The 54,177-nt window shown below is 71.2% G+C and carries 59 protein-coding genes, 2 tRNA genes and 1 riboswitch (2 of these 62 only partly in view); of the genes, 36 read left to right on the top strand and 25 right to left on the bottom strand.

Annotation, left to right across the window (positions count from 1 at the left end; all coding sequences use genetic code 11):
• The 8 genes from ABIA36_RS16475 to ABIA36_RS16440 all read left to right on the top strand — a co-directional run.
• On the top strand, positions 1–78 hold the final stretch of the coding sequence (locus tag ABIA36_RS16475; RefSeq protein WP_369963611.1) for an alpha/beta hydrolase. Its footprint begins 1,236 nt before the window's first position; only the last 78 of its 1,314 coding nucleotides appear in the window; the start codon falls outside the window, past its left edge; the stop codon is at positions 76–78.
• 92 nt (positions 79–170) lie between these two features.
• Positions 171–467 carry an Asp-tRNA(Asn)/Glu-tRNA(Gln) amidotransferase subunit GatC gene (gene gatC / locus ABIA36_RS16470; protein ID WP_185277619.1) on the top strand — a complete coding sequence of 99 codons (297 nt, stop codon included), beginning with the start codon at positions 171–173 and terminating at the stop codon, positions 465–467.
• 2 nt (positions 468–469) lie between these two features.
• Positions 470–2,017 (top strand): Asp-tRNA(Asn)/Glu-tRNA(Gln) amidotransferase subunit GatA, encoded by a 1,548-nt coding sequence (gene gatA / locus ABIA36_RS16465; RefSeq protein ID WP_369963610.1) that lies wholly within the window; start codon positions 470–472, stop codon positions 2,015–2,017.
• Positions 2,017–3,516, top strand: coding sequence for an Asp-tRNA(Asn)/Glu-tRNA(Gln) amidotransferase subunit GatB (gene gatB, locus ABIA36_RS16460; protein ID WP_369963609.1), 1,500 nt, complete (start codon positions 2,017–2,019; stop codon positions 3,514–3,516). Before gatA ends, gatB begins: the two co-directional genes overlap by 1 nt.
• Positions 3,517–3,684: 168 nt before the next feature.
• Positions 3,685–4,260 carry a YbaK/EbsC family protein gene (locus tag ABIA36_RS16455; RefSeq protein WP_369963608.1) on the top strand — a complete coding sequence of 192 codons (576 nt, stop codon included), beginning with the start codon at positions 3,685–3,687 and terminating at the stop codon, positions 4,258–4,260.
• On the top strand, positions 4,257–5,174 hold the full coding sequence (locus ABIA36_RS16450; RefSeq protein ID WP_369963607.1) for an oxygenase MpaB family protein: 918 nt from the start codon (positions 4,257–4,259) through the stop codon (positions 5,172–5,174). Before ABIA36_RS16455 ends, ABIA36_RS16450 begins: the two co-directional genes overlap by 4 nt.
• 162 nt (positions 5,175–5,336) lie before the next feature.
• Entirely contained in the window at positions 5,337–7,094 is a 1,758-nt protein-coding gene (locus ABIA36_RS16445) for an APC family permease (RefSeq protein WP_369963606.1), read from the top strand.
• A 53-nt stretch (positions 7,095–7,147) separates the two neighbouring features.
• Complete coding sequence (locus tag ABIA36_RS16440; RefSeq protein ID WP_369963773.1) at positions 7,148–7,582, top strand: PaaI family thioesterase; 435 nt, start codon at positions 7,148–7,150, stop codon at positions 7,580–7,582.
• 24 nt (positions 7,583–7,606) lie between these two features.
• Here the strand turns inward: ABIA36_RS16440 and ABIA36_RS16435 are convergent, their stop codons facing one another.
• Positions 7,607–9,310, bottom strand: coding sequence for a long-chain-fatty-acid--CoA ligase (locus ABIA36_RS16435; protein WP_369963605.1), 1,704 nt, complete (start codon positions 9,308–9,310; stop codon positions 7,607–7,609).
• Between the two features lie 10 nt (positions 9,311–9,320).
• Positions 9,321–9,986, bottom strand: coding sequence for an SDR family oxidoreductase (locus tag ABIA36_RS16430; protein WP_369963604.1), 666 nt, complete (start codon positions 9,984–9,986; stop codon positions 9,321–9,323).
• Positions 9,987–10,072: 86 nt separating this feature from the next.
• Here ABIA36_RS16430 and ABIA36_RS16425 point away from each other — a divergent pair, with 86 nt between their 5' ends.
• The 6 genes from ABIA36_RS16425 to ABIA36_RS16400 all read left to right on the top strand — a co-directional run bounded on the left by ABIA36_RS16425 (position 10,073) and on the right by ABIA36_RS16400 (position 13,288).
• The gene (locus ABIA36_RS16425; RefSeq protein ID WP_369963603.1) at positions 10,073–10,396 is read left to right on the top strand and encodes a DUF6412 domain-containing protein; all 324 of its coding nucleotides are present in this window, start codon (positions 10,073–10,075) and stop codon (positions 10,394–10,396) included.
• 67 nt (positions 10,397–10,463) lie between these two features.
• A complete protein-coding gene (locus ABIA36_RS16420; RefSeq protein ID WP_369963602.1) occupies positions 10,464–11,225 on the top strand; it encodes a YidC/Oxa1 family membrane protein insertase in 762 nt (253 codons plus the stop codon).
• Positions 11,144–11,758 (top strand): GNAT family N-acetyltransferase, encoded by a 615-nt coding sequence (locus ABIA36_RS16415; protein ID WP_369963601.1) that lies wholly within the window; start codon positions 11,144–11,146, stop codon positions 11,756–11,758. Before ABIA36_RS16420 ends, ABIA36_RS16415 begins: the two co-directional genes overlap by 82 nt.
• A complete protein-coding gene (locus tag ABIA36_RS16410) occupies positions 11,745–12,068 on the top strand; it encodes a hypothetical protein (protein WP_369963600.1) in 324 nt (107 codons plus the stop codon). Before ABIA36_RS16415 ends, ABIA36_RS16410 begins: the two co-directional genes overlap by 14 nt.
• Before the next feature lie 3 nt (positions 12,069–12,071).
• On the top strand, positions 12,072–12,608 hold the full coding sequence (locus tag ABIA36_RS16405; protein ID WP_369963599.1) for a DUF1697 domain-containing protein: 537 nt from the start codon (positions 12,072–12,074) through the stop codon (positions 12,606–12,608).
• Between the two features lie 53 nt (positions 12,609–12,661).
• Positions 12,662–13,288 carry a hypothetical protein gene (locus ABIA36_RS16400; RefSeq protein WP_369963598.1) on the top strand — a complete coding sequence of 209 codons (627 nt, stop codon included), beginning with the start codon at positions 12,662–12,664 and terminating at the stop codon, positions 13,286–13,288.
• Position 13,289: 1 nt separating this feature from the next.
• On the opposite strand, the gene ABIA36_RS16395 is transcribed toward ABIA36_RS16400, so the two are convergent.
• Positions 13,290–14,294, bottom strand: coding sequence for an aldo/keto reductase family protein (locus ABIA36_RS16395; RefSeq protein WP_369963597.1), 1,005 nt, complete (start codon positions 14,292–14,294; stop codon positions 13,290–13,292).
• An 86-nt stretch (positions 14,295–14,380) separates the two neighbouring features.
• Between ABIA36_RS16395 and dinB the strand changes: the two genes are divergently transcribed.
• From dinB to ABIA36_RS16360, 7 genes are all read left to right on the top strand, one after another.
• Entirely contained in the window at positions 14,381–15,655 is a 1,275-nt protein-coding gene (gene dinB, locus ABIA36_RS16390; RefSeq protein ID WP_369963596.1) for a DNA polymerase IV, read from the top strand.
• Between the two features lie 89 nt (positions 15,656–15,744).
• Entirely contained in the window at positions 15,745–16,074 is a 330-nt protein-coding gene (locus tag ABIA36_RS16385) for a GerW family sporulation protein (protein ID WP_369963595.1), read from the top strand.
• A gap of 45 nt (positions 16,075–16,119) precedes the next feature.
• Positions 16,120–16,221: riboswitch (TPP riboswitch) on the top strand.
• A gap of 32 nt (positions 16,222–16,253) precedes the next feature.
• Positions 16,254–16,874 (top strand): ECF transporter S component, encoded by a 621-nt coding sequence (locus ABIA36_RS16380; protein WP_369963594.1) that lies wholly within the window; start codon positions 16,254–16,256, stop codon positions 16,872–16,874.
• A 20-nt stretch (positions 16,875–16,894) separates the two neighbouring features.
• Positions 16,895–18,466, top strand: coding sequence for an ABC transporter ATP-binding protein (locus tag ABIA36_RS16375; RefSeq protein WP_369963593.1), 1,572 nt, complete (start codon positions 16,895–16,897; stop codon positions 18,464–18,466).
• Positions 18,463–19,242, top strand: coding sequence for an energy-coupling factor transporter transmembrane protein EcfT (locus ABIA36_RS16370; protein ID WP_369963592.1), 780 nt, complete (start codon positions 18,463–18,465; stop codon positions 19,240–19,242). Before ABIA36_RS16375 ends, ABIA36_RS16370 begins: the two co-directional genes overlap by 4 nt.
• Position 19,243: 1 nt before the next feature.
• Positions 19,244–19,867 (top strand): ATP-binding protein, encoded by a 624-nt coding sequence (locus ABIA36_RS16365; protein WP_369963591.1) that lies wholly within the window; start codon positions 19,244–19,246, stop codon positions 19,865–19,867.
• Positions 19,864–20,133: a hypothetical protein gene (locus ABIA36_RS16360; protein WP_369963590.1), complete on the top strand. Its 270-nt coding sequence runs from the start codon at positions 19,864–19,866 to the stop codon at positions 20,131–20,133. Before ABIA36_RS16365 ends, ABIA36_RS16360 begins: the two co-directional genes overlap by 4 nt.
• Positions 20,134–20,212: 79 nt before the next feature.
• Here the strand turns inward: ABIA36_RS16360 and ABIA36_RS16355 are convergent, their stop codons facing one another.
• From ABIA36_RS16355 to ABIA36_RS16340, 4 genes are all read right to left on the bottom strand, one after another.
• On the bottom strand, positions 20,213–22,405 hold the full coding sequence (locus tag ABIA36_RS16355; protein ID WP_369963589.1) for a hypothetical protein: 2,193 nt from the start codon (positions 22,403–22,405) through the stop codon (positions 20,213–20,215).
• Between the two features lie 316 nt (positions 22,406–22,721).
• Positions 22,722–23,075 carry a metallopeptidase family protein gene (locus tag ABIA36_RS16350; RefSeq protein WP_369963588.1) on the bottom strand — a complete coding sequence of 118 codons (354 nt, stop codon included), beginning with the start codon at positions 23,073–23,075 and terminating at the stop codon, positions 22,722–22,724.
• 144 nt (positions 23,076–23,219) lie between these two features.
• Positions 23,220–24,011 (bottom strand): hypothetical protein, encoded by a 792-nt coding sequence (locus ABIA36_RS16345; RefSeq protein WP_369963587.1) that lies wholly within the window; start codon positions 24,009–24,011, stop codon positions 23,220–23,222.
• A 390-nt stretch (positions 24,012–24,401) separates the two neighbouring features.
• Positions 24,402–25,676 (bottom strand): MFS transporter, encoded by a 1,275-nt coding sequence (locus tag ABIA36_RS16340; protein ID WP_369963586.1) that lies wholly within the window; start codon positions 25,674–25,676, stop codon positions 24,402–24,404.
• A gap of 76 nt (positions 25,677–25,752) precedes the next feature.
• Between ABIA36_RS16340 and ABIA36_RS16335 the strand changes: the two genes are divergently transcribed.
• A complete protein-coding gene (locus tag ABIA36_RS16335; protein WP_369963585.1) occupies positions 25,753–26,373 on the top strand; it encodes an ArsR/SmtB family transcription factor in 621 nt (206 codons plus the stop codon).
• Between the two features lie 36 nt (positions 26,374–26,409).
• Here ABIA36_RS16335 and ABIA36_RS16330 read toward each other — a convergent pair.
• From ABIA36_RS16330 to ABIA36_RS16320, 3 genes are all read right to left on the bottom strand, one after another.
• Positions 26,410–26,485 (bottom strand) — tRNA-His (locus tag ABIA36_RS16330).
• Between the two features lie 58 nt (positions 26,486–26,543).
• The gene (orn, locus tag ABIA36_RS16325; protein WP_369963584.1) at positions 26,544–27,167 is read right to left on the bottom strand and encodes an oligoribonuclease; all 624 of its coding nucleotides are present in this window, start codon (positions 27,165–27,167) and stop codon (positions 26,544–26,546) included.
• Between the two features lie 10 nt (positions 27,168–27,177).
• A complete protein-coding gene (locus tag ABIA36_RS16320; protein WP_369963583.1) occupies positions 27,178–28,026 on the bottom strand; it encodes an SGNH/GDSL hydrolase family protein in 849 nt (282 codons plus the stop codon).
• A gap of 96 nt (positions 28,027–28,122) precedes the next feature.
• Here ABIA36_RS16320 and ABIA36_RS16315 point away from each other — a divergent pair, with 96 nt between their 5' ends.
• On the top strand, positions 28,123–28,425 hold the full coding sequence (locus ABIA36_RS16315; RefSeq protein ID WP_369963582.1) for a glutaredoxin family protein: 303 nt from the start codon (positions 28,123–28,125) through the stop codon (positions 28,423–28,425).
• 77 nt (positions 28,426–28,502) lie between these two features.
• Here ABIA36_RS16315 and ABIA36_RS16310 read toward each other — a convergent pair whose 3' ends face one another.
• Entirely contained in the window at positions 28,503–29,900 is a 1,398-nt protein-coding gene (locus ABIA36_RS16310; protein ID WP_369963581.1) for an MFS transporter, read from the bottom strand.
• 111 nt (positions 29,901–30,011) lie between these two features.
• Between ABIA36_RS16310 and ABIA36_RS16305 the strand changes: the two genes are divergently transcribed.
• Positions 30,012–30,857 carry a helix-turn-helix transcriptional regulator gene (locus ABIA36_RS16305; RefSeq protein ID WP_369963580.1) on the top strand — a complete coding sequence of 282 codons (846 nt, stop codon included), beginning with the start codon at positions 30,012–30,014 and terminating at the stop codon, positions 30,855–30,857.
• Positions 30,858–30,920: 63 nt separating this feature from the next.
• On the opposite strand, the gene ABIA36_RS16300 is transcribed toward ABIA36_RS16305, so the two are convergent.
• Together ABIA36_RS16300 and ABIA36_RS16295 are read right to left on the bottom strand one after the other, a co-directional pair.
• Positions 30,921–30,993: transfer RNA gene (locus ABIA36_RS16300), tRNA-Arg, on the bottom strand.
• Between the two features lie 31 nt (positions 30,994–31,024).
• A complete protein-coding gene (locus tag ABIA36_RS16295; RefSeq protein ID WP_369963772.1) occupies positions 31,025–32,329 on the bottom strand; it encodes an MFS transporter in 1,305 nt (434 codons plus the stop codon).
• Between the two features lie 185 nt (positions 32,330–32,514).
• Between ABIA36_RS16295 and ABIA36_RS16290 the strand changes: the two genes are divergently transcribed.
• Positions 32,515–33,369, top strand: coding sequence for a LysR substrate-binding domain-containing protein (locus ABIA36_RS16290; protein WP_369963579.1), 855 nt, complete (start codon positions 32,515–32,517; stop codon positions 33,367–33,369).
• 23 nt (positions 33,370–33,392) lie between these two features.
• Here the strand turns inward: ABIA36_RS16290 and ABIA36_RS16285 are convergent, their stop codons facing one another.
• Positions 33,393–34,610, bottom strand: coding sequence for a cation:proton antiporter (locus ABIA36_RS16285; RefSeq protein ID WP_369963578.1), 1,218 nt, complete (start codon positions 34,608–34,610; stop codon positions 33,393–33,395).
• 76 nt (positions 34,611–34,686) lie between these two features.
• Here ABIA36_RS16285 and nadE point away from each other — a divergent pair, with 76 nt between their 5' ends.
• Positions 34,687–35,529, top strand: a complete 843-nt coding sequence (gene nadE / locus ABIA36_RS16280) for an ammonia-dependent NAD(+) synthetase (protein ID WP_369963577.1) — start codon at positions 34,687–34,689, stop codon at positions 35,527–35,529.
• A gap of 79 nt (positions 35,530–35,608) precedes the next feature.
• On the opposite strand, the gene ABIA36_RS16275 is transcribed toward nadE, so the two are convergent.
• On the bottom strand, positions 35,609–36,442 hold the full coding sequence (locus ABIA36_RS16275; protein WP_369963576.1) for a hypothetical protein: 834 nt from the start codon (positions 36,440–36,442) through the stop codon (positions 35,609–35,611).
• Positions 36,443–36,595: 153 nt separating this feature from the next.
• Between ABIA36_RS16275 and msrA the strand changes: the two genes are divergently transcribed.
• From msrA to ABIA36_RS16250, 5 genes are all read left to right on the top strand, one after another.
• Entirely contained in the window at positions 36,596–37,123 is a 528-nt protein-coding gene (msrA, locus tag ABIA36_RS16270) for a peptide-methionine (S)-S-oxide reductase MsrA (protein ID WP_369963575.1), read from the top strand.
• 163 nt (positions 37,124–37,286) lie between these two features.
• Positions 37,287–37,736, top strand: a complete 450-nt coding sequence (locus ABIA36_RS16265; RefSeq protein ID WP_369963574.1) for a single-stranded DNA-binding protein — start codon at positions 37,287–37,289, stop codon at positions 37,734–37,736.
• Positions 37,737–37,746: 10 nt separating this feature from the next.
• Entirely contained in the window at positions 37,747–38,253 is a 507-nt protein-coding gene (locus tag ABIA36_RS16260; RefSeq protein ID WP_369963573.1) for a hypothetical protein, read from the top strand.
• Between the two features lie 64 nt (positions 38,254–38,317).
• A complete protein-coding gene (gene ettA, locus ABIA36_RS16255; protein WP_369963572.1) occupies positions 38,318–40,000 on the top strand; it encodes an energy-dependent translational throttle protein EttA in 1,683 nt (560 codons plus the stop codon).
• A 7-nt stretch (positions 40,001–40,007) separates the two neighbouring features.
• On the top strand, positions 40,008–40,475 hold the full coding sequence (locus tag ABIA36_RS16250) for an acyl-CoA thioesterase (protein ID WP_369963571.1): 468 nt from the start codon (positions 40,008–40,010) through the stop codon (positions 40,473–40,475).
• Between the two features lie 15 nt (positions 40,476–40,490).
• Here ABIA36_RS16250 and ABIA36_RS16245 read toward each other — a convergent pair whose 3' ends face one another.
• The gene (locus tag ABIA36_RS16245) at positions 40,491–40,928 is read right to left on the bottom strand and encodes a ubiquinol-cytochrome c reductase iron-sulfur subunit (RefSeq protein ID WP_369963570.1); all 438 of its coding nucleotides are present in this window, start codon (positions 40,926–40,928) and stop codon (positions 40,491–40,493) included.
• Between the two features lie 124 nt (positions 40,929–41,052).
• On the opposite strand from ABIA36_RS16245, the gene ABIA36_RS16240 reads away from it, so the two are divergent.
• Positions 41,053–41,568 carry a sigma-70 family RNA polymerase sigma factor gene (locus tag ABIA36_RS16240; protein WP_369963569.1) on the top strand — a complete coding sequence of 172 codons (516 nt, stop codon included), beginning with the start codon at positions 41,053–41,055 and terminating at the stop codon, positions 41,566–41,568.
• On the top strand, positions 41,565–42,257 hold the full coding sequence (locus ABIA36_RS16235; protein ID WP_369963568.1) for an anti-sigma factor: 693 nt from the start codon (positions 41,565–41,567) through the stop codon (positions 42,255–42,257). Before ABIA36_RS16240 ends, ABIA36_RS16235 begins: the two co-directional genes overlap by 4 nt.
• A gap of 9 nt (positions 42,258–42,266) precedes the next feature.
• Here ABIA36_RS16235 and ABIA36_RS16230 read toward each other — a convergent pair whose 3' ends face one another.
• Positions 42,267–43,151: an acyl-CoA thioesterase gene (locus ABIA36_RS16230; RefSeq protein ID WP_369963567.1), complete on the bottom strand. Its 885-nt coding sequence runs from the start codon at positions 43,149–43,151 to the stop codon at positions 42,267–42,269.
• Positions 43,152–43,190: 39 nt separating this feature from the next.
• On the opposite strand from ABIA36_RS16230, the gene ABIA36_RS16225 reads away from it, so the two are divergent.
• The gene (locus tag ABIA36_RS16225) at positions 43,191–43,949 is read left to right on the top strand and encodes a hypothetical protein (RefSeq protein ID WP_369963566.1); all 759 of its coding nucleotides are present in this window, start codon (positions 43,191–43,193) and stop codon (positions 43,947–43,949) included.
• Here the strand turns inward: ABIA36_RS16225 and ABIA36_RS16220 are convergent.
• The 7 genes from ABIA36_RS16220 to ABIA36_RS16190 are packed head-to-tail and all read right to left on the bottom strand — an operon-like array spanning position 43,946 to position 51,084.
• The gene (locus tag ABIA36_RS16220) at positions 43,946–45,595 is read right to left on the bottom strand and encodes an FAD-binding dehydrogenase (RefSeq protein ID WP_369963565.1); all 1,650 of its coding nucleotides are present in this window, start codon (positions 45,593–45,595) and stop codon (positions 43,946–43,948) included. The genes ABIA36_RS16225 and ABIA36_RS16220 overlap by 4 nt on opposite strands.
• Before the next feature lie 37 nt (positions 45,596–45,632).
• Entirely contained in the window at positions 45,633–46,040 is a 408-nt protein-coding gene (locus ABIA36_RS16215; protein ID WP_369963564.1) for a globin, read from the bottom strand.
• 1 nt (position 46,041) lies between these two features.
• Positions 46,042–47,277, bottom strand: coding sequence for a mechanosensitive ion channel family protein (locus ABIA36_RS16210; RefSeq protein ID WP_369963563.1), 1,236 nt, complete (start codon positions 47,275–47,277; stop codon positions 46,042–46,044).
• A gap of 54 nt (positions 47,278–47,331) precedes the next feature.
• The gene (locus ABIA36_RS16205) at positions 47,332–48,018 is read right to left on the bottom strand and encodes a response regulator (protein ID WP_369963562.1); all 687 of its coding nucleotides are present in this window, start codon (positions 48,016–48,018) and stop codon (positions 47,332–47,334) included.
• Positions 48,015–49,325 (bottom strand): sensor histidine kinase, encoded by a 1,311-nt coding sequence (locus ABIA36_RS16200; protein WP_369963561.1) that lies wholly within the window; start codon positions 49,323–49,325, stop codon positions 48,015–48,017. Before ABIA36_RS16200 ends, ABIA36_RS16205 begins: the two co-directional genes overlap by 4 nt.
• On the bottom strand, positions 49,322–50,176 hold the full coding sequence (locus ABIA36_RS16195) for an ABC transporter permease subunit (protein ID WP_369963560.1): 855 nt from the start codon (positions 50,174–50,176) through the stop codon (positions 49,322–49,324). Before ABIA36_RS16195 ends, ABIA36_RS16200 begins: the two co-directional genes overlap by 4 nt.
• The gene (locus ABIA36_RS16190) at positions 50,173–51,084 is read right to left on the bottom strand and encodes an ABC transporter ATP-binding protein (RefSeq protein WP_369963559.1); all 912 of its coding nucleotides are present in this window, start codon (positions 51,082–51,084) and stop codon (positions 50,173–50,175) included. The genes ABIA36_RS16195 and ABIA36_RS16190 overlap by 4 nt, the downstream gene beginning before the upstream one ends.
• Positions 51,085–51,273: 189 nt before the next feature.
• Between ABIA36_RS16190 and ABIA36_RS16185 the strand changes: the two genes are divergently transcribed.
• Together ABIA36_RS16185 and ABIA36_RS16180 are read left to right on the top strand one after the other, a co-directional pair.
• Positions 51,274–52,308, top strand: a complete 1,035-nt coding sequence (locus ABIA36_RS16185; RefSeq protein ID WP_369963558.1) for a hypothetical protein — start codon at positions 51,274–51,276, stop codon at positions 52,306–52,308.
• Entirely contained in the window at positions 52,305–52,718 is a 414-nt protein-coding gene (locus tag ABIA36_RS16180; RefSeq protein ID WP_369963557.1) for a hypothetical protein, read from the top strand. The genes ABIA36_RS16185 and ABIA36_RS16180 overlap by 4 nt, the downstream gene beginning before the upstream one ends.
• 62 nt (positions 52,719–52,780) lie before the next feature.
• Here the strand turns inward: ABIA36_RS16180 and pepN are convergent, their stop codons facing one another.
• Positions 52,781–54,177: the 3' portion of an aminopeptidase N gene (gene pepN, locus ABIA36_RS16175; protein ID WP_369963556.1), read on the bottom strand. 1,150 nt of this gene lie beyond the right edge of the window; the window shows 1,397 of its 2,547 coding nt (coding positions 1,151–2,547); its start codon lies beyond the right edge, outside the window — the gene reads right to left on this strand; it ends in the stop codon at positions 52,781–52,783.

Below are 54,177 nucleotides of genomic sequence, written 5' to 3'. Positions count from 1 at the left end.
TACTTCACGACCGGGACCGAGTGCCTGCGCAACCTCGCGCTCATCGGCATCGACCGCGGCGATCTCGTCCTGAGCTGACGGCGGCAGGGCGGGCCCTCCTGGGCGGGCGCGGGCATGCTCGGTCACCCTAGAATTGACTCAGCCCACCGACGACACCATCACGGAGACGCATGTCCGAAATCAGCGCAGAACAGGTCGCGCACCTGGCGAATCTCGCCAGGATCGACCTCAGCCCGGAAGAGATCGAGAGCCTCACCAGCGAGCTCGGCCAGATCGTCGAGGCGGTCGCCAAGGTGCAGGAGGTCGCCGGTCCCGACGTCCCCGCGACCAGCCACCCGCTCCCGCTCACCAATGTGTTCCGGTCCGATGAGGTGCGCCCGTCGCTGACCGTCGAGCAGGCGCTCTCCGGAGCCCCCGAGCGCGAAGGCGACCGGTTCAAGGTCGCCACCATCCTGGACGAGGAGTAAGCATGACGGACCTGACCCGGCTCCCCGCCGCCGCCCTCGCCGAGCTGCTCGCCGCGCGCGAGGTCTCCTCGGTGGAGGCCACCCGCGCCCACCTCGACCGCATCGAGTCGGTCGACGCCGACGTGCATGCGTTCCTCCATGTCGCGGGCGAGAACGCCGTGCGCACCGCCGCCGAGATCGACGGCCGCCGGGCCGCGGGCGACCCGCTCGGGCCGCTCGCCGGCGTCCCGGTCGCGATCAAGGACGTGCTCGCCACCCACGACATGCCGTCGACCTCCGGCTCGCGCATCCTCGAGGGCTGGATCCCGCCGTACGACGCCACGGTCGTCCGCAAGCTGCGCGACGCCGACCTGGTGCCGCTCGGCAAGACCAACATGGACGAGTTCGCGATGGGCTCCTCCACCGAGCACTCCGCCTACGGCCCCACGCGCAACCCGTGGGACCTGGAGCGCATCCCCGGCGGCTCCGGCGGAGGCTCGGCCGCGGCCGTCGCCGCCTTCGAGGCGCCGTTCGCCCTCGGCTCGGACACCGGCGGCTCGATCCGCCAGCCCGCCGCCGTCACCGGTTCGGTGGGCGTGAAGCCGACCTACGGAGGCGTCAGCCGCTACGGCGCGATCGCGCTGGCGAGCTCGCTCGACCAGGTGGGCCCGGTCTCCCGCAGCGTGCTCGACGCGGGCCTGCTTCACGACGTGATCGCCGGCCACGACCCGTTCGACTCCACCTCGCTGACCGACACCTGGCCGTCGATGGCCGAGGCGGCGCGTGCGGGCCTGCGCGACGGCGCCCTGAAGGGCGTGCGCGTCGGCGTCGTCCGCGAGCTGAACGGCGAGGGCTTCCAGGCCGGCGTCAAGCAGCGCTTCGTCGAGGCGCTGGCGCTCCTGGAGGGCGCGGGCGCCGAGATCGTGGAGGTCGAGGCCCCGAGCTTCGAGTACGCGGTCGCCGCCTACTACCTCATCCTCCCGGCCGAGGCGTCCAGCAACCTGGCGCGCTTCGACTCGGTGCGCTTCGGCCTGCGGGTGAACCCGGAGGACGGCCCCGTCACCGTCGAGCGCGTGATGGCCGCGACCCGCGACGCCGGCTTCGGCCCCGAGGTCAAGCGCCGCATCATCCTCGGCACCTACGCCCTGAGCGCCGGTTATTACGACGCCTACTACGGCTCGGCGCAGAAGGTCCGCACGCTCATCCAGCGCGACTTCTCGGCCGCGTTCGAGAAGGTGGATGTGCTGGTCAGCCCGAGCGCGCCGACCACGGCGTTCAAGTTCGGCGAGAAGCTGGCCGATCCGATGGCGATGTACCTCAACGACATCACCACCATCCCGGCGAACCTGGCGGGCGTGCCGGGCATGGGCCTGCCGATCGGCCTCGCGCCGGAGGACGGCCTCCCCGTCGGCATCCAGCTCATGACGCCGGCGCGCGCCGACGCCCGGCTCTACACCATCGGCGCCGCCCTGGAGCGGCTCCTTGAGGAGCAGTGGGGCGGCAGCCTGCTGAGCCAGGCACCGGACCTGTCGGCCACCGAGATGTTCGCGAGCGAAGAGGGAGCGGTCTGATGGCCAAAGCCGACCTGATGGATTACGACAAGGCCCTCGAGCTGTTCGAGCCGGTGCTCGGCTTCGAGGTGCACGTCGAGCTGAACACCGCGACCAAGATGTTCTGCGGCTGCGCGAACGAGTTCGGCTCGGGCGCCAACACGAACACCTGCCCGACCTGCCTGGGCCTCCCCGGCGGTCTGCCGCAGGTCAACGAGAAGGCGATCGAGTCGAGCATCCGCCTCGGCCTGGCGCTCGGCTGCGACATCGCCGAGTCGAGCCGGTTCGCGCGGAAGAACTACTTCTACCCTGACCTGGCGAAGGACTTCCAGACCTCGCAGTACGACGAGCCGATCGCTCACGACGGCGTCGTCACCATCGAACTGGAGAGCGGCCGCGAGCTGACCATCCAGATCGAGCGCGCGCACATGGAGGAGGACGCCGGCAAGCTGACGCACGTCGGCGGCGCCACCGGCCGCATCCAGGGCGCCGACTACTCGCTGGTCGACTTCAACCGCGGCGGCGTGCCCCTGGTCGAGATCGTCACCAAGATGATCGAGGGCGCGGAGGCCGACGCTCCGGAGGTCGGCCGCACCTACGTGCGGGCGATCCGCGACCTGGTGAAGGCGCTCGGCGTCTCCAACGCGCGCATGGAGGAAGGCAACGTGCGCTGCGACGCGAACGTGTCGCTCCGCCGCCGCGGCTCGTCCGAGCTCGGCACCCGCACCGAGACCAAGAACGTCAACTCGCTGCGCGCGATCGAGCGCGCGGTCCGCTACGAGATCCAGCGCCAGGCGGCGATCCTCGACGCCGGCGGCACGATCACGCAGGAGACCCGGCACTGGCACGAGGACACCGGCACCACCTCCGCCGGCCGGCCGAAGTCCGACGCCGACGACTACCGGTACTTCCCGGAGCCGGACCTCGTTCCCGTCGCACCGAGCCGGGAGTGGGTCGAGGAACTGCGCGGCACGCTGCCCGAGGCTCCCGCCGCGCGCCGCAAGCGCCTGACCGCCGAGTGGGGCTTCACCGCGCTGGAGTTCCAGGACGTCGACAACGCCGAGCTGCTGGACGAGCTGGAGGCGACCATCGCCGCCGGCGCCACTCCCGCTGCCGCCCGCAAGTGGTGGACCGGCGAGATCGCGCGCCTCGCGAACGCGCAGGGCGTCCCGGCCGGCACGCTGGTCAGCCCGCAGCACGTCGCCGAGCTGGCCGCCCTGGTCGAGGCGGGCACCCTCACCGACCGCCTGGCCCGCCAGGTGTTGGAGGGCGTCATCGCCGGGGAGGGCGCGCCGCAGGAGGTCGTCGACGCCCGCGGGCTCGCGGTCGTCTCCGACGACGGCGCGCTGATCGCGGCGATCGACGAGGCGCTGGCGGCCCAGCCGGACGTGCTGGAGAAGATCCGCGACGGCAAGGTCCAGGCCGCGGGCGCGGTCATCGGCGCCGTCATGAAGGCCATGAAAGGCCAGGCCGACGCCGCCCGCGTCCGCGAGCTGGTGCTGGAGCGCGCCTCCCAGTGAGCCTCTTTCGTGCCGAATGTCGCCTCCAGCCGCGCCAGACGCGACATTCGGCACGAAATAGCGTGGTTCCCGCGCGTCGAGATTCGTGACGAATGTCGCGAATAGCGGCGCGATACCCCACATTCGTGGCGAATGTCGGGAGCGCCCGCCGCGCGCTAGCGTGGGGGTATGGGCGTTTTCACTCTCGGCGGGCTGACCACCGCCCCGGCCTCCTCCCGTACCGACCTGCTGGCGCCGGCCACGCTCGACGCGCTGACCGGGCTCGGCTGGCTCGACGAGGTCGGCGTGGTCGAGATCGACCCGGACGTGTCCGACACGGCCGCCACGCAGGAGCGGTTCGGCCTGGAGGCCGAGACCCTCGCCAACTGCGTCGTGGTCGGCGGCAAGCGCGAGGGCGCGGAGCGGATCGCCGCGTGCGTCGTGCTCGCCACCACGCGCGCCGACGTCAACAACACCGTGAAGCGCCTCCTGGACGTGCGCAAGGCGTCCTTCCTGCCGATGGAGCGCGCCGTCGAGCTGACCGGCATGGAGTACGGCGGCATCACCCCGATCGGCCTGCCGGCCGCGTGGCCGCTGCTCATCGACTCCCGGGTCGTGGCCGACGGTGTCGTGGTCATCATCGGCTCCGGGGTGCGCCGCTCCAAGATCCTGCTGCCCGGGAGACTGCTGGGCGAGCTGCCGTCGGCGCAGGTGATCGACGGGCTCGGCCACGCTGTGCCATCCGAGGCCGGCGCATCACGATGACCGGAGCACCCGTCGACCGCCTGCTCGGCCCGGTGCGCTCGCACCTGGTCGAGACGCTGTCGGGGCGCTCCGACCGGGTTCCGAGCTGGGTGCTCCGGCTGGAGGACGGCGAGGACGAAGGGTTCTTCCCGCCCGGCGGCGCCGCGTGGACCGTGCACGGCGGGATGCCGACGCTCGTCGCGGGAGTCCGCGCCCTGCTGCTGCAGGCCCTGCACCCGGGTGCGCTCGCGGGCGTCCGCGAGCACTCCCGCTACCGCGAGGACCCGTTGGGGCGGCTGGCCGGCACCATCCAGTGGATCCACACCGTCACCTTCGGCAGCCGCGGCCAGGCCGTCGCCGGCTCCGAGCTGGTCAAGACGCTGCACGAGCGGGTGCGCGGCAGCTACGTGGACGGGCACGGAGTCACCCGGCCGTACACCGCGAACGACCCCGACCTCGCCGAGTGGGTGCACCTGGCCTTCACCGACGCCTTCCTCAGCGCGCACGAACGCTGGGGGTCCCCGATCCCGGGCGGCGCGGACGGGTACGTGAGCGAGTGGGCGACCGCGGCGGAGCTGATGGGCGTCGACGACCCGCCGCGCACCGCCGCCGACCTGCGTGCCCGCATCGACGCGGTGACCGACGCGGGGGAGCTGCGCGGCGGCCCCGACGTGGAGGAGATCGTGCGCTTCATCCGGCGCGCACCGCTACGCTGGACGCTGCGGCCGTCCTACCGGGTGCTGTTCCGCGCGGCGGTCTCCACCCTGGAGCCGCGGCACCGAGCGCTGCTCGGACTGCCGGTCGCCGACCGGCTGCCGATCCACCGCGCGACGGCCGTCGTGCTCGGGGGAGCGCAGGTGCTGCTGGGGCCGCAGACGCAGGCGGAGCTGGCGGCGCGGCGGCGGCTGGCACTGCTCGCGGCGACGGGAGGCTGACCGGCGCGCAGAACGGTTCGGCGCGCAGCACAGAACGGTTCGGCGCGCAGAACGTCCGGCGCGTCGGGACGAACGTGCAACCTCCTCCCGCCGTCCGGGAGCTACGCTGTGGCCGGTGGCCCGCTCATCGCGGAGCGGACCCGAGTCACCGGAGGTGTTCCCATGACATCCACGAGTTCCGCCCCGACCGACGAGGCCGGGAACAAGGGCCTCAAAAGCGGTGCGCTCGGCCTCGTGTCGGGCGTGGTCGTCGGTGTGGCCTCGACGGCTCCCGCGTACAGCCTCGCGGCGAGCCTCGGCTTCATCGTCGTCGGCGGCACCCTCGCCGCCGGCGTCAAGGCGCCCGGCATCGTGCTGCTGGCATTCATCCCGATGTACCTGATCGCCGTCGCCTACCAGGAGCTCAACAAGGCCGAACCGGACTGCGGCACGACCTTCACCTGGGCCGCGCGCGCCTTCGGGCCGATCACCGGCTGGATGGGGGGCTGGGGCATCATCATCGCCGATGTGATCGTGATGTCCAACCTGGCGCAGATCGCCGGCGCCTACTCGTTCACTTTCGTGGGCGGCTTCGGTCTGCCCGGGGTGGCGGCGCTCGCGAACAACAACGTCGCCGTGACCATCGCCGGCCTGGTCTGGATCGCTCTGATGACCTGGATCTGCTACCGCGGCATCGAGGTGTCCGCACGGTTGCAGTACTTCCTGCTCGGCTTCGAGGTCGTCATCCTGATCTTCTTCGCCGCTTTCGCGCTGGTGAAGGTCTACACCGGCAACGCCGAGCCGTACTCGCTGATCCCGCAGTGGTCGTGGTTCAACCCGTTCACCCTGGACTTCGCCAAGACCATCGCCCCGGCGCTGCTGACCGCGATCTTCATCTACTGGGGCTGGGACACGGCGGTCTCGATCAACGAGGAGACCAAGAACCCGGAGAAGACCCCGGGCCGCGCCGCCATCATCAGCACGCTCCTGCTGCTCGCCACCTACGCCCTCGTCACCGTCGCGACGGTCGCGTTCGCGGGCGTCGGCGACAAGGGCATCGGGCTGGCGAACCCGGCCAACTCGTCCGACGTGTTCTCGGCGATCGGTCCGACGCTGTTCGGCAGCGGCCCGGTCGGGTCCATCCTGATGACGCTGCTCGGCTTCTCGATCCTGACCTCCGCGTCGGCGTCCACCCAGACCACCATCCTGCCGACCGCGCGCACGACGCTGTCCATGGCGGTCTACAAGGCCATCCCCGAGAAGTTCGCGCGCATCCACCCGCGGTTCCTGACCCCCACCTGGTCGACCATCGGCATGGGGCTGGTGTCCGCGGCGTTCTACCTGGTCTTCACCGCGATCAGCGTCACCCTGCTGACCGCCCTGATCGGGTCGATCGGCCTGATGATCGCGTTCTACTACGGCCTGACCGGCTTCGCGTGCGTCTGGTACTACCGCCGGACCCTGTTCACGAGCTTCCGGCACGCGATCATGCGCGGGCTGTTCCCGCTGCTCGGCGGCCTGATGCTGCTCGCCGTGTTCATCTACGGCGTGATCAGCTTCTCGGCGCCGGACTGGCTCACCGACGCGAACGGCAAGAATGTGACGATCTTCGGGATCGGCGCGGAGGCGGTGGTGGGCGTCGGCGGCATCCTGATCGGCGTCATGCTGATGATCGTCTGGCGGATCATCCGGCCCGACTACTTCCAGGGCCGCACGCTGCCGCGGCAGAGCGACGACATCATCCTCGAGCCGGTCCTCGTCGGCGACGAGCTGCCCTTCGGCACCGCGGCGTCCCGGATACCGGCGACAGTCATCGCGCCCGACTTCTCGAACCTTCCGGAGGGACAGACCCCGGTCAATGCGGAGACGCTCGAACCGGTCGACGAGCCGTCGGACCTGCCGCCGGCCGATCCCAACCTCCCGCGGAAGGGCACCGAGTGAGCGAACGTACGCGAACCGTCCACTGGGAGGACCCGGCGCCGGGCGTCGCCGTCATGCCGACGGTGAGCGGCCTGGAGTACCTGCAGAAGATGATCGCGGGGGAGCTGCCCCCGCCGCCCATCGCCAACCTGATGGGGATGACGCTGACGGAGGCCGAGACGGGGCGGGCGGTGTTCGTCTGCGAGCCCGACGAGTCGCACTACAACCCGATCGGGACGGTGCACGGCGGCCTGGTCTGCACGCTGCTGGACTCGGCGATCGGCTGCGCCGTGCAGTCGACCCTCGCGCAGGGCTACGGGTACACGTCGATCGAGATCAAGGTGAACTACCTGCGCCCGGTGTTCGCCACGAGCGGCCCGCTCACCTGCAGCGCGACGGTGACCAAGCCGGGCAACCGGGTGGCGTTCGCCGATGGAGTCGTGACCGACGGCAGCGGCAAGACGGTCGCGACGGCGACCGGGTCGCTGCTGGTGTTTCCTATTGGCTGATCCTGGCCCATCGGCTGACGCCCGTCAGCTCCCTCCCGCCTCCTGCTGCGCCACGAGCTGGTCGCGCACCTTGCGGCGGATGACCTTTCCGACGATGCTGCGCGGGAGCTCGTCCAGCTGCACCACGTGCTTCGGCACCTTGTACGCCGTCAGGCAGTCGCGACCGTAGGCGCGGATGGCCTCCTCGTCGAACGACGCCCCTGGCTCCATCACGACCGCGGCGACCACGTCCTCGCCGCCGCGGCGGTGCGGGAGGCCGACCACGGCCACGTCCGCGACGCCCTCGAAGCTGCGCAGCGCGTCCTCCACCTCGGTCGGGGAGACGTTGAAGCCGCCGGTGACGATGAGCTCCTTGATCCGGTCCACGATGCGCACGAAGCCGTCCTCGTCCATCGTCACGATGTCGCCGGTGCGGAACCAGCCGTCGGCGGTGAGCACCTTGGCCGTCTCGTCGGCGTTGCGCCAGTAGCCCGAGAACACCTGCGGTCCGCGGGCGAGCAGCTCGCCCTCCTCGCCGAACTCCCGGTCGACGGCCGGGTCCTCCGGGTCGGCGACGCGCAGCTCGGTGCCGGGCAGTGCGAGGCCGACCGTGCCGGGCTTGCGGGTCGCGCCGACCGGGTTCGCCATCAGCACCGGCGCGCACTCGGAGAGGCCGTAGCCTTCGACCAGGTAGCCGCCGGTCTTCGACTCCCAGAGGTCGACGATGGTCTGCGGCAGGCTCATGGCCCCGGAGATCGCGATGTCGATGCCCGAGAGCGACACCTTCCGCTTCTCCGCCGCCTGCACCAGCCGCTCGTAGATCGGCGGCACCGCGGGCAGGAACGTCGCCCGCCGCTTCTTCACGACGTCCAGCACCAGGTCGGGATCGAACTTCGGGAACAGCACCAGCCGCGACCCCATGCTCATCGCGAAGGTCAGGCAGAGCGTGAGCCCGTAGGCGTGGAAGAGCGGGAGGACCGCGTACACGACCGAGGTGCCGCGCTCGATCGTCGGCACCCACGCGCGCGCCTGCGCCGCGTTGACCGCGAGGTTGAGGTGGCTGAGCATGACGCCCTTCGGCCGCCCGGTGGTGCCGCTGGTGTACTGGATGAGCGCGAGGTCATCGCGCTCCGGGCGTGGCACGGAGGCCTTCAGCCGCCGCGACGACACCAGCGACTCCCACGTCACGGCGCCCGAGACCTTGGCGGTGAGCTGCTCGCGCGCCTTGCGGGCGGCCGGGACCGGCAGCCGCAGGGCGAAGCGCTTGGCCGCCGGCATCGCACGGGTGATGTCGACCGCGATCACGGTCGTCACGCCGAGGTCGGCCGGGAGGTCCTGCACCGTCGGCACGACCTTGTCCCAGACGATCGCCACGGTCGCGCCGTGGTCCTCGAACTGGTGCCGCAGCTCGCGCGGCGTGTAGAGCGGGTTGTGCTCCACCACGACAGCGCCCAGCCGCAGCGCTGCGTAGAACGCGACGACGTGCTGGGGGCAGTTCGGCAGCACGAGCGCGACTCGGTCGCCCTTGCGGACGCCGAGCTTGCGCAGGCCCTCCGCGGCGCGGGCGATCCGGTCGCCGAGCTCGGCATACGTCGTCGTCGCGCCGAAGAACTCCAGGGCGACGTGCTTTCCGTACGTCGCCACCGAGTCGTCGATCAGGTGGGCGAGGGAGCCCTCCGGCAGGTCGATGTCGGCGGGGACTCCCGGCGCGTAGGCGGAGACCCAGGGGCGATCGCTGTAACCACTCACGGAGAAGAGCCTAGGGGGCCGCCGTCAGCGCGTGCACGGCCTCCTCGATCGGGAGGTCGCCGGAGATGACCTCCCAGGTGCGGCCGATCGTGGCGGGTTCGGACAGGCACACGGCGATCAGCCTGGCGACATCCTCGCGCGGGATGGTGCCGCGCGGCACGCTGTCGCCGAGCTGGATCGCGCCCGTCCCCTCGTCGGAGGTGAGGCCGCCGGGGCGCAGGATCGTCCAGTCCAGCCCGGAAGCGCGCAGGTTGGCGTCGGCCTCGCGCTTGGCCTCCACGTAGGCGCGCCACTGCGGGTCGGCGTCCTCCGCCACCGGGGCGTCGACGCCCCAGGCGCTGATCTGCACGAACCGGCGGATGCCGGCGGAGGCTGCTGCCTCGGCGGACTTGACCGAGCCCGCGTAGTCGACCGTGCGCTTGCGGGCGACGCCGGAGCCCGGGCCGGCTCCCGCGGCGAACACCACCGCGTCGCAGCCGACGATGGTCATGGCGATGGCGCCGGAGTCGGCCTGCTCGATGTCGAGCACGTGGCCCTCGCCGCCGAGGCGGTAGACGTCCTCGGCGTGCTCCTCGCTGCGCACGAGGCCGACGAACTCGTCCCCCCGGTCGTAGAGGACTCGCATGAGGTGCTGGGCGACTTTTCCGTGGGCTCCGACGATCGCGATTCGACTCATGCCTCCATCTTGCTCCTGTTGTGGCCCGCTCCGCTCACGGCGAACGCGCGAGCGACCCGGCAGCGGGATGCGTTACCGTCGTGCACATGACCGGTCTGCTGGAGTTCGTGGCGCGGGTGTTCGCGCCGGGCTCCGGCCTGGCGGTGCTGTGGCACTCCGCGGCGTGGCCCGGGAGCTTCTCCGGGCTCGTCGCCCTCGCCGGTCTGGCCGGCGCGATCGGCATCGTCGCGGTCGCCGCGACGGCGGCCGTGCGCTCGGTCGCCGCCCTCGCCGCCTCCCTGCGCGTCCGCGCCGTCTGGTCGAACCCGCTGCAGCCCACTGCCGGCTGGCTCCTCCAGAGCCAGGCCGATCCGGACGCCGACGGTCGTCCACGCCCGAGGGCTCCGGGCATCCTCCTGCCGGTCGCGTAGCCGGGCGCTTCAGCCCCTGCGCGGCCAGACGACGTCTCGTTCGTTTCCGACAGCAGGGATACCACCCATGGACTTCTTCTCGTGGCCGCCGATCGCGGCCGTCCTCGACGCGGCATACGGCCTCGTCACCGCCCTCTCCGCCGTCGCCGAGCCCGTCGCGGGCGCGGCCGCCGGCATCGTCGCGATCGTCGTCCTGACGATGATCGTGCGCGCCCTCCTCCTCCCCGTCGGCGTCAGCCAGGTGCGCGCCGAGTACACCCGCCGCCGCCTCGCCCCGGCCCTCGCCGAGCTGCAGCGCAAGCACGGGAAGGACCGCGAACTGCTCGCCCGCAAGACGATGGAGCTCTACCGGGCCGAGCGCACCTCGCCGTTCGCCGGGATGCTCCCGCTGCTGGCGCAGCTCCCGGTCATCTCCCTGGTCTACGCGCTCTTCACGCATGCGACGATCGCCGGTCACGCCAACGCGCTGCTCGACACGCACGTGCTCGGGGCGCCGCTCGGGACCAGCTTCGTCGGGCTGGCCGGCGCCGGGTCGGTCTGGCCCGGCTTCCTCGTCTACGCGGGCGTGCTCGTGCTCATCGCCGTGGTGACCACGGTGTCGCGGCGGGTGCTCGCGCTGCCGCAGGCGGACGGGACTCCCGCGCCCGCCGGTGTGGTCCGCGCGCTGTCGTTCCTGCCGTACGTCACCGTGGTGTTCGCGGCGTTCGTGCCGCTGGCGGCCGCCGTGTACATTCTGACCACGACGGCGTGGACCGTCGGGGAGCGGGCCACCCTGCGCCGCCTGCTCGATCCGAACCGGGGGAGGACCGAACCATCGACTTCGCACTGAAGCCCGTCCCGACGCTGAGCACCGAGCGGCTGACGCTCGTCCCGCTCGGGCCCGCGCACTTCGAGGGCACCTGGGCGTCCCTGCACGAGCCGGAGGTCATCCGCCCGACCGGCACGCACACCGTCTTCACCGAGGACCAGATCCGCGACTGGCTGGCGGGGCTCGAGGCGATGGACGGCCGAGCCGACTGGGCGATCGTGCGCACAGCCGACGGCGTCCACCTCGGCGAGGCCGTCCTCAACGACCTGGACGCGGACAACCGGTCGGCCGGCTTCCGGATCATGCTCGGCTCGCCGCAGTGGTTCGGCAGCGGCTACGGCACGGAGGCCACCCGCGCGGTGCTGGAGCACGCGTTCCGCACGGCCGGCCTGCACCGGGTGGAGCTGGAGGTCTTCGCCTTCAACCCGCGGGCGCAACGCGCCTACGAGAAGGCCGGGTTCGTGGTGGAGGGCCGCCGGCGGGACGCGCTGTTCTGGGACGGCGAGTGGGTGGACGCGATCGTGATGGGATGCTTGAGCCATGTGGAAGCGTGATCGTCCCCGTTCCCGTCCCCGGCCGCCGCGCGACCCGCGCGAGGCCACGCCCGGCCTCGGCGTGGGGGTGCAGGTGTACGTCGTGGAGCAGGAGCCGCCGTCGTCCGACGACTGGCCGGGGGAGCCGACCGGGGTGATCGTCGCCTCGGGCGACCGCAGCCTGCGCCACGTCTCCCTGCCGAACGACGGCTTCACCACCTGGGTGGTCGCGTTCAGCGAGCCGCAGCTTCGCCGCGACGGGACCGGGCCGTACGAGACCGCGATCATCCCGTCCGCGCTCCTGGTCGCGGCCGAGCCCGCGGAGGCCTGAGCCGTGCTCGGCGTCGGCCTGATCCGCGGCATCAACGTCGGCGGCAACGCGCGCGTCGCGAAGGCCGACCTGGCCGCCGCGTTCGAGGCGGCCGGCTTCGAGGACGTGGTCACCCTGCTGCAAAGCGGGAACGTCGTCTTCCGCGGGCCGGGCGCGCCCACCGCCGAGGACGCGGAGGCCGTGGCGCAGGCGCTGGCGGAGTCGTCCGGGGTGTCGGCCGGCGTCGTGCTGCTGGCCGAGGACCGGTTCCGGCGCATTGCCGCCGACAACCCGCTGGTGGAGGTCGCCGACGACGACTCCCGCCTGGTCGTGACCTTCCTCGACCACGAGGTGCCCGCCGGCGTGCTCGCGCCGGACGACGCCGAACTCGCCCCGGAGATCGTCCGGCTGGGCGAGCGCGCGATCTACCAGTGGAGCCCGCTCGGCGTCTCGAAATCGACCGTGCCTGCCGCGTTCTGGCGCAGCCTCGGCCCGGTCGCGACGGCGCGCAACCAGCGCACCGTCCTGCGCCTTCTCGCCGAGCTCGACCGGCGCGGCTGAGCGCACGCTGGAACGCACTGCTGGAGGTCACCCGCTGCTCCTACAATGACGGCATGTTCGTCGAGGGCACCCTTCGATGGCAGGTCACCGAGGACTGTCCCTGGGACCTGCTGATCGCGCTCGCGCTGCGCGACCTCGTCGGCCTCGACAACACCAGGGAGCCCGCCCTCCCACGGGTCTCGCCCGCCGTCGTGCCGGCGCTGCACGGCGCTCCCGAGCGCGGCGGCGGAGCCGCGACCCTGGCGGCGAGGGAGGTGCTGGAGACCCAGTGGCGCGCCCTCTTCGAGCGCGCCGCCGACCGCGAGCACCGGCCGATCGGACCGTTGCTGCAGCCTCCGCACTTCGCCGCGCTCGACCGCGCGATCGAGCTTCAGGACGTCGTCCTCGCCCAGCACGAGACGGCGGCGGCCTGGGCGCGCGAGCGGCGCGCCGAGTACGCCAGGGCCAGCATCGAGCACCACGCGACGCGCGCCGCCGACATCGTGGACGTGGTCCACGAGCGGGAGCACGACCTGCGACGTCAGGCCGGCTACTTCCGGCTGGACATCGACGTGCTCCCGCTCGCGGAGCGCGGGGCGTGGATCGTCGGCCCGCACACGGTGGTGGTCAGCACCTCGCTGCGCGACGACTCGCGGGCGTTCCGCGACTGGTTCCGGCCGCTCGTGGCCGCGTTGGTGTGAGCTAGGCCACCCGCTGCGCCGGGGAGGCGGTCTCCGCCGGGTCGGTCACCGCGACATCCCCGACCGCCTCGTCGATGCGGGCGAGCACGTCGCCGCTCAGCCGGACGCCCGCGGCCTTCACGTTGGAGGCGACCTGCTCCGGCCGGGACGCGCCGACGATCGCGCCGGACACGTTCGGGTTCTGCAGCACCCACGCGATGGCGAGCTGCGCCATCGTCGCGCCGAGCTCGTCGGCGATCGGCTTCAGGCGCTGCACGGCGGTGAGCACGTCGTCGCGCAGGAAGCTCTTGATGGCGTTCCCGCCGCCCTTGTCGTCGGCGGCGCGGCTGCCCTCGGGGAGCGGTGCGCCGGGCAGGTACTTGCCGGTGAGGACGCCCTGCGCGACCGGCGACCAGACGATCTGCGAGATGCCGAGCTCGGCGGAGGCCGGGACGACGTCCTTCTCGATGACGCGCCAGAGCATCGAGTACTGCGGCTGGTTCGAGATGAGCTGGAAGCCGAGGTCCTTCGCGAGCGCGTGGCCGGCGCGGAGCTGGTCGGCCGTCCATTCGCTGACGCCGATGTAGAGGGCCTTGCCCTGCCGCACGATGTCGGCGAAGGCCTGCATGGTCTCCTCCAGCGGCGTCTCGTAGTCGTAGCGGTGCGCCTGGTAGAGGTCGACGTAGTCGGTGCCGAGCCGGGTCAGCGAGCCCTCGATGGATTCCAGGATGTGCTTGCGCGAGAGCCCGGTGTCGTTGTGGCCCTTCGGGCCGGTCGGCCAGTAGACCTTGGTGAAGATCTCCAGCGACTGCCGGCGCTGGCCCTTCAGGGCGTCGCCGAGCACCTGCTCGGCGGCGGTGTTCGCGTACGCGTCCGCCGTGTCGAAGGTGCTGATGCCGGCGTCGAGGGCGGCGTGGACGCACTGCGTCGCCGTCTCGTTCTCCACCTGGGAGGCGTGGGTGAGCCAGTTGCCGTAGATGATCTCCGAGATCTTGAGACCGCTGTCGCCGAGGTATCTGAATTCCATGCCTCCACGCTAGTCCCGCCTCGTGGCGGCCGCGGCCCGGATGTCGTGGCCGGATGGGAGGATGGTCACGGCAGGAGGTGGCTCGAGTGGGCAAGACGGACGGCAGCGACCGGCGGGTGACGACCGCCGACGTCGACGACACCGACGCCACCATCCTGCACGTCGACATGGACGCATTCTTCGCCTCCGTCGAACTGCTCGACCGACCCGACGCGCGCGGCAAGCCCGCGATCGTCGGCCACGCCGGCGGCCGCGGCGTCGTCACCAGCGCCACATACGAGGCGCGCCGGTTCGGCGTCCGCAGTGCCATGCCGGTCTCCCAGGCGCTGCGGCTGTGCCCGACCGCGATCATCCTGCCGCCGCACTACGAGAAGTACACCGAGTACTCCGCCAAGGTGATGGAGATTTTCCACGAGGTGACGCCGCTGGTGGAGCCGCTCAGCATCGACGAGGCGTTCCTCGACGTCGCGGGCGCCCGGCGGCTGCTGGGGTCGCCACGACGCATCGCCGAGCTCATCCGCTCGCGGGTGCGCGAGGAGACCGGTCTCGCCTGCTCGGTCGGCGTCGCGGGCACGAAGTTCATGGCCAAACTCGCCTCCGGCCACGCCAAGCCGGACGGCTTGCTCGTGATCCCTCCGGCCGACGCGGTCGCCTACCTCCGGCCGCTGCCGGTCGGCGCGCTGTGGGGCGTCGGCGCCAGCACACAGTCGTCCCTGGAGAGGATGGGGATGCGCACCGTCGCCGACCTCGCGGACGCCCCGCTGACCGTCCTGCAGCGCGCCGTCGGCGACGCGACAGCCCACCGGCTGCACGAGCTCGCCAACGGACACGACCCGCGGCGGATCGTCACGGCCTCCCGCGAGAAGAGCATCGGCCACGAGAACACCTTCTCCGTCGACGTGGAGGACGCCGACACCCTGCGCCGCGAGCTGCTGCGGCTCTCCGGCCGGGTGGGCGAGCGCCTGCGCAAGCACGGGATGGTGGGCCGCACGATCGCCATCAAGGTGCGCTTCTCCGACTTCCGCACCATCACCCGCTCCCGCACCCTCGCCGAGCCGACCAACGTCGGCCGGCGGCTGTTCGAGGAGGCCTGGGACGTCTTCGAGGCGCTCGACCTCCACCTGAAAGACACCCCGATCCGCCTGATCGGGGCGCGGGCCGAGCAGCTCGCCGACGCGGGCGGCGACGCGCTCGCGCTCTGGGACCCGGACGAGGAGTGGCGCGAGGCCGAGCGCACGCTCGACGCGGTCAGCGCGCGGTTCGGGCGCGGCACGATCGGGCCGGCCTCCCTGGTCCGGCGGGCGCGCGACGCCGAGCAGGCCGAGCGCGACGGCCGCAACCCGCGCTGGCTGAGCGACTGAGCCGCTGAGCGACCGAGCCGCCGAGCGACTGAGCCGCCACGGGCAGAACCGCCCTGGTCACGCCGGAGACCGCCGGGTACGGTGAACGCATGACGAACCTCTCCCTCAAGCTCGCCGAGACGATGACCTCCTCCGGAATCAAGTCGGTCTACGGCGAACCAATCGTCGTCGACGGCACCACGATCGTCCCCGTCGCCGCCGTGCAGTTCGGCTTCGGCGCCGGCGAAGGCCCCGGCGAGGACTCCGCGCCGGGTGGAGCGGGCGGCGGCGGTGTCGCGGTCCCGTTCGGTGCGTACATCAGCGACGAGACCGGCGTGCGCTTCCGGCCGAACCTGATCACGCTGCTGGCGGTCGCCATCCCGTTCGTGTGGGTGGCCGGTCACGCCTGGTCGCGGGTCATCCGCGCCCTCAAGCGGTGACGCGGCAACCGACGACGCTCTCAGCGGTCTACACTGGCTCCTGAACACGGGAGTCCGGTGAGCCGGGCTGAGAGGAAGCTTCTCCAAGTTTCGACCGTCGAACCTGATCTGGGTCATGCCAGCGCAGGGAGGCATCTCACATCCCGTGCCCTCATTTCTGAACAGAAGGGGCACGAACAGTGCACGCAACCATTTCGTCCGTCTCCGCGCCGTCCAAGCGCGTCCTCCGCTGGCGGGTCGTCGACATCGTCGTCGCCAGCGTCGTCGCCGTCGCAGCCGGCGTCGTCTTCTGGGTCTGGGGTCAGGCCTACAACCCGATCTCGGGACCGGTCACCGCCGTGCTCCCGGGCTTCCAGGGCATCCTGAACGGCCCGTGGCTGTTCGCCGGGGTGCTCGTGGCGCTCATCGTCCGCAAGCCCGGCGCGGCCCTCTACGGTGAGATCGTCGCGGCGGTCGTCTCGATGCTGATCGGCACGCAGTGGGGCTTCGCCACGTTGCTGTCCGGCGTGGTGCAGGGCCTCGGCGCGGAGATCGTCTTCGCGCTGTTCCTCTACGCGCGCTGGAACCTGGTCACCGCGCTGATCGCGGGAGCGGGCACCGGCATCGCCGAGTCGATCCTCGACCTGATCTACTCGTACCCCGGCTCCAAGCCGGAGTTCGCGATCGTCTACACGATCACGACGACCGTCTCCGGCATCGTCGTGGCGGGCCTCGGCTCGTGGCTGCTGGTGAAGGCGATCGCCCGCACCGGGGCGCTGAGCCGGTTCGCGGCGGGCCGCGAGGTCACGGGGCGGGTCTAGGCGACGGCCCGGAGGCTGTGATGCCGGAGCTGAGTCCGGCCGGCCCGCCGCCGGCCCCGGTCGCCGTCCACGTCGGCGACTGGGGCTGGCGGCACGCCGGACGCAAGGCCTGGGCCGTCCGCGGGCTGAGCCTGACGATCGAGCCGGGCGAGCGGGTGCTGCTGCTCGGCGCGTCGGGCGCGGGCAAGTCCACGCTCCTCGCCGGGCTCGCCGGCGTGCTGGGCGGCGACGACGACGGCGAGGCGGAGGGCGACCTCCGCGTCGACGGCCGCCACCCCGCCGAGGCGCGCGGCTCCTCCGGGCTGCTGCTGCAGGACCCGGACGCGCAGGTGATCCTCGCGCGCGTGGGCGACGACGTGGCCTTCGCGTGCGAGAACCTCGGTGTGCCGCGCGACGAGCTGTGGGCGCGCGTGCGCTGGTCGCTGGATGCGGTCGGCCTCGACCTCCCGCTCGACCGCTCGACCGCGCAGCTCTCCGGCGGCCAGAAGCAGCGGCTCGCGCTGGCGGGGCTGCTCGCGATGCGCCCCGGGCTGCTGCTGCTGGACGAGCCGACCGCGAACCTCGACCCCGACGGCGCGCGGGAGGTCAGGGACGCCGTATCCGCCGTTCTCGCGCGGACCGGAGCGACCCTGATCGTCGTGGAGCACCGGGTCGCCGTCTGGCGGGATCTTGTGGACCGGGTCGTCGTGCTCGACGCCGCGGGCGGTGTGCTCGCCGACGGAGCGCCGGAGACGGTACTCGCCGACACCGCGGGCCGGCTGCGGGAGGCCGGTGTCTGGCTGCCCGACGAGCCCGTGCCCGCCGCGCGCCCGGTCGTGCCGGGGGCCCCCCTCCTGGAGGCCCGGTCGCTCGCCGTGGGACGCACGCCGCTGTTCGCCGGCCGTCGCCTGCGGAGGCGGACCCAGCGCGGGGACGACCTGCTGGCGCACGCGCTCCCGTTCCGGGCGGACGTCGCGATCGCCGAAGGCTCCGCGCTGGCGCTCACCGGGCCGAGCGGGGTCGGCAAGTCCACCCTCGCACTGACGCTGGGCGGCCTGATGCCGGCCCTGGGCGGAACGCTCACCGCCGCGCCCGCGCTCGCGGGCGGCGCCGGCTCCGATCCCGTCGGCGGCTCTGATCCCGTCGGCGGCTCTGATCCCGTAGCCTGGCGCTCGCGCGAGCTGCTGACCCGCATCGGCACCGTCTTCCAGAACCCGGAGCACCAGTTCATCGCCTCCACGGTGCGCGACGAGCTCGCCGCGGGCCCGCGCGCGCTCGGGCTCCCGCCGGAGGAGGTCGCGGCGCGCATCGAGCAGCTCCTGGAGGCGCTCGGGCTGGCCGCGCTGGCGGACGCCAACCCGTTCACGCTCTCCGGCGGCCAGAAGCGCCGCCTCTCGGTCGCGACCGCGCTGGCGACGCGGCCGCGCCTCCTGGTGCTGGACGAGCCGACCTACGGCCAGGACGCGAACACCTGGCGCCGGCTCGTCGAGCTGATCGCCGGCCTCCGCGACGAGGGCCATGCCGTGGTCGCCGCCACCCACGACGCCGAGTTCGCCGCGGCCATCGGCGCCGGCGAGCTGCGGCTCGACACCCGGCGGGAGGCGGTCGCGTGACCATCGCCGAACCCGTCCGCAGCGGCCCGCTGGCCACGCTCAACCCGGTGTCGAAGCTGGGCGCCGCGCTGATTGTCACCGCCGTCCTTCTGGTCTCCATCGACCCGGTGTCGGCCGGCGTCGCCCTCGGGCTGGAGCTCGTCCTGCTCTGCTTCGCCGGCATCCCCGCCGGGGTGCTGGCCGTCCGCACGTCGCCGATCCTGATCGCCGCGCCGCTGGCGGGGCTCACGACCGTGCTCTACGGGCGCACCTCCGGGACGGTGTACCTGCACTGGTGGGCGATCGAGGTCAGCGACGGGTCGCTGCAGCTCGGGCTCGCGACCTTCCTCCGGGTGCTCGCCATCGGACTGCCCGCCGTGCTGCTGTTCGTGACCATCGACCCGACCGACCTCGCCGACGGCCTGGCGCAGCTCCTCCGGCTGCCCGCGCGCTTCGTGCTCGGCGGCCTCGCCGGCCTCCGGCTGGTGGGGCTGTTCGTCGACGACTGGCGCGCTCTCACGCTCGCGCGCCGGGCGCGCGGCGTCGCGGAGTCCGGGACGCTGCAACGCTTCCTCGGCCAGTCGTTCTCGCTGTTCGTGCTCTCCATCCGTCGCGGCTCCAAGCTGGCGACGGCGATGGAGGCCCGCGGTTTCGGGGCGCCGGTCGCCCGCACCTGGGCGCGCCCGTCGGCGTTCCGCGCGCGCGACTGGGTGGCGCTGGCGGTCGCCCTCCTGGTGGCGGGATCGGCGGCGGCGGTGGCGATCGCGGTGGGGAGCTGGAATGTCCTGGGATCCTGACGTGCCGTCCGAGACGCCCGAGCTGTGCGAGCTGCTGGGTGCGGTCGTCGACGCGATGGAGGCGACCGGGGGAGAGGCGGCCCCCGTCGTGCTGATCGACGGCCCGAGCGGGGCGGGGAAGAGCTCCCTGGCCGACCTGCTCGTGCGGCACTGGCCCGGCGCCGCCACGCCGCGGCTGGTCCGGATGGACGACCTCTACCCGGGCTGGGACGGCCTCCTGGCCGCGAGCGGCGCGCTGGCCGGCGACCTCCTCGAACCGCTCGCCCTCACCGGGCACGGTCGCTGGCGGCGCTGGGACTGGGCGGGCGCCCGGCCCGCCGAATGGCACGACATCGCGGGCACGGCCCCGGTCATCGTGGAGGGCTGCGGCACGCTCGCCGCCGCCAACGTCCGCTGGGCGCACCTCGCCCTCTGGCTGGACGCCGACGACGCCCTCCGCAAGACGCGGGCGCTCGACCGCGACGGCGAGACGTTCGCGTCGCACTGGGACCAGTGGCAGTCCGAGTTCGAGGAGTACCTGGCCCGCGAGCGCCCGCGTGAGCGCGCCGACGTGGTGCTGGACGTCACCGACTGGCCGATCGGCTCTGCACCCCGGCCGACCTCCGGGACTACGGTGGTGCCATGAGTGAGACTTCCCAGCCGGATCCCGAGTACATCGTCGAATACGCCGACGGCCCCCTGGTCGGTACCGCCGAGCGGCGTTACCTGGTCGACGGCAAGGTGGACGAGCGGATCGGCGCGGTGGCCGCGGTCGAAGGTCTCGAGTCGCTGTTCTGGTACGTCGCGGGCGAGGAGCGCACCGTCAACGGCGAGCTCCACGTCTCGTACCACTTCGACGCTCCGGACAGCGACCCGGTCGAGCCCGAGAAGGACGAAGAGTCGCTCTACTGACTCGACAATGTTCTGACTCGACACGGATGCCCCGGGAGTCGGTGACTCCCGGGGCATCGTGCGTTCGCCGTACCGCGGATCAGCTCTGCTTACGGGCCGTCCGGCGTCGTGCGGCGAGGAGGGCGAGCCCGGTTCCGGCGACCGCGAGGAGGCCGGCCAGCGGCGCGAGCCAGGTCAGCACGTCGCTCCCGGTGTCCGCCAGGGGCGGGTGTGCGGCGGGCGGGTTCGCCGCCGGCGGGTCGGCCGCGGGCGGGTTCGCCGCCGGCGGGTTCTGGACCGGCACCCGAACAGCGTCGACTACAGCGGTGGACTCCGCCGAGTGGACGGCTGCCCCGGTTGGGTCCGTCGCGTCGGCCGTCGCCGTGTTGGTGATGCTGCCCGCGGCATAGTCGGCGTCGGTCGACTGGTAGTCCGCGGTGCAGGTCAGCGAGGCTCCGGGCGCCAGGGTGTCCGCCGGGCAGGTCACCGTCAGCGGGCCTGCACTGCCGGAGAAGCTCTGCTCGGTGATCCCGACCGCGGTCAGGGTCACGTTGCCGCTGTTCGTCACCTCGAAGGTGTAGGCGATGGGCTGCCCGGCACCGGTGATGGTCGTCGGGTCGGCCTTCTTGTCGAGGGTCAGGCTCGGCGACTGAGTCGCGGTCACGTCCGCCGTCGCCGGCGGGCTCGTCACGGGTCCGGTCACGGCGTCCTGGCCGGTGGCCACGGCCGTGTCCGAGATGGTGCCCGCGTCGATGTCCGCGGCGGTGGCGTCGTAGCTGGCGGTGCACTGCACGCTGGCGGCCGGCGCCAGGGTCGTGGTCGGGCAGTCCGGCACCGGAGCGGTCCCTGTGCCGGTGAATACCGTCTCGGTGACGCCGATCCCGGTGATGGTCGTGTTGCCGGTGTTGGTCACGGTGTAGGTGTATTGGACCGTGTCGCCCGCGTTCGCGATCGTCCCGGGGCTCGCCGTCTTGGTCAGCGTCAGGGCTGCGGCCCGTGGTGCGTTCGTGAAGGTGCAGATCACCGACGGCGATTCACCCGCGTACGTCGCCAACGGGAAGGACACCGTGGTGCCGGTGCCGGTGATCGGGAACTGCGGGTTCGTCGGGTTGACCGTGTCCACACAGGAGTATGTCGAGATGTACTGCGCCATGTTCGTCGTTCCCCACGCGGACTCGCTGGCCGTGTACGTGTCGCCGTACCGGGCGAGGGCGGGGCCAGCCTGGAGGACGCGGCCGTCGGGGGACTGCTGGAGCCCGGTCCCGGTCCCCGAGGTCACCGCGGCGGCGGGGAGGCTCACCGTGGGGCCAGTGACGTGAAGCGCGAACTGGTCGGTCGGGTTCACCCGCCCGACGACGTTCTTCTGGGCGCTGACGGCGGGCGGGAAAGCGCAGCTCGCCAGGTCGACGAGCCCGATCCCTCCCGGTCCGGTCTGCGACGAGGGAAGCGGCGTCAGGTTCCCGTCCAGGGTGCCGGTGCCCGGGTCGATGGAGAAGACGCCGTTCGTGCCGCCTTGGCTCAGGTAGAGCGTGCCGTTGCCGTCGAAGGCGATCCCGTTGATGGCGGCCCCGCCGGGGACCGTGAAAATGCTCAGGAGCGACGGGGAGAGCGACGCCGCCTGCGCGGCGGTCTGCGGGAGCGGGGCGCTGATGGCCTCCAGGGTCCCGCCTATGGTCGAGGAGGTGACGATGTAGAGATTGCCTCCGCCGTCGAACGCGATGTCGCCGTTGAGCTGGCCCGGGTTGGGCGCGAAGGTGATGAGCGGGTTCGGGCTGATCAGCTGGTCGGTCGTCGTATTGAAGCCCCAGAGCTGACCGGCGCCGACGTCGCCGAAGTAGTAGATCCCCGTCGTGGGGTCGACTGCTCCGGCCGTCACGGTCGAGCCCGGCCCCGGCTTGGCCGGGTAGGACGTCCAGACGCCGGTCGCGGCGTCGTAGCCCTGCACGACGGTCCCGTAGTTGGAGGCCTGGAAGGCGGCGGTCCCGCCGATCGCGATGCCGAGTCCGTTCGGGGAGATTCCCGAGACGGTGGTGGTGGACTCGACACTCGCGTTCAACTGCGCGCTGCCGACCGACGAGCCGTCGATGCTCAGCAGGTCCGCGGAGCCCGCGATGCCTGCCACCGCAGGCACGACGCCGTAGAAGGTGGTGCCGGAGCAGTCGAGCGTCCCTGCGGCCGTCGCCGGGCCTGCCGGACCGGTGGTCGCGGCCAGCGACACCAGGACTCCGACGACCGTCGCGAGGATCAGTCCGGGGCGAACCGCGCGTTTCGCGGCGTTCGCGGATGTGGGCATTGCCACCCTTTCGTTTCGTTGCGTCAGCGCGCATCGCAGGAGGCGAGTCGCGTCAGGGGTTTATAGCAACGAGGGGAGGGCGGCAGTCCGCGGCGACGGGCGGCGATAGCGCGCGAAACAGGGAGATTCCGCGGGTGGCGACCGGAGCCGCGCGGCGCGCACCGGCCGGTCGCCGTCAGGATTCACCCGCGCGTTCATGTGTCGGACGAGAACGAGAGCCGGACAGAACACTTGCATTCACGTGTTCCGGTATCCGTGGATCAGGCCCAGCCGATCACGCCCAATCGATCAAGCCCGATCGATCAAGCCCAATGGATCAAGCCCAGCCGAGCTCGTGCAGCCGTTCGTCGTCGATGCCGTAGTAGTGGGCGATCTCGTGCACGAGTGTCACGTGCACCTCCTCGCGCAGCTCGTCCTCGTTCGCGCAGATGGCCAGCAGCGGCTCGCGGTAGAGGATGATGCGGTCCGGCATCTCGCCGAAGCCGTAGGCGTCGCGCTCGGTCAGGGCGACGCCGTCGTAGAGGCCGAGCAGGTCGAGGGAGCCGTCCTCCGGGCGGTCCTCGACGACGAACACCACGTTGTCGAGCCCGTCGACCATCTCGTCGGGGAGCTGATCGAGCTCGTCGGTGACAAGGCTCTCGAACGCGTCGGCGTCCAGGTCCAGGGGCATCGTCAGCGGACCTCGGTGGCCACCCCGAACCGCGCGCCGCGGATCGCGGGAACGACGAAGGGGACGGGGGCCGGGCCGGTGCTCACCTGGGTGAGTCTACCGGCGCGGCCGCCGTCCCCTCTGTGCTGGAGGTGGCGAACCGGGTCAGTACCAGTTCATGGCCTGGGAGTGGCTCCACGCGTTGCACGGGGTGCCGTAGGAGCCCTTGATGTAGGAGAGGCCCCACTTGATCTGGGTGGTCGCGTTGGTCGCCCAGTCGCTGCCGAAGGTCGCCATCTTGCTGCCGGGGAGCGCCTGCGGGATGCCGGTCGCGCCGCTGCTGCCGTTGGAGGCCTGGTAGTTCCAGCCGGACTCCTTCGACCAGAGGCTGTCGAGGCACTGGTACTGGTCGGCGCCCCAGCCGTAGGTGCTGGCCATGATGGACTGCGCGGCGGTGCGTGCGCCGCCCGGCGTGTTGGCGTTCGCCTGGGCTGCGGCCGCTGCGGCGGCCGCTGCGGCTGCGGCGGCCGCGGCCCGCTGGTCGGCGGCGACACCAGCGGCGGCGAGCGCCGTGGTGGCGGCGTCGGTGGTGTCGATCTGCGCGCGGAGCTTCGAGTCGTCGAGCTTCTTGTAGCCGTCGAGGCCCGCGATCGCGGTCTTCGCGGCGCTGGTGTCCGCCTTGGCGGCGTTGGCCTGGACGGTGGCCTGCGCCGTGGTCAGGCTCTGCTTGGCGATGCCCTCCAGCCGGTCGCGCCAGAGCGAGTTGTAGACGCCGAGCTGGTCGTGGTGGATTCCGGTGGAGTCGGAGAGGGTGCGGGTGGCGCGTTCGCTCTCCTGCTGCTGAGCGATCATCGGGGCGACGATGCTGGCCGACATGATGATCGCGGCGGCGCCGGTGAGGACGCGGCCCAGGGAGAGGTTGGAGGAGCGGACGACGTGGTTGAGAGTGCTGAGCATTGGTTTCCTGGATCGGGCTTCCCCGCCTGCCGCGCGCGCCTCGGTCGGGAGGCGCGCGCAGCGGAAGCGCTCACGGGGGAGAGCGCTCGGACGGGCTGGCAACCGCGCCGGAACGCACGGAAGCGCCACTGGACCGGGGGTCCCGAGGCGCGGCGTTCGGCGCGGGTGTGCCGCACCAGGTTTTCGGGGGTGGCGTCCGGGGGTTCGGGGGTGGGACGCACGGCGCAGCACGGACGGCGTTCACTGCCGTCGGAAGACCACGCTAGACGCCGACTCTGGACGAGTCAGGCACAAACCCTGGCAAAGTCGTGTGCACGCCCGGTCGTGGCTGCCCTCAGGCGAGGGTGCGGAGGCCCGAACCTGAATGAGCGGTGTGCGCCAGGCGCCGGGTCAGCCGCCGTAGGCGGCGTGGTCGCGCTGGTCGGCCTCCTCGGCCTCGGTCTCCGCCGCCGCCATGCGCGCGTCGGTGACCCAGATCATCCCGATCAGCATCGCGAGGGCGACGACGCCCATGCTCAGGAACACCGCGGGGATGCCGAAGAACTGGGCGATCACGCCCGCCGCGGCGGCGCCGAGCGGCATCGTTCCCCACGCGAGCAGCCGGTACGCGGAGTTCAGCCTGCCGAGCAGCCGCTGCGGGGTCACGCGCTGCCGGAGCGACACCGTGACGACGTTCCAGATCGACACCGTGACGCCGCCGACGAGGAATCCGGCGCCGATGATGTACGGGTTCGTGGTGAACGCCGGCGTGGCGACCGTGAGCAGTGAGCCGACGACCGTGAACGTGAGCGCTCTGGCACGGCCGAACAGCCGCTCGGCCGGCTCGGCGAGGAAGGTCCCCGCGACGCTGCCGAGTGCCGAGGCGGTGAGCAGGAGGCCGTACCCGGGATCGCTGAGCTTCATCGCCGAGGAAGGGCCGACCGCGTACAGCACGAAGACGGTGAACACGGCGCTGCTGGCGAAGTTGAAGCCGCCCACCATGATCGCGAGCGTGCGCAGCAGGGTGCTCCCGCGCAGGAACCGCAGCCCCTCCGCGATGTCGGCGCGGATGCTGGTGGCGCGGGGATGGTCGGTCGTGAAGCGTCCGCGCACGAGCAGCAGCATCCCGATCGCGGCCACCCAGAGCAGCACGGGCGTCCCGAAGGCGAGCCCGATCCCTGCAGCGACGAGGAAGCCGCCGAGCGGCGGCCCGATGAACTGGTTCGTGGTGAGCTCGGCCGCGTAGAGGCGGCCGTTCGCCCGCGAGAGCGCGGCCTTGCTCACGAGCTGCGGCAGGATCGACTGCGACGAGGTGTCGTAGACGGTCTCGGCGACGCCGATGCAGATCGCCGCGGCGTAGAGGAGCCAGATCGCTCCGACGCCCGCGACCGCGGCGATCGTGAGGCAGCCGAGGAACGCCGCCCGCGCGACGTTGGCGGCGAGCATCAGCCGGCGCCGGTCGTACCGGTCGGCCAGGGCGCCCGCGAGGAGGGCGAACACCAGCCACGGCAAGGTGAAGGCGAAGGTGAGGCCGGCGATGAGGGCGGGGGAGTCGGTGTAGCGGATGGCGACCAGGGGCAACGCGACCTTCATCACGCCGTCGGCGAGATTGGAGAGGGCCGACGATGTCCAGAGCGTCCAATAGCGCGAGCCGAGGGAGACCGATCCCAAGCGTTCCGCTGTCACGTGCCACAGCTTGACACGTCGATTGAGAAAACTCAATCGATATCAAGAAACCCAATCGGCCGGGTATCCTCGGGGTGTGCCCGCCCGCAAACCCTCGGCCCAGAAACCCTCCGCCCAGACTCCCTCGGCTCAGACACCAGAGGAGGCCGCGCGCAGCGTTCCCGGTCCGTCCGCCGACCCGGACGCCAAGCGTCGTCCGGCCTCCGTCGCGGAGATCAAGGCGTTGTCGCATCCGCTGCGGGTGCGCATCCTGCGCCTGTGCGGCGATCGCGAGCTGACCAACAAGCAGCTCGCCGACCGGCTGGGGGAGGACGCCGGGACGGTCTACTACCACGTCCGCCAGCTCGTGGGCGCGGGCTTCCTGGAGCCGGCGCCGGTGCGGTCGGGGGAGAGCGGCGCGCTGGAGAAGCCGTACCGTTCCACGGGCCGGAGCTGGTGGCTGTCGATGGCGCTGGACGAGCAGGACGACGGCCGGGTGGCGGCGCCGGTGGAGGCGTTCCAGCAGGAGCTCGCGGAGGCCGGGCCGTCCTCGATCGCGACGTTCGCGCGGTTCTCGCTGCACCTGTCCGCGGAGGATGTGGCCGAGCTGGACCGCCGCATCGTGGCCGTCATCGACTCGTACGTCGAGACCGACCACGAGCGCAGTCACCTGCCCGCGCACGGCGGCCTCTTCGTGCTGCATCGGAGCGCGGAATGAAGAAAGGCACGCCGTCGAGACAGCGTGCCTTTCTATTGGGGTGAGTAACGGGGCTTGAACCCGCGACCTCCTGGACCACAACCAGGCGCTCTACCGACTGAGCTATACCCACCATGTTCCACGTTCGGAGCCGGCTCGATGGCCGTTCCGCGCGAGGCAACTCATCGATTCTAATACATCCGGGCGGCCCATTTTTCCACCACGCCCGCGGCGGCCTCCTGGGTCTGCTCGGTGGTGGGTCCCGGCTCGTCGACGAAGGCCGCAGCGCGGTAGTAGTCGAGCTCGCGGATGGATTCGAGGATGTCGGCGAGCGCGCGATGGCCGCCGTTCTTCTCGGGGGCGTTGAAGTAGATGCGGGGGTACCAGCGCCGGGCGAGCTCCTTGATGGAGCTGACGTCGACGTTGCGGTAGTGCAGGTGGGTGTCGAGGCGCGGCATGTACTTGGCGAGGAACATCCGGTCGGTGCCGATGGTGTTGCCCGCGAGCGGCGCGGTGCGCGCAGTGGGCGCGTACTTGAGGACGTACTCCAGCACCTCGTACTCCGCCTCGGCGAGGCTCTTGCCGTCCGGGATCTCCTCGATGAGGCCGGAGGTGGTGTGCATCTCGCGCACGAAGTCGTTCATGTTGGCGAGCGCTGACGCGTCCGGCTTGATCACGATGCTGAGGCCCGGGTCGAGCACGTTCAGTTCGAAGTCGGTGATGACGACGGCGATCTCGACGAGCTCGTCGACCTCGAGGTCGAGTCCGGTCATTTCGCAGTCGATCCAGACCAGTCGATCACTTGAGGCAGCCATGCCCGCAAGTCTAGTGCGGGCCTCCGACCATCCGCGGCTGGCCGCCGATCAGCGACTGGCTGCTCACCGGCCGCGCCTCGGGCAGCTTGGCGCTGAGCCCGTCGCCAGAGGAAATGCCGCGCAGGCGCCGCGCCGCCCACGGGATCGCGTGCACGCGCAGCCAGGTGCGGAGAGGCAGGTCCTCCGGGAGGGCGGGCGGCCCCTCCACGGTGCCGGTGCGGGCGTCGGCGCTCTCGGCGGCGGTCGTCTCGGCGTAGGGCACGCCGAGCGCGTGCGCCGCGTGCGCCGCGAGCAGCCGGTGCCCGCGCGAGCTGAGGTGGACGCGGTCGGCGCCCCACATCGCCGGGTCGCGGAACTCGCGTACCCCCCACACGTCGAGCACGACGGCGTGGTGGTCGCGCGCGATGCTCCAGATGTTGGCGTTGAAGACCGCGGCGCGCCCGCGGAACGGTTTCAGGAAGAACGCGAACTGCGGGTCGAAGATGTTCGCCAGCAGCACGGTGGTGCCGTGCGCACGCAGCATCCGCACCCCGTCGGAGAGCCGCTCCGCGAGCGCGTCCGGGTCGGCGGTGGGGCTCATCAGGTCGTTGGCGCCGACCAGCACGGACACCAGGTCGGGCCGCAGCGCGAGCGCGCCGGGCACCTGCTCGCCGACCACGTCGGCGATCCGTCTGCCGCGGACCGCGAGGTTGGCGAACTCCACGGTCCCGCCGGAGAGCCGCGCGTCGCCGTCGAGGATGCCGGCGAGGCGGTCCGCCCAGCCGAGCCAGGCCCCGGGCCGTGCGGGCGCAGGGTCGCAGAGCCCCTCGGTGATCGAGTCGCCGAGGGCCACGTAGCGCGTATAGGTGGTCCTGCTCACGCCCCGATTGTCGGCCGCCGCGGTGACCTGCGGGTGACGCGCAGGGCGCCGTCGCGCGATGGTCGCCGGGAATTCGCCGGACGTACACTGGTCGACGTGGATGCGACACCGGCCGTTGACCGCCCCGTCACCCGGGACGTCGACCTCACCCTGTACACGTCGGCCTTCTGCGAGCCGTGCATGCAGACCCGCGCGGTGCTCGCCGAGGCGGTGCGGCTGGTCCCCGGGCTGCGGGTGACGGAGCGCGATGTGGCCCGTGACCCGGCGCGCGCGGAGTCGGACGGGATCCGGTCCACGCCGACGGTGATCGTGCTGGGCGGGGACGGCGCGGAGGTGTTCCGCGCGGAGGGGGTGCCGACGCTGAACCAGGTGCTGGTGGCGGCGGCGCGGGCCCTCTGACACTCGGCGAGCACCTCCCGAGTACGTCGAAGACCGCCTGTCGACTCGGTTGGCGTGCGTACTCGGGGGTGACGCCATTATCGGCTTCGTGTCCTCTTCGCGCCGAGGAGGAAGAGCCCGATCAGCACGGCAGCGGTGGCCACGATCGCGGCATCGACACCGAATCCGAGGCGGAACCCGCTCAGCGTCGCTTCGACGGTCTCGGTTCCCGCGGCTGCGAGAGCGGCGGTGTGGCCTGCGGCGATGGCGGAAATGATCGGGATGCCGATAGTGATGCCGACTTGCTGGGCGGTGGTCGCGAGCCCGGTCGCGAGGCCTTGCTCGTCGTTGCTGAGGCCTGAGGTTGCCGTGATGCCGTATGAGACGATCGCGGTGAGGTGGCCCACACACGCGAGGGAAGCGGCGATCGTGACGAGAAGGATCCCGTCGTGGGGGCCGACCCAGATCAGGGATGCGACGAAGACGGCCTGGACCGCGAGGCCGAGTACGAGCACCGGGCGCGATCCGAACCGGCCGACGACGCGGGGCGCGAGCATCCCGGAGGCGGCGGCGAAAATGCCGACGATGCCGAAGACGAGTCCGGAAACCGCGGGGGAGACGTCGAGCACTTGTTGCAGATAGAGCGTCGAAAGGAACACGACGGCGCTCATCATCGAGAAGGTGACGAGTCCGCCGAAGTTGCCCCAGGCGACCGCGCGGCGGCGCAGGATGTGGAGTGAGACGAGTGGCTGTCGAGCTCGGCTTTCGACGATGCCGAAAGCGATCAGGAGCACTACGGCCGCGATCAGCGCGCCGATGACGTCAGGCTCGGCCCAGCCATTCGTGGAGGCTGTGCTGACCGCGTAGATGAGTGCGAGCAGGCCTCCGGTGACGGTGATAGCGCCGGGAAGGTCGAGGCGTTGGGCGGCGCCGGCGCGGCTCTCCGTGACGAGGGCAGGAACCATGACGAGGATGATGGCGCCCAGGATGACTCCGAGCGCCATGGTGGAGCGCCACCCGAATGCCTGGGTCAGGGCGCCGCCGAGGAGCATTCCGATGGTGAAACCGAGGGAGAGGACCATCCCGGAGATTCCGAGTGCGCGATCGCGCAGCGCTCCTTCGGCGAAGGAGGTCGTGAGCAGTGCCATGCCGGTGGGCACGATTGCCGCGGTGGCGACGCCTTGAAGAGCGCGCGCGATGAGGAACGGTGCGACGCCCCACGCGACGGTCGCGAGCACCGAGGCGAGGGTGAAGAGCAGGAGGCCGCAGATGAAGATGCGGCGTCGTCCCACCATGTCGCCGATCCGGCCGAAGAGCAGCAGGAACCCGCCGGATGGGAGGGCGAAGGCGGTGACGGCCCATTGAAGGTTCGCGTCGCTGAGGCCGAGGTCGGGGCCGAGGGTGGGGAGTGCGATGTTCAGAATCGAGAAGTCGAGGGCTGCCATGAACTGGGCGGCGCAGAGCACGACCAACACGAGTCGTGCGCGGGAAGACATTCGCGGTCGGGCTGGGGTGCCGGAGGCTTCCGGTTGTCTTGCTGTCGTTGTCATGGTTCGAGCTTCGGCGCCCAGCGAGGGTCGAAGAGAGCGGGTAGTTATCCTGTGATGATGACCACCACCATGGATTCCACTGGTCGGAGGGAGGAGTTGCGCGCCTTCCTGATGGCGCGGCGTGCGCAGGTCACGCCGGAGGATGCGGGAATACCGGGCGGTTCGCGGCGGCGCACTCCCGGGCTTCGCCGCGAAGAGGTCGCGTTGCTCGCCGGCGTGGGGGTGTCCTGGTATCAGTGGCTCGAGCAGGGCCGCGACATCACTGTTTCGCCCCAGGTTCTGGATGCTGTCTCGCGTGTCCTTCGGCTGAACGAAGCGGAGCGCCGGCACTTGTACGTGCTGGCGGGTCTCAACCCGCCGCTGGGTTCGTCGTGGGAGCGTCCGCAGTTGACCGCGGGGCTGGAGCGGCTGATCGAGGGGTGGATGCCCAAGCCGGCACATCTCGTCGACCGCTACTGGAACCTGATCGCCACCAACGAGGCAGCACGGCTCGTGCTCGGCTACCGTCGCGGGCAGAACGACAACTGCGTGGCCTCATTCTTCCTCGATCCGATGTTCCACGCGCTGGATCGGAACTGGGATGCGACGGCCCGGATCGTCGCCGCGCAATACCGTGCCGCGATGTCGGAGCACCCGGGCGACACAGGGTTCGCCGAAATCGTCGACGACCTCCTCGATCGCAGTCGTGAGTTCGCGGAACTGTGGGCGCTGCACGAAGCGATGCCCGCGGTCACGATGACGAAAGTACTCGACCACCCAGTCGCGGGCGAGTTGCACTTCGAATCGACTCAATTGCAGGTCCCCGGTCAATCCGAACTGATCATGGTCTTTCACAACCCCGTCGCAGGCACGGGCACCGCCGAACGAGTAGAACGTCTGCTTGGGCTCGACACCGGGGAGTGACGGGCGCCTCAACCTGCGACCAAGAGATGAGAAGCACCGCGAGATGTGCTCCTGAACGTGACGTGCCCCCGGCAGGAATCGAACCTGCGACCAAGAGATTAGAAGGCTCCTGCTCTATCCGCTGAGCTACGGGGGCGCGGCCTCCACGATACCGTAGCCGCCATGCCCTACAGCGTCGCCCCCGCCTTCCCGGCCCGGTTCACGATCGCGATCACCGGCCGCCGCCCGCGCAGCCCGAACCGCAGTCGCAGGCTGGCGTTCCGCGCGATCATCAGGGCGACCACCACCGCGGCCGCCGCCGGCACAACCCCCGAGATCACCATCGCGATGTGCGGCCCCACCGACTCCACCACCCAGCCCATCAGCGGCCCGCCGATCGCCTGGCCGCCGAGCAGCACCAGGATGTAGAGCGAGATCACGCGGCCGCGGATCTGGACGTTGGACGACATCTGCACCAGCGAGTTCGCCGCCGTGATGAAGAGCAGGTTGCCGACGCCGATCCCGACGAGCAGCACGCTGAACGCGACCTGGTCCGGCGCCAGTCCCGCGAGTGCCTGGACGACGCCGAGGGCCGCTGCCGTGCCGACCACCATCGAGAGGCGCACCGAGGTGCGGCGGGTGGAGGCCAGGGCCCCGGTGAGCGCGCCGGCGGCGACGAGGGCGTTGAACATCCCGTAGCCGCGCGCCCCGACGTCGTACACGTTGTTCGCGTAGGCGGCGAGGAACACCGGCATGTTGAACGCGAAGACCGCAAGCACCGCGACCATCACCACGGTCCAGAAGATCACCGGCTTGCGCCGCACGTACCGCATCCCCTCGGCGAGCTGGCCTTTGCCGCGCGGGACGGCGGGGGAGTGATGCAGTTCGCTCGTGCGGAGGCTGAGCAGCGCGCCGACCACGGCCAGGCACGCGGCCGAGTTGATGACGAACGACCAGCCTCCGCCGACCGCGGTGATGAGGATTCCGCCGAGTGCCGGGCCGATCAGGCCGCCGAGCTGGAAGATCGAGGAGTTGAGGCTGATGGCGTTGCGGAGGTATTTGGGGCCGACGAGTTCGTTGACGAAGACCTGGCGGGCGGGGTTGTCCACGACGGTGACGAGGCCGAGTACGAACGAGATGGCGTACACGTGCCAGACCTGCACGGCGTGGGTGAGCGTCAGGGCTGCGAGCAGCGCCGCGAGCGCGGCGGCCGCCGACTGCGTGCAGATCAGGAGGCGCTGCTTCGAGTACCGGTCGGCGATGACGCCGCCCCAGAGCCCGAACAGCAGCATCGGGGTGAACTGCATGAAGACGGTGACGCCGACCACGGCCACGCTTCCGGAGAGCTGGAGCACCAGCCAGTCCATCGCGATCCGCTGCATCCAGACGGCGGTGTTGGCGACGAGGTTGCCGGCGGCGAAGCGGCGGTAGTTGGTCACGCGCAGCGAGATGAAGGTCTCGCGCCACGGCGGGCGTGCGCTGAGGGTGGGCATGGGGCCGGTGGGAGGGGCTGCTGCTGCGGTGGAGTTCGCCACGAGTGATTCCTGCGTTCCTGGTTCCGTATGGTCTCTTCGAGTTCTCCCTCTACGCTACGGAATCGGCGGTATTGTTTCAGCCAATTGAAGCTATAACTCCCATTGGCTTTCCGAATAACCGCCGTGAACGGAGCACCGACCGGATGTTCGACCCCGTCCTCCTGCGCACCTTCCTCGCCGTCGTCGACACGCGCTCGTTCACGCGAGCGGCCCAGCGGCTCGGCATCAGCCAGCCGACCGTCAGCCAGCACGTCCGGAGGCTGGAGCAGGCCGCCAAGCGCCAGCTCGTCTCCCGCGACACCCGGGAGGTGCGGCTGACCGACAACGGCGACGCCATGGCCGGGTTCGCCCGAACGATCCTGGCCGCGCACGCCGAGGCGGACAGCTACTTCAGCGGATCGGCGATGCGCGGGAGGCTGCGGTTCGGTGCGGCCGACGACCTCGCGATCACGACCCTCCCGCGCATCCTGCGGCATTTCCGCCAGCAGAACCCGCAGGTCAACCTGGAGCTCACCGTCGACCAGTCCGCCCCGCTGCACCGCCGCCTGATGGCGGGGCACCTCGACCTCATCTTCATCAAGCAGAACCCCGGCACGACCGACGGCACGGTGGTCGCGACCGACGAGCTGGTCTGGATCGGGCAGGAGAAGACGGCGCTGGAGCCCGACGCTCCGGTGCCGCTGATCGCCTACCAGGGGCCGAGCCTCAGCCGCCAGATCACGATCGACGCGCTGGAGGCGGCCGGCCGCACCTGGCGGATCACCTGCAACACGCGCGAAGTCAACGGCGTCCTGGCCGCCGTGCGCGCGGGCCTGGGGGTCGCGGTGTTCCCGCGGTCGCTCATCCCCAGCGACCTCATCAAGGTCACCAACCGGTTCAGCCTCCCGGAGCTCGGGCACGTGGACTTCACGCTGCTGTCCAACCCGTCGGCGGCGCGGGAGCCGGTGGAGGCGCTCACCACGGCCATCCTCGCCCGGGCGGTCACGCGGGTGCCCTGAGCCGGTCCGCGACAGCCGGGGGCTCAGCCTTCGACCGGGATGCGATCCGGGTCGGGGGGCCGCACGCCGCCGTCCCCCGAGCGCTGCCGCAGCAGCAGGGCCACGACCGGGAAGATCAGCACCGACAGCATCCCGGCGCCGACCAGCGCCGTCGCGGTGCCGGAGGTCAGGTCGTGGTCCTTCAGCCCGATGTTGGTCACGGCGACGATGATCGGCAGCCCCGTCGCACTGAACAGCGTGAGGGACGCCCGGTCCGCGAAGGTCGAGCCGCGCGGGGCCGCGAGCGAGCCGGGGAGGCCGCGCACGATCAGCAGCAGCACCAGGAAGATCGGCAGCAGGAGCAGCGCGTGCGGGTCACCGAGCAGGCCGCGCAGGTCGAACGTGACTCCGGTCTCGATGAAGAAGACGGGGACGAGGACGCCGAACGCCACGGCCTCCAGCTTGGTCTCGATGAGCTCCGCATCCGCCTTGGCGGCCCCGGAGAGCAGGACGCGCACGACGACGCCCGCGGCGAACGCGCCGAGCAGCATGTCCAGGCCGAGGGCGAGGCTCAGTCCGACCAGCGCGGCGATGGCGAGCACCACGACGCGGACGGCGAACTGCCCGCTGGTGTGCAGGGTGGCGCGCACGAGCGCGTGGAAGCGTTCGTGGCCTCCCCGCGCCGCGAACCACACCGCCGCGGCGGCGACCAGGGCGAACCCGATCAGCACGAGCGCGGCAGCCAGCGGCCTGCGCCCGGAGAGGAACAGCGAGATGGCCAGCAGCGGCCCGAACTCGCCCACGGCGCCCACCGCCGTGACCGCGAGGCCGAACGGCGTGCGCAGCTCGCCGGCGTCGCGCAACATCGGCATCAGCGTCCCGAGCGCGGTCGAGCACAGCGCGATCCCGACATAGACACCGGCGATCGCGTTCGGCGCGAGCAGCACGCCCAGCAGCACGCCTCCGACCAACGAGATGAGCCAGCCGAGGGAGGCCCGGCGCAGCGGCCGGCCGCGGATCGCGTGGAAGTCGATCTCGTTGCCGGCCATGAAGAACAGGAAGGCCAGGCCGAACTGCCCGACCGCGTGCAGGGCGTCCGAGGCCGGGATCCAGCCCAGCACGCTCGGGCCGGCCAGGGTGCCGAGCAGGATCTCGAACACGACGAGCGGGATCTTCGCGACCCTCCCCACCACCGAGGCCACCAGGGCGGCGACGACGGCCAGCAACGGCACGAGCACGATCGTTCCGACGAGCGGGTTCATGCGGCCGATGCTAGAGCGGGAGCCGGGCCGGCGGGGAGTTCACACGGACGAAATCCGCGCCCACTATCGTGGCAGCATGCGTGAACTCCAAGCCAGGATCATCGACGAGCTGAACGTGACGCCGAGCGTCGACCCCGCGGAGGAGGTCGACCGGCGCGTCGACTTCCTCGTGCGCTATCTGAAGGCGACCGGCGCTTCCGGGTTCGTGCTCGGCATCAGCGGAGGGCAGGACTCCTCCCTCGCAGGCAGGCTCTGCCAGCTCGCGGTCGAGCGGCTCGCCGCGGACGGCATCGAGGCCGAGTTCATCGCGGTGCGCCTGCCGTACGGCGTGCAGCACGACGAGGACGACGCGCAGCTCGCGCTCACGTTCATCAAGCCGCAGCGCACCATCGAGTTCAACATCCAGCGCGGCGTGGACGGGGTGGAGGCCGAATTCGGCGACGCCGTCGGCGAGCCGATGACCGACTTCACCAAGGGCAACGTCAAGGCCCGCATGCGGATGGTGGCCCAGTACGCCATCGCCGGCCAGCGCCGCCTGCTCGTGGTCGGCACCGACCACGCGGCGGAGGCCGTGACCGGCTTCTTCACCAAGTACGGCGACGGCGGCACCGACGTGCTGCCGCTGAGCGGCCTGACCAAGCGCCAGGGCCGTGCGCTGCTGGAGCACCTGGGGGCCCCGGCTCGCCTCTACGAGAAGGCGCCGACCGCCGACCTCCTCGACCTCGACCCCGGCCAGACCGACGAGGCCAACCTCGGCATCCAGTACAGCGACATCGACGACTTCCTGGAGGGCAAGGAGGTCGCGGACGAGATCGCGTCGGCGATCGAGACGCGCTACCTGGCGACCGAGCACAAGCGGCGGGTGCCGGCGAGCATGTTCGACGACTGGTGGACGACGCGCGGCGACTACAGCCGCTGAGTTATCGCCAGCACGACGAAGGGGCGCCGACCGGATGGTCGGCGCCCCTTCTGTCCGTGGGGTGGCTCGGGTGCGCAGGTCAGCCGACGGGCTGGCCGAAGCGCTGATTCGGGGTGGTGTCGTTCTCGTCGCCGGCCGCGGCGAATGCGGACACCGGCAGCGGGGTCTCGTCGTTGGCGCCGGCCGGGGTGGGGTAGTTCGCGGCGGTGAACGAGGAGTCGGTGCGAGCCGTGGGAGTGCTCGCCTCGGGCGCCGCCGCCACGGGAGCGCTCGAAACTGGAGTACTGGCGACGGGAGCGTAGGAAGCGGCCGGGACCGTCTCCTCCGTCGCCGTGGAGGCCGGCGCCGCGTGCTGCTCGTGGTGCTGCTGCGCGACCCAGGCGTCCTGCTGCGCCACGAGCGTGTTGCTCGGGTCGGCGCTCTCGAAGCGCCAGCGCTCGAGGTCGCCCTGGAAGATGCGGCGCGCGCGGCTCGGCTTGTTCTGCCACTCGATCAGCCGGTCGCGGAACTCCGCGATGGCCGGGTCGAGCTGGTAGCCGAACGTCGCGGACGCGCGCTTCATCTCGGCGAGCTGGTGACCCGCCCAGTTCGCGGCGATGCCGGACCCCTTGATCGGCAGGAGCCGCACGAGGATGTCGGCCTGGCCGACGGCGCGGTCGGAGAGCACCTGCTCGGCCGGGGTCAGCGAGTTCCAGACGGACGCCTCGGTCGCCGCGTCGACGAGCGCGGCGATCGCGCTGGCCTTCTGCTGACGGTCGGTGCGCGAGAGGAGTCCACGGAGTGCCCCGCGCGCGATCCACGCGGCGAGCAGGCCGGAGACGATGACGGCGATCGCGAGGACCGCCGCAGTGAAGACCGCGGGCTGCGCGGCCGACGAGTTGAGCCAATCGACGAAGTCATTCCACCACTGCATGCCGTGATGGTAACCGGGCCGACCGTTCCGCCCGGGCAGCGGGCGCGCTGTGTCGCGCATCCCGCCGCGAACCTCGCCTGGCGCCGCCGGCTCATCGGCACAGGTGCGCCGTCGTAGCAGAATGGAGGCCGGACCGATCGAAGGGATGGACCGATGCAGACTTTCGTCCTCGCCGGCGGGTGCTTCTGGTGCCTGGACGCCGTCTACCGCGTGCTCCGCGGAGTGCAGGACGTGGTGTCCGGCTACACCGGCGGCGCCGCCGTGGACCCGAGCTACGAGGAGGTGTGCACCGGCACCACCGGGCACGCCGAGGCCGTCGCCGTCACCTTCGACCCGGAGGTCATCCCGGCCGAGGTGATCCTGGACGTCTTCTTCACGCTGCACGACCCGCGCCAGCTCAACCGGCAGGGCGCGGACGTCGGCACGCAGTACCGCTCGGCGATGTTCTTCGACGGCGAGGAGCAGCGCACGCTGTTCGAAGCCGCGCGCGACCGGGCGGCCGAGTACTGGGAGGGCGGCATCGTGACGACGATCGAGCCGCTCGGGACGTTCTACCGCGCCGAGGAGTACCACCAGGACTTCTTCGCCAAGAACCCGGGCCAGGGTTACTGCCTGGCGGTCGCGCTGCCCAAGGTGAACAAGATCCGGGCGTCGTACGCGCCGTACGTGACCGCGGCCTGACGCCCGCCGCGTCGTCCTCCACAGGCCGACCCATTTCGCCGGTTCTCCACGGATCTTGCGATCTTCCCGCCGTGTGCCTTGCGGCTCGGCCATCGTTGAGGGACGGCCGCACCGGCGGTCGCACAGACGGGCGAGCACATGACGGGGGAGCACAATGACGGAAATGGTGACGGTACGGGGCACGGTGGCGACGAGCCCGCGGCACCTCCACGCGGAGGCGGGTGCGCCGATCACGAGCTTCCGGCTCGTGACGAACGACCGCAGGCGCGCACGGCGCTCGGGACCGACTGCGCCCGACGGGCCGTCCAACTGGTTCACGGTCATGGCGTTCGACGAGCTGGCGTTGAGTGCGGCGGCTTGCATCGCGCGCGGCGACCCGCTCGTGGTGGCCGGGAGGCTGTGCGTGCGCGATTGGGAGGGTGAACAGCTCGGCGTGACGGTGGAGATCGAAGCGGAGGCGATCGGGCACGACCTGACCTGGGGGCGCAGCGAGTTCACGCGCCGTACGGAGGGGCTCGACCTGGCAGGCGTCCGCGGAGCCGAGCCTCGGCCGCTGTCGGGCACGCCGGAAGCGGCAGAACGTCAGGGACACTCCATAGGGACCGGGCCCTAGGGTGGACAGCATGAGAGCGCCCGTCCGACCCGCCGCCGTCCTGCTGGCGGGTGCGGCGGTCGCTGCGGCGCTGCTGCTGAGCGCGTGCACGGGGGCTCACCCCTCCGCGACGACCGATCCCGCGCCGCACACGACGGCGTCCGACTCGGCCACGCCCACCCCCACGCCGACCGCGAGCGCGGCGCCAGCGCTCGTGCCCGGCGGCACCGCCGAGCAGAACCTGCCGTACTTCGACAAGGTCAACCAGGCGACGATCGCGGCCAAGCCGACCGCGAAGGGGCGCGACTTCATCGACGCGCTCGTGGCGGCGGGTTTCACCAAGTCGGACATGCAGCTCACGCCGGACACCACGACGATCGGGCTCACCGCGCCGTCCATCCAGTTCTCCGTGCAATTCGGAGCAAGTTGTGTGATCGGCCAGTACGGGCCCGACTCCGGCGGCTACACCAGCCTCGCCAGCCCCACCCTCGCGACCGGAGGCTGCCTGATCGGCCAGACCCGGCCGATCGACTGGTAGTTCCCGGTATCCTCGTACAGGGCTTTCGCCCGGCGAGTCCAACACAGGGAGTTCAGGAAAAAGAGTGGCCGAATACATTTACTCGATGGTCAGGGCCCGCAAGGCCGTCGGCGACAAGGTGATCCTCGACGACGTGACGATGGCGTTCCTGCCCGGAGCGAAGATCGGCGTCGTCGGTCCGAACGGCGCGGGTAAGTCGACCATCCTGAAGATCATGGCCGGCCTCGACACCCCCTCCAACGGCGAAGCCAAGCTGTCCCCGGGCTACACGGTCGGCATCCTCATGCAGGAGCCGCTGCTGGACGAGAGCAAGACCGTCCTCGAGAACGTCCAGGAGGGCGTGGGCGAGATCAAGGGCAAGGTCGACCGGTTCAACGAGATCTCGGGCCTCCTGGCCGACCCGGACGCCGACTTCGACACGCTGCTGGCCGAGATGGGCACGCTGCAGGAGCAGATCGACGCCGCCGACGCGTGGGACCTCGACTCCCAGCTCGAGCAGGCGATGGACGCGCTGCGCTGCCCGCCGGGGGACTGGCCGGTCAACACGCTCTCCGGTGGTGAGAAGCGCCGCGTCGCGCTCTGCAAGCTGCTGCTGCAGAAGCCGGACCTGCTGCTGCTGGACGAGCCGACCAACCACCTCGACGCCGAGAGTGTGCTCTGGCTCGAGCAGCACCTGGCCAAGTACCACGGCGCCGTGCTCGCCGTCACCCACGACCGGTACTTCCTCGACCACGTGGCCGAGTGGATCGCCGAGGTCGACCGCGGCCACCTCTACCCGTACGAGGGCAACTACTCGACCTACCTCGAGAAGAAGCGCGAGCGGCTCGAGGTCCAGGGCAAGAAGGACGCCAAGCTGGCCAAGCGCCTGTCCGACGAGCTCGACTGGGTGCGCAGCAACTCCAAGGGACGCCAGGCGAAGTCCAAGGCGCGCCTGGCGCGCTACGAGGAGATGGCGGCCGAGGCGGAGCGCACCAGAAAGCTCGACTTCGAGGAGATCCAGATCCCGCCGGGGCCGCGCCTCGGCCAGATCGTGATCGACGCGAAGAACCTGCAGAAGGGCTTCGGCGACCGCGTGCTCATCGACGGCCTCACCTTCACGCTGCCGCGCAACGGCATCGTCGGCGTGATCGGCCCGAACGGCGTCGGCAAGACGACCCTGTTCAAGACGATCGTCGGGCTGGAGCCGCTCGACAACGGCGACCTGAAGGTCGGCGAGACCGTCCAGATCTCCTACGTCGATCAGACCCGCGGCGGCATCGACCCGAACAAGAACGTGTGGGAGGTCGTGTCCGACGGGCTGGACTACATCCAGGTCGGCAAGACCGAGGTCCCGTCGCGCGCGTACGTCTCCACCTTCGGGTTCAAGGGGCCGGACCAGCAGAAGAAGTCGGGCGTGCTCTCGGGCGGTGAGCGCAACCGCCTCAACCTGGCGCTGACGCTCAAGCAGGGCGGCAACCTCCTGCTGCTCGACGAGCCGACCAACGACCTCGACGTCGAGACGCTTTCCAGCCTGGAGAACGCGCTGCTCGAGTTCCCCGGCTGTGCGGTGGTCATCACCCACGACCGGTGGTTCCTCGACCGCATCGCGACCCACATCCTCGCCTACGAGGGCACCGAGGAGAACCCGTCCAACTGGTACTGGTTCGAGGGCAACTTCGAGGCGTACGAGGAGAACAAGGTCCAGCGCCTCGGCCCCGACGCCGCGAAGCCGCACCGCTCCGCGTACCGCAAGCTCACACGCGACTGACCCCGCCATGCGACTGCACGTCCCGATCAAGCTCCGCTGGAGCGACCTCGACGCGTACGGCCACGTGAACAACGCCGCGATGCTGCGCCTCCTGGAGGAGGCGCGCATCGAGGCGTTCTGGGCGACCGACGAGCACGCAGTAGGCGGCTCCACGGCCGTGCTCGACGGCCGGCCGGGCGCCGACACACTCACGCTCATCGCGCGTCAGGAGATCGAGTACCTCGCGCCCATCCCGTACCTGCGCCAGCCGCTCGACGTGCAGCTCTGGCTCGGCAGGCTGGGCGGCGCGAGCCTGGAGGTCAACTACGAGGTGTGGTCGCCCGAGGGCGTCGAGCCGCGCACGATGTTCTCGCGCGCCTCGACCACGATCGTCCTGGTCGACGCCGCCAGCGAGCGCCCGCGCCGGATCAACGACCGCGAGCGCGACGCCTGGACGCCGTACCTCGACGACCCCGTGCAGTTCACCAAGCGCTGAGCCCGGCGGGCGGCGTCACTGCGTGACGGTGACCTTGTCGCCCGAGACGCTCGCCTTCAGCTTCGCCAGCGGTGTGCTCGCCGGCCCGTTGACGACGTCCCCGGTCGCGGCGTCGAACACCGAGCCGTGGCACGGGCAGTCGAACTGCTTGCCCTGCGGCGCGACCGTGCAGCCCTGGTGCGTGCACACCGCGCTGAACGCGACGACCGTGCCGGCCGACGGTTGCGAGACGACGATCGGCGTGGAGCCGAGTTGCGCGGAGACGGCGCCGCCGACCGGGATCGACGAGAGAGCGACGGTGGCCGAGCCGCCGTTCCCGTTCCCCGATCCGTCGCCCGACGCGCCCGAGCCCTGCGGCGTGCATGCCGCCAGCACGAGCGCCCCCGCGCCTGCTGCGGACACGCCGCCGATCTGGACGAGGGTGCGGCGCGTCAGCGGCGCGGATTCGGTCATCGTGGATCCTCCCGGTCGGCAGTGCTTTCTCCTAGGTTAGGCACGGGAGGGTGACGGTACCGGTTCACACATGGAGTTCTGAACTTTTCCCGCACCGTCTCCGTGGTTAGTGCAGGAGGTGACCATGCCGGATGAGGACGCACGCCTGCTGCGCGAGCTGCACGACCAGCACGCGCAGGCGGTCTGGCGTTACGTCGTCCACCTCACCGGCGACCGAGCGATGGCCGACGACGTCGTGCAGGAGACCCTGCTGCGCGCCTGGCGCAAGCCGGCGGTGCTGGACCAGAGCCAGCAGTCCGCGCGCGCCTGGCTGTTCACCGTCGCCCGCAACATCGTCATCGACGACAAGCGCAGCGCGCACTCGCAGCACGAGTTCGGCACCGACACCCTCCCGGAGCGGCCCTCGTCGCCGAACGACGGCGCGGACGCCGTCCTCGACGCCTGGCTCGTCTCGGACGCGCTGGCCGAGCTCTCGGACGAGCATCGCGCCGTCATCGTCCACGCGTACTACGGCGGCAGGTCCATCGCGGAGATCTCCCGTGAGCTGGAGATCCCGGAGGGCACGGTCAAGTCGCGGCTGCACTACGGCCTCCGGGCCATGCGGCTCGCGCTGCAGGAGAGAGGGGTGACGGAGCGATGAACCACGACGAATTCGCCACCTGGGACGCCGCCTACGTGCTCGGCGCCCTCGCTCCGGCCGAGCGCAAGGAGTACGAGGAGCACCTGCGCGAGTGCGGGCGCTGCTCGTCGGCGGTCGCCGAGCTCGCCGGCATGCCGGGGCTGCTCGGCCGGGTGCCCCGGGAGCAGGCGTTCGCCCTGCTCGACGAGGAGGCGCCGCAGGACGCCGGGCTCGGCGCGGAGGTGCTCCCGTCGTTGCTGGACGCCGCCCGGCGGCGCAGGCGGCGGTCGCGCTGGCTGGTGGGCGGTCTCGCCGCTGCGGCGGCGGCCGTGCTCGTGGGGGCCATCGCGATCGCCGTCCCGGCGCTGGAGCCCGGCACGCCGGCGGGCACGAGCGTGGCGATGGAGCAGGTGGAGCCGAGCGCGCTGTCCGCCGACCTGCACCTCACCTCGGAGCCGTGGGGCACACGGATCGACTCCCGCTGCGCCTACGCGAAGGTCGGCGGCGACGACGGCGGCCGCACCTGGACGTACGCGATGGTCGTCACCGACAAGTCCGGCCACCAGACCCAGATCTCGACCTGGACGGCGGCGGAGGGAACCGTGGTCGAGCCCGCGGCGACGACGAGTGTCCCGCTGGCCGACATCGCCGCGATCGACATCCGCGCCGCGGGCAACGGCACCGTGCTGCTCCGCAGCACCTTCGGCTGAGCCGACGCGTCAGTCGCGCAGCTTCGCCGCGTCCGGAATCCGGATGGTCGCCTCCTGGGCGACGCTGGCGACCAGACGGCCGTCGCGGCTGAAGATGCGCCCGAGCGCCAGCCCGCGGCCTCCGTTCGCGCTCGGCGACTCCTGGGTGTACAGCAGCCACTCGTCCACCCGGGCCGGCCGGTGCCACCACATCGCGTGGTCGAGGCTCGCCGCCTTCAGGCCCGGGGTCGCCCAGGCGACGCCGTGCCGGCGCATGACGGACTCCATGATCGTGTAATCGCTGGCGTACGCCAGGGCCGCGCGGTGGAGGGCCGGGTCGTCCGGGAGGTCGCCGATCGAGCGGAACCACACCGCCTGGTGGGCGACGTGCGCGCCCTCCACCGACAGGTAGATGGGCGACGGGACATGACGCATGTCGAACGGCCGCTGGCTCGCCCAGTACTGGGCGACCGGGTGCTCGACCTCCTCCAGCGTCGCCGCCGAGTTCGGCAGCGACTCGGGGTCGGGGAGGCCTTCTGGCATGTCCACCTGGTGCTCCAGGCCCTCGTCGTCGTCCTGGAAGGAGGCGATCATCGACAGGATCGGCAGCCCGTTCTGGTACGCCTGCGTGCGGCGGGTGGAGAACGAGCGGCCGTCGTGGATGCGGTCGACGGAGAAGGTGATCGGGTAGTTGACGTCTCCCGGCCGCAGGAAGTACCCGTGCATCGAGTGGATGCTGCGGTCGTCCGCCACCGTGCGCGTCGCCGCCACGATGGACTGGGCGAGCACCTGGCCGCCGAACACGCGGCCCAGCGGCATCCACTGGGAGGGCCCGGTGAAGATGTCCTCGCTGGTGCGGGCACCGGTGTCGGTGAGGTCGAGTGCGGTGAGCAGCGATTCCAGGGGCTCTGTCACAGTGTCTCCGTCCGGGGTCTCTAGTAGCTTAGAGGGCAGATGAGCCAGTCGTTTTCCCTCCAGGACACCCTCGCCGCCGCCGACCTGCAGACGTACCTGTCGCGCGCCGCCCGCGTCGAGGAAGGGTCGGTGCGCCTGATCGCAGGATCGGGCGTGCTCGCCGTGTACACCGCCATCCTCTATCCGAGGGGGCTGCTCGACCAGACGCCGACGGTGCTCGGGTTGCGCACCTTCCTGACTCACCACGATGTGGAGTTCGACGTCGTCGTGCCGATCCGTTCGCTGCTCGACCGGCTCGCGCGGGTGCGCGAGGCGGCGGAGAGCGCCGCGGCCGCCTCCGAGACCGGGGCGGTCGGGGAGGAGGGCCGCGACGGCGACGAGTCCGGCGCGGTCGACGGCGCGGTGGAGAGCGCGCCGCTGGAGGTGCGGCTGCCGATGGAGGCGCCCTCCGTCACATGGGCGGGCATCTCGCCGCCCCGCGGCGGCTGGCGCCCGGTCGGCGAGACGGGCTACGAGCTCCTGCAGGCGACGGCGGCCGCCGGCATCGCCGAGGTCGCGGAGGCCGTGCCGACCGGCACCGGCGAGCAGCTCGTCCAGCGGGTGCGGGCCGAGGTGTGGGGCCGTCCCATCCCCGAGCTGGAGTACATCCCGGCCGGTGCGGCGTTCGCCGCCGAGAGCCTGGGGTTCCTGGCCGCGGGGGAGCCGGTCGCCATCCTGGAGACCGGGCCGTGGACGCGGCTGACCACGCGGCGCGGGCACACGCTCATCCGCCGCCAGTCGTGGAGCCTGCGCGGCTAGACCGTTCGCGCCACCGCGCGTCCGGCCTGCCGCCCAGAGAACAGGCAGCCGCCGAGGAACGTTCCCTCCAGCGCCCGGTACCCGTGCACGCCGCCGCCGCCGAATCCGCTCGCCTCGCCCGCCGCGTACAGCCCCGGCACGGGCGCGCCGTCGGCGCCGAGCACCCGGCCGTCGAGGTCGGTCTCGATTCCGCCGAGGCTCTTGCGGGTGAGGATGTGCAGCTTCACGGCGATCATCGGCCCGGCCTTCGGGTCCGTGAGCTTGTGCGGCGACGCCACCCGGATGAGCTTGTCGCCACGGTAGGCTCGCGCGCCCCGGACCGCCGCGAGTTGGAGGTCCTTGCCGAACGGGTTGTCGAGCTGCCGGTCGCGCTCGCGCACGTGCCGGGTCACCAGCTCGGCGTCGAGCGGGACCTCCGACAGCCGCTGCATCCCGGCGAGCAGCTCGTCCAGGGTGTCCGCCACGACGAAGTCGGCGCCCTTCTCCTTGAACGCCTCCACCGGCCCGGGCGCGCCCGGGGCGACGCGCTTGGCGAGCAGGCCGAAGTCCTTGCCCGTGAGGTCGGGGTTCTGCTCGCTGCCGGAGAGCGCGAACTCCTTCTCGATGATCTTCTGGGTGAGGATGAACCACGAGTAGTCCGAGCCGACCTTCCGCAGGTGCTCCAGCGTCCCGAGCGTGTCGAAGCCGGGGAACAGCGGCGCAGGCAGCCGCTCGCCGCGCGCGTCCAGCCAGAGCGACGACGGCCCGGGCAGGATGCGGATGCCGTGCCGCTGCCAGATCGGGTCCCAGTTCTGGATGCCCTCGGTGTAGTGCCACATCCGGTCGCCGTTGATGAGGTGTGCTCCTGCCGCCTCCGCGATGCCGAGCATGCGGCCGTCGACGTGGGCGGGCACGCCGGAGAGCATGAAGTCCGGGGGAGTGCCGAGCCGTTCCGGCCAGGCCGCCCGGACCAGGTCGTGGTTGCCGCCGATCCCGCCGCTGGCGACCACGACCGCGGGGGCGCGCAGCTCGAAGTCCGCGATGCGCTCCCGGTTGCTCGCCGCGCCGCGCCGGGCGGCGTCGGGCTTCAGGATCGCGCCGCGGACCCCGGCGACGCGGCCGTCCTCCACGATCAGCTCGTCCACCCGGTGGCGGTGCAGCAGGCGTGCCTTCCCGGTCGCCGCGGCGGCCTGCACCTGGCGGACGAACGGCTCGAGCACGCCAGGGCCGGTGCCCCAGGTGACGTGGAAGCGCGGCACCGAGTTGCCGTGACCGGCCGCGGTGCCGTCGCCGCGCTCGGCCCAGCCGACCACCGGGAAGAACCGGACGCCCTTCTCGTGCAGCCAGGCGCGCTTCTCGCCGGCGGCGAACTGGAGGTACGCCTCGGCCCAGCGCTTCGGCCAGTGGTCCTCGGCGCGATCGAAGCCGGCGCTGCCGAACCAGTCCTGCCGGGCGAGGGCGAGCGAGTCGGCGACGCCCATCCGGCGCTGCTCGGGGGAGTCGATCAGGAAGAGGCCGCCGAACGACCAGAACGCCTGACCGCCGAGGGAGGCCGCCGGCTCCTGGTCGAGGATCGTCACGGACTTGCCCGCGTCGAGCAGTTCGCACGCGGCCACCAGCCCGGCGAGTCCGGCTCCCACGACGAGGCAGTCGGGTTCAGCGGTCATGGCGTGGCTCCTTCGGCACGGCGGGAGGTCGAGGCGGCTACTCCTCGAATGTGTTGACCATAGCGAACGCGGCCCGCTCCAGATAGTTCCAGAGGGTCTCGTCCTGCAGGGGCGGCAGCCCCAGCTCGTCGACCGCGACGCGCATGTGCGCGAGCCAGCGGTCGCGCGCGTCGGGGTTGACCTTGAAGGGGTTGTGCCGCATCCGGAGGCGGGGGTGGCCGCGCTCCTGGCTGTAGGTGGTCGGGCCACCCCAGTACCGCTCCAGGAACAGCGTGAGGCGCTCTTTGGCGGGACCGAGGTCCTCCTCCGGGTACATCGGCCGCAGCACCGGGTCGGCGGCGACGCCCCGATAGAAGGTGTCCACGAGGCGCACGAACGTGGCGTGGCCGCCGATCTGCTCGAAGAAGGAGGGGCCGGCCGGCGGCCCGACGGGGAGGGTGGTCATCTCACTCGGCTTCGTCTGCGGGAGGCTGTTCGGCCGCCGGGGGCTTCGGGGTGCGGGGCTTGGCGGCGGGCTTCGCCGGGGTGGCGGCGGGCTTCGCGGGGGTGGCAGCGGGCTTGGCGGGCGCGGCGTCGGGCTTGGCGGGCTTGGCCGGCGCGGCGTCGGGCTTGGTCTCGATCGCCGGACGGATGCGGATGGCGCCGGGATCGGCCGCCCGGGTCGCCGTGCGCTTCGCCGCCGCGCGGGCCTTGCGCCCGGTGAGCGGCCGGTCCGGCACGACGGGCGTCGGCCGGGTGCGCGGCGGCTTGGCGCCGTTGACGCTGCCCGCGCCGTCGAACCCGGAGAGCACCACCGCCGACAGCGACGGCAGCGTCACGCCGAGCTCGTCCGTGGCCTGCTTGAGGCGCAGCCGCAGCTCGCGGGAGACGTCGTCCTTGGCCGTCGTGCGGGTCTTCAGCACGATCCGGATCACGATGGCGTCGGCGGAGATCGACTCCAGCCCCCACAGCTCCGGCTTGTCGAGGATGCGCGAGCGCCACTTGGGGCTGGTCGCGAGCGCGGTCGCGGCCTCCATCAGCTTGGCCTGCACCGCCTCGATGTCGGTGTCGTACGGCACCGCGACGTCCACGATCACGCGCGACCAGCCCTGCGACATGTTGCCGACGCGCAGGATCTCGCCGTTGCGGACGAACCAGAGGGTGCCGTTGACGTCGCGCACCTGGGTGACCCGGATACCCACCGCCTCCACCACACCGGTCGCCGGCCCGAGGTCGACCACGTCGCCGACGCCGAGCTGGTCCTCCATGACCATGAAGAGGCCGTTCAGGACGTCCTTGACGATGTTCTGCGCGCCGAAACCGAGGCCGGCGCCGATCGCGGCGGTGAGGAGGGCGAAGGAGGTGAGCGCGTCCGGAGCGAAGACCTGGATGACCAGGATGATCGTGATGATCCCGATCGTGACGTTCACGATGTTGCTCAGCACTGAGCCGAGCGTGCGGGTGCGCTGGACCACGCGCACCGCCGCGAGCGGGGAGGCGACCAGGGCCTGCGTGTCCGTCACGCTCTGGCCCTTCTTGACCCCGCTGACGATCTGGCGCACGACGCGACGGATCACCGCGCGCAGGATCCAGGCCAGGAGGATCGCGCCGAGGACGATGCCGGCCGCGTGTGCGAGGTTCCAGCCGGCGTCGACCATCCACGAGCCGAACGAGGTCCAGAAGTCCACTTTCAGAATGCTCATCGCACGGTATCCTACCGAGAGCTGCCTTGGCGTCTTCTGGAATCCGCGGCGCGGCTAGCTCTCCACCAGCCCGTTCTCGTAGGCGAAGATGACCGCGTGCACCCGGTCGCGGAGCTGCAGCTTGGCGAGGACCCGGCCGACATGCGTCTTGACGGTCGACTCGGTGAGGAAGAACTTCGCGCCGATCTCGCCGTTGGTCAGGCCGTCGGCCATCGCGAGGAGGATCTCTCGCTCGCGCGGTGTGAGCACCGCGGTCGGGTCCGCGGCGGTCCCGCCGGCGCTGTTCGCGGGCAGCCGGTCGGCGAACAGCTCCAGCATGGAGCGGGTCACGCGGCCGGTGACGGCGGCGTCGCCGGCGGCCACGGCGCGGATGGCCGCGGCCAGCTCGGCCGGCCGGGCGTCCTTCAGCAGGAACCCGCTCGCGCCGGCGCGCAGTCCGCCGAAGGCGTACTCGTCCAGGTCGAACGTCGTGAGGATGATGATGCGCGCGTCCGGGTTCGTCGTGACGATGCGCCGGGTCGCCTCGATGCCGTCGAGGTTCGGCATGCGCACGTCCATCAGGATGACGTCGGGCCGGGTCTCGACGGCGAGCCGGACCGCCTCCACGCCGTCGGCCGCCTCGCCGACCACGTGGAGGTCGGGCTCGGTCTCCAGCACCATCCGGAAGCCCAGCCGCACGAGCGCCTGGTCGTCGACGAGCAGGACGCGCAGCGGCTGCTCGGTCGGGTCGGGGTCGGTCATTCGGGTCTCCTGGTCGGGGCGGTGGGGGAGTTAGTGGTGGTGGTGGTCGAATCGGGCCCGGCAGAATCCACTCGTGCGAACTCCGCCACCAGCCGCCACCCGCCGCCGCGTCGTGGTCCGGCCTCCAGGGTCCCACCGTAGAGCGCGACGCGCTCCCGCAGGCCGAGCAGGCCGCTGCCCGAGCCCGGCACCGATCCGGTGTGGACCGTCGCGTCGTCCTCCACGGTGACGCGGACGTCCCGCTCCCCGAAGTCGATCGTCACGGCGACCATGGTCGCGAGCGCGGCGTGGCGGAGGGTGTTGGTGAGCGCCTCCTGCACCACCCGGAAGACCGTGAGCTGCTGCCCGATATCGGTGGGCGGGACGCCGGTGACCGTGATCCGCACCGGGAGTCCGGCGGCCCGGAACCGTTCGACCAGCTCGCGCAGGTCGGCGAGCCCCGGCTGCGGTGCGTGTGCCGCCGCCTCCTCGTCGCCCGCGCGCAGCACACCGAGCAGGCGGCGCATGTCGCCGAGGGCCCCGCGCCCGGTCTCGGCGACCAGCCGCATCGTCTCGGCGGAGCGCTCGGGCGCCGTGCCGACGAGCCCGGCGGAGCCGTCGGCGAGGGCGATCATCACCGTCAGGCTGTGCGAGACGATGTCGTGCAGCTCCCGGGCGACGCGGCTGCGCTCGGCCGCGGTGGCGAGTTCGGCTTGCTGGTCGCGTTCCCGGGCGAGCTGGTGGGCGCGGTCGATGAGCGCGTTCAGGTAGCGGCGCCGGTTGCCGACGTTGCTGCCGATCAGCACCGCGACGATGCAGAACGCGAGCGCGGCGAAGCCGGAGGGCAGCGCCTCCGTCGACAGCGGCGCGAACGCGGGCACCTCGGACACGATGGTCGCGATGGCGAGGGACACGATGGTCGCGACCGCCGTGATGCCGTAGCCGATCCACGCCGAGCGCACCGTGCGGTAGACCGCGAGGGCGTAGAGCGCGAACACCGCGGGCACGAAGTCGAGGTTGCGGCCGAGGAAGACGCTGACGACGAGGACGACGATCGCGATCCCGAACACCGCCCGCGGGTGCAGCCGCCGCGCGAACAATGCCGCGCCGGCGACGACCACGAGCAGGAGCTGGATCGCCGCGGCCAGGCCCGGGCTCCGCACCATGTGGACGACGCCCTCGGCGAGCGAGGGCACCAGGTAGACGCCCGCGACGATGGCGTCCACCACGAGCGGGTGCGCGCCGAAGTAGCGCCGCACCGCCCCGGGCGGCCTCGGGAGTTCGAGGTCGGCCGGGGCGGTGTCGGCGGCGGTCACTGGTGTGGTCACGCGTCCCGTCGCTGCAGCAGGATCGCTCCCACGATGAACGAGACGGCGGTCCAGATCACCACGGTGAGGATGTTCTGCCAGGGTTCGAGCGAGCCGTTTGCGATGCCGGCCATCCCGTCGCCCGCGTTGTTCATCAGATAGTGCGACCAGTCGGCCAGCCAGGTGGCCTTCGGAAGCACGCCGATCGCGATCTGGACGAGGATCGGAACGAGGAACAGCACGCCGACGACCGCGGAGATGCCCCCGGCGCTGGCCTTGATGATCGCCCCGAGTCCGAGCGCGAAGACCGCCACAAGCCCGAGATACGCGGCGGCGCCGAGGATCGACCAGAGCGTCGAGGCGTCGAACAGCGCGCCAGGATAGCCCTTGCCGCTCATCACGCTGATCGCGATCGCCCAGGAAGCGGCGAGACTGACCAGGCCGACCACGAACGACACGGCGAACAGCATGATCGCCTTGGCCGCCAGCACAGGGAACCGGTGCGGGACGGCGGCGAACGATGAGCGGATCATGCCGGTGGAGAACTCGCCGCTGATGGCGAGAACGCCGAGCACCGCGACGACGAGCTGGGCGAAGCGGAGCCCGAACGTGGCGGCGGTGGTGACGATGGTGTCGAGATGGAGCGTCGCGCCGCGCGGACCGCTCTCGGTGACGAGGGTGGAAGCGCTCGGGATCGAGAAGCTCAGGAGGGCGGCGAAGCCGACCACCAGGACCACGACGGCCACCAGCGTCCAGAACGTCGACCGCAGCGAGCGCAGCTTGATCCACTCCGAGCGCAGCACGCGCACGAAGCTCAGCCGGCCGACCTCGGCGTGGACGTATCCGGCGGCGGGTGCGGTTGCGGTGCTCATGAGGTGACCTCCGAGTGGTATTCGACCTCGTCCTGCGTGAGTTCGAGGTACGCCTCCTCGAGGGAAGCGCTGAGCGGGGTGAGTTCGTGGAGGGCGACGCCCGCGCCGGCCGCGGCGTCGCCGATCTGCGCGGCGCTGAGGCCGGTGACCTCGATGAGCTGGGCCTCCACGCCCGTGATCGTGACGTCTCCGCCCTGGATGGCGTTGGCGAGCCGCTCGACCTCGGGCGTGCGGACCCGGACCGCGCTGCGCGTGGCGCCGGCGAGGATCTGGTCGACAGGGGCGTCCGCGAGGACGCGGCCGCGGCCGAGCACGATGATGTGGTCGGCGGTCTGCGCCATCTCGCTCATCAGGTGCGAGGAGAGGAAGACCGTGCGCCCCTGCCCGGCGAGGTGCCGGGCGAACTGGCGCACCCAGAGCACGCCCTCCGGGTCGAGCCCGTTGACCGGCTCGTCCAGGATGAGCGTCGCCGGGTCCCCGAGCATGGCGGCGGCGATCCCGAGCCGCTGGCCCATGCCGAGCGAGAACCCGCCGACGCGCTTGCCCGCGACCGACTCCAGCCCGGTGAGGCCGATGACCTCGTGCACGCGGCGCTTGGAGATGCCGTGGGTGGCGGCCATCGCCAGCAGGTGGTTGTAGGCGGTGCGGCCGGTGTGCACGGCCTTGGCGTCGAGCAGTGCGCCGACCTCCCCGAGCGGGGACCGCAGCTCGGCGTAGCGCTTGCCGTTGATGGTCGCGGTGCCGTGGGTCGGCCGGTCGAGCCCCATGATCATGCGCATGGTGGTCGACTTGCCCGCGCCGTTCGGCCCGAGGAAGCCGGTGACCTTGCCCGGCTGGATGGTCGCCGAGATGTCGTCGACAGCGGTCTTGCTGCCGAACCTCTTGGTGAGGCTTTCGAGTTGGATCATGGCTCCGAGAGTAGGGCCGCCGAGGGCCTCGCGTCATCGAACCTGGGTACGACCTGCGTGTCGGACGAGGTCGTGCGTGAGAACGAGCCCGCAATTGTATGGAAAATGCATGAGGTGCAATGGGTTGATTTGTGACAATGCCGAGACCTAGGTTGGCGAGGGACGACGTCGTCGACCGATTGGATCACCATGCACCACCGCACGAAAATCGCGATCGCCGCTGCTGCAGCGGGAGCGCTGACCCTGGGACTCTGTTCGCCCGCGCACGCCCACGAGGACATGAGCGACGTCATGGACGCGCTCGCTTCTGCGAGCGAGGGGGCAGGAGCCTTACCCACAGACACGTCGGATGTGCTCAGCCACGTCGCGAGCGTCGAGACGACGGAGAGCGGCGAATTCGCGATCGACGAACGCGTCGGCGCGACGGACGTCGCGATCCCGAACGATCCGCGCGACGACCTCTCACTCGCCGTCGAACACATCGGCATCGAGATCTCGATCGGCCTCCCGTTCGCCGAGCAGGCGCGGCGCGCGATTGTGGAGGCGGACGGAATCGTCTCCTACGACAACCGCAACGGCACGACGACGGTCCCCGTGGTCAAGGAGGACGGAAGCGTCCAGATCACCACGGTCATCGACAACGCCTCCGCCCCGAAGCGCTTCGACTACACGATCGCGCTTCCCGCCGGCGGCTACCTGGAGCAGCTGAATGGCGGCATGATCGTCATCCGGGACGCGGACGGCGGGTTCCAGGGCGGCGTGCTTCCCGCGTGGGCGAAGGACGCCGACGGCGACGAGGTGCCGACGCACTTCGAGGTCGACGGCGGAGTGCTGACCCAGGTGGTCGAGCATGACGCGTCGACCGCGTATCCGGTGGTGGCCGATCCGGAGGTGGGCGGCGGGCTGCTGGCCGGCTATTGGATGAACCGGCCGGGCCACAACGGATACAACGGTGCAAGCGTCTGGTCGACCCATCTTTCTGCGTGGGGTGCCGCCGTCTACACGCAGGGCATTGTCGGAATCGAGATCGTGAAGAACCAGGGCTGGACGGAGTGGCGCAACTTCCCGCCCACTCCGGTGAGCGCGACGATTGAACAGCAGTACAAGTGCCACGCCCAGTTCGGCTACGCCGTGTGGATGTCCGGGGTGTGGTGGGATTTCGAGACGGCGCGACCTTCGAATCCAAACTGGCTGTGGAACGCTCAAGGCTGCAATTGGAAGTGAGCATATTCGAGCGCATCTACAAGCGAGCAACGATCGCCGCAGGACTTGGCATCGTATGCGCACTAGCCCTATCGTCCTGCAGTCTCCTCGACGCGCGCGCGATGCTCGATCCACGTGACGGGTTCGGCTCAGACGCCTACCTCCTCCCGCCGTTGGAATTGCCCGAAGATGTGACCGAAAAGGTATGCCCGAGCCGCTTCGGCTGCGAGAGGGCGGCGGAGTCGGAGCGAGTGCGGATCATGAAGTTCAGCACCTACACGCTGGCGCAAGCCGAGACGTACAACCTGGCCAGGTCAGGATTTCGCTCGGACCGCTTCGTGGTCGAGTTCCTCGACCCGTCCGTCACCGACGACGAGTGGCGGAGGGTCGCGGAGGTCGTCGACGGGACGGCAACGCCCTCACCCGACTGATGCCGACGAAACGGGGAGCCCTGGCCGGTCGACCGGACTCCCCGTTTCCGTCTCAACGACCGTTACGCCTGAGCGTCGCGCTCCTGCGCCGCGAGCGCCCGCTCGACGCCCGCGAGGTTCTCGACCACGAGGCGGCGCAGCGCCGCCGGCTCCGGGTTCGCGTCGAGCCACGCGCGCGTCGCGTCGCGCAGCTCGGCGTTCGCGAGCGGCGCCGGGTACATGCCCGCGACGAGGTACTCCGCGATCTTGTACGTGCGCGACGCCCAGACGTCCTGCAGCGCGGCGAAGTACGGCGCGACGAAGGACGCGAGCACCTCCTTGTCGGCCGCGCGCTGGAAGCCGAGGCCGGTGAAGCGGACGATCGTGTTCGGCAGCGCGTCCGAGCCGAACACCGAGTCCCAGGCCGCCTGCTTGCCGGCGAGCGTCGGGATCGACGCACGCGCCTGAGCGGCGAACTGCGCGCCGTTCGCGGTGTTGTCCTCCGCGAGGGCGGCGTCCACCTCGGCGTTGCCCGCGGCCCCGCCGGCGACGAGCGCGATGAGCAGCTCCCACGCCAGGTCCGTGTCCACCGTCAGGCCCGGGAGGGTCGCCGTGCCGTCGCGCAGGGCGGCGACGTTCGCGAGCTGCTCGGGGGTGGAGGCCAGCGCCGCGAAGAACTTCACGAACTGGAACTGCGCGTCGCTGCCGGCCTCGGCCTGCTGCGCGAGCTCCCAGAGCGCGGCCGCAGCCTCCTCGCTCGTCTGCTTCTGGCGCTCGGGCGCGACATAGCTGCCGGCGGCGAGCACGAGCTGGTTGAGCGTGGTGCGCAGCGTCGTGGACTCGGTCTCCGACGCGATGTTGCCGAGCACGAGGCGCACGTAGTCGCTCGCGGGCGTCTCGGCGTCGCGAGTGGCGTCCCAGACCGCGCCCCAGACCAGCGAGCGCGCGAGCGGGCTCTCGATCGAGGACAGGTGCTCCAGGGCGACACGGTGCGAGTCCTCGTCCAGGCGGATCTTCGCGTAGGCGAGGTCGTCGTCGTTGAGGAGGATGAGCGCCGGGCGCTTCTGCCCGACCAGCTCGGCGACCTCGGTCCGCTCGCCGTCCACGTCCAGCTCGATGCGCGAGGTGCGGACCAGGCGGCCCCCAACCAGGTCGTAGAAGCCGACCGCGAGGCGGTGCGGGCGGATCGTCGGGTAGTCGGCGGCGGCAGACTGGAGGATCGCGAAGGCGGTGATCGTGCCGTCGGCGTCCACCGTCAGCTCCGGGCGGAGGGTGTTGACGCCCGCGGTCTCCAGCCACTTCTTCGACCACTCGGTGAGGTCGCGGCCGCTGGTGGCCTCCAGCTCGACCAGGAGGTCGGTCAGCTCGGTGTTGCCGTGCTGGTGCTTCTTGAAGTACTGCGCGACGCCGGCGAGGAAGTCCTCCTGGCCGACCCACGCGACGAGCTGCTTGAGCACCGAGGCGCCCTTGGCGTAGGTGA

This window comes from Leifsonia sp. EB34, assembly GCF_041260585.1.
Classification (GTDB): domain Bacteria; phylum Actinomycetota; class Actinomycetes; order Actinomycetales; family Microbacteriaceae; genus Leifsonia.
The sequence above is the reverse complement of the archived record's forward strand: the minus strand, read 5'-3'. Positions and strand labels throughout refer to the sequence as shown.

Bases quoted from the DNA above. Each gene is read 5' to 3' on its own strand.
- ABIA36_RS16220 (WP_369963565.1), bottom strand. From the start codon at position 45,595: ATGACCGCTGAACCCGACTGCCTCGTCGTGGGAGCCGGACTCGCCGGG.
- ABIA36_RS16445 (WP_369963606.1), top strand. From the start codon at position 5,337: ATGACATCCACGAGTTCCGCCCCGACCGACGAGGCCGGGAACAAGGGC.
- ABIA36_RS16350 (WP_369963588.1), bottom strand. From the start codon at position 23,075: ATGCCCCTGGACCTGGACGCCGACGCGTTCGAGAGCCTTGTCACCGAC.
- ABIA36_RS16195 (WP_369963560.1), bottom strand. From the start codon at position 50,176: ATGAGCACCGCAACCGCACCCGCCGCCGGATACGTCCACGCCGAGGTC.
- ABIA36_RS16265 (WP_369963574.1), top strand. From the start codon at position 37,287: ATGGTGACGGTACGGGGCACGGTGGCGACGAGCCCGCGGCACCTCCAC.
- ABIA36_RS16235 (WP_369963568.1), top strand. From the start codon at position 41,565: ATGAACCACGACGAATTCGCCACCTGGGACGCCGCCTACGTGCTCGGC.
- ABIA36_RS16395 (WP_369963597.1), bottom strand. From the start codon at position 14,294: ATGGAATTCAGATACCTCGGCGACAGCGGTCTCAAGATCTCGGAGATC.
- ABIA36_RS16225 (WP_369963566.1), top strand. From the start codon at position 43,191: ATGAGCCAGTCGTTTTCCCTCCAGGACACCCTCGCCGCCGCCGACCTG.
- ABIA36_RS16245 (WP_369963570.1), bottom strand. From the start codon at position 40,928: ATGACCGAATCCGCGCCGCTGACGCGCCGCACCCTCGTCCAGATCGGC.
- ABIA36_RS16275 (WP_369963576.1), bottom strand. From the start codon at position 36,442: ATGCAGTGGTGGAATGACTTCGTCGATTGGCTCAACTCGTCGGCCGCG.
- ABIA36_RS16420 (WP_369963602.1), top strand. From the start codon at position 10,464: ATGGACTTCTTCTCGTGGCCGCCGATCGCGGCCGTCCTCGACGCGGCA.
- ABIA36_RS16450 (WP_369963607.1), top strand. From the start codon at position 4,257: ATGACCGGAGCACCCGTCGACCGCCTGCTCGGCCCGGTGCGCTCGCAC.
- ABIA36_RS16205 (WP_369963562.1), bottom strand. From the start codon at position 48,018: ATGACCGACCCCGACCCGACCGAGCAGCCGCTGCGCGTCCTGCTCGTC.
- ABIA36_RS16190 (WP_369963559.1), bottom strand. From the start codon at position 51,084: ATGATCCAACTCGAAAGCCTCACCAAGAGGTTCGGCAGCAAGACCGCT.
- ABIA36_RS16185 (WP_369963558.1), top strand. From the start codon at position 51,274: ATGCACCACCGCACGAAAATCGCGATCGCCGCTGCTGCAGCGGGAGCG.
- ABIA36_RS16310 (WP_369963581.1), bottom strand. From the start codon at position 29,900: ATGTCTTCCCGCGCACGACTCGTGTTGGTCGTGCTCTGCGCCGCCCAG.
- orn (WP_369963584.1), bottom strand. From the start codon at position 27,167: ATGGCTGCCTCAAGTGATCGACTGGTCTGGATCGACTGCGAAATGACC.
- ABIA36_RS16305 (WP_369963580.1), top strand. From the start codon at position 30,012: ATGACCACCACCATGGATTCCACTGGTCGGAGGGAGGAGTTGCGCGCC.
- ABIA36_RS16290 (WP_369963579.1), top strand. From the start codon at position 32,515: ATGTTCGACCCCGTCCTCCTGCGCACCTTCCTCGCCGTCGTCGACACG.
- ABIA36_RS16375 (WP_369963593.1), top strand. From the start codon at position 16,895: ATGCCGGAGCTGAGTCCGGCCGGCCCGCCGCCGGCCCCGGTCGCCGTC.
- ABIA36_RS16240 (WP_369963569.1), top strand. From the start codon at position 41,053: ATGCCGGATGAGGACGCACGCCTGCTGCGCGAGCTGCACGACCAGCAC.
- gatC (WP_185277619.1), top strand. From the start codon at position 171: ATGTCCGAAATCAGCGCAGAACAGGTCGCGCACCTGGCGAATCTCGCC.
- ABIA36_RS16285 (WP_369963578.1), bottom strand. From the start codon at position 34,610: ATGAACCCGCTCGTCGGAACGATCGTGCTCGTGCCGTTGCTGGCCGTC.
- gatB (WP_369963609.1), top strand. From the start codon at position 2,017: ATGGCCAAAGCCGACCTGATGGATTACGACAAGGCCCTCGAGCTGTTC.
- msrA (WP_369963575.1), top strand. From the start codon at position 36,596: ATGCAGACTTTCGTCCTCGCCGGCGGGTGCTTCTGGTGCCTGGACGCC.
- ABIA36_RS16400 (WP_369963598.1), top strand. From the start codon at position 12,662: ATGTTCGTCGAGGGCACCCTTCGATGGCAGGTCACCGAGGACTGTCCC.
- ABIA36_RS16360 (WP_369963590.1), top strand. From the start codon at position 19,864: ATGAGTGAGACTTCCCAGCCGGATCCCGAGTACATCGTCGAATACGCC.
- ABIA36_RS16250 (WP_369963571.1), top strand. From the start codon at position 40,008: ATGCGACTGCACGTCCCGATCAAGCTCCGCTGGAGCGACCTCGACGCG.
- nadE (WP_369963577.1), top strand. From the start codon at position 34,687: ATGCGTGAACTCCAAGCCAGGATCATCGACGAGCTGAACGTGACGCCG.
- ABIA36_RS16210 (WP_369963563.1), bottom strand. From the start codon at position 47,277: ATGAGCATTCTGAAAGTGGACTTCTGGACCTCGTTCGGCTCGTGGATG.
- ABIA36_RS16385 (WP_369963595.1), top strand. From the start codon at position 15,745: ATGACGAACCTCTCCCTCAAGCTCGCCGAGACGATGACCTCCTCCGGA.
- ABIA36_RS16440 (WP_369963773.1), top strand. From the start codon at position 7,148: ATGCCGACGGTGAGCGGCCTGGAGTACCTGCAGAAGATGATCGCGGGG.
- gatA (WP_369963610.1), top strand. From the start codon at position 470: ATGACGGACCTGACCCGGCTCCCCGCCGCCGCCCTCGCCGAGCTGCTC.
- ABIA36_RS16345 (WP_369963587.1), bottom strand. From the start codon at position 24,011: ATGCTCAGCACTCTCAACCACGTCGTCCGCTCCTCCAACCTCTCCCTG.
- ABIA36_RS16215 (WP_369963564.1), bottom strand. From the start codon at position 46,040: ATGACCACCCTCCCCGTCGGGCCGCCGGCCGGCCCCTCCTTCTTCGAG.
- ABIA36_RS16260 (WP_369963573.1), top strand. From the start codon at position 37,747: ATGAGAGCGCCCGTCCGACCCGCCGCCGTCCTGCTGGCGGGTGCGGCG.
- ABIA36_RS16455 (WP_369963608.1), top strand. From the start codon at position 3,685: ATGGGCGTTTTCACTCTCGGCGGGCTGACCACCGCCCCGGCCTCCTCC.
- ABIA36_RS16425 (WP_369963603.1), top strand. From the start codon at position 10,073: ATGACCGGTCTGCTGGAGTTCGTGGCGCGGGTGTTCGCGCCGGGCTCC.
- ABIA36_RS16410 (WP_369963600.1), top strand. From the start codon at position 11,745: ATGTGGAAGCGTGATCGTCCCCGTTCCCGTCCCCGGCCGCCGCGCGAC.
- ABIA36_RS16355 (WP_369963589.1), bottom strand. From the start codon at position 22,405: ATGCCCACATCCGCGAACGCCGCGAAACGCGCGGTTCGCCCCGGACTG.
- ABIA36_RS16295 (WP_369963772.1), bottom strand. From the start codon at position 32,329: ATGCCCACCCTCAGCGCACGCCCGCCGTGGCGCGAGACCTTCATCTCG.
- ABIA36_RS16430 (WP_369963604.1), bottom strand. From the start codon at position 9,986: ATGAGTCGAATCGCGATCGTCGGAGCCCACGGAAAAGTCGCCCAGCAC.